General features: G+C 65.4%; 48 protein-coding genes and 1 tRNA gene (1 of these 49 cut by a window edge). 26 read left to right on the top strand and 23 right to left on the bottom strand.

Annotated features, from left to right (window positions below; genetic code table 11):
* Positions 1-97: 97 nt before the first annotated feature.
* Positions 98-1,378: an enterobactin transporter EntS gene (entS, locus tag NK214_RS14085; RefSeq protein ID WP_253314799.1), complete on the bottom strand. Its 1,281-nt coding sequence runs from the start codon at positions 1,376-1,378 to the stop codon at positions 98-100.
* 164 nt (positions 1,379-1,542) lie between these two features.
* Here entS and fepD point away from each other — a divergent pair, with 164 nt between their 5' ends.
* From fepD to NK214_RS14070, 3 genes are read left to right on the top strand one after another with little or no spacing between them, the layout of a single operon-like run.
* Positions 1,543-2,580, top strand: a complete 1,038-nt coding sequence (gene fepD, locus NK214_RS14080) for a Fe(3+)-siderophore ABC transporter permease (protein ID WP_253314798.1) — start codon at positions 1,543-1,545, stop codon at positions 2,578-2,580.
* The gene (fepG, locus tag NK214_RS14075) at positions 2,577-3,620 is read left to right on the top strand and encodes an iron-enterobactin ABC transporter permease (protein ID WP_253314797.1); all 1,044 of its coding nucleotides are present in this window, start codon (positions 2,577-2,579) and stop codon (positions 3,618-3,620) included. The genes fepD and fepG overlap by 4 nt, the downstream gene beginning before the upstream one ends.
* Positions 3,617-4,447, top strand: a complete 831-nt coding sequence (locus NK214_RS14070; RefSeq protein WP_253314796.1) for an ATP-binding cassette domain-containing protein — start codon at positions 3,617-3,619, stop codon at positions 4,445-4,447. The genes fepG and NK214_RS14070 overlap by 4 nt, the downstream gene beginning before the upstream one ends.
* 29 nt (positions 4,448-4,476) lie before the next feature.
* Here NK214_RS14070 and fes read toward each other — a convergent pair whose 3' ends face one another.
* Positions 4,477-5,814, bottom strand: a complete 1,338-nt coding sequence (fes, locus tag NK214_RS14065; RefSeq protein ID WP_253314795.1) for an enterochelin esterase — start codon at positions 5,812-5,814, stop codon at positions 4,477-4,479.
* Positions 5,815-6,055: 241 nt separating this feature from the next.
* Between fes and NK214_RS14060 the strand changes: the two genes are divergently transcribed.
* A complete protein-coding gene (locus NK214_RS14060; RefSeq protein WP_253314794.1) occupies positions 6,056-8,095 on the top strand; it encodes a TonB-dependent receptor in 2,040 nt (679 codons plus the stop codon).
* A gap of 61 nt (positions 8,096-8,156) precedes the next feature.
* Here the strand turns inward: NK214_RS14060 and NK214_RS14055 are convergent, their stop codons facing one another.
* On the bottom strand, positions 8,157-9,758 hold the full coding sequence (locus tag NK214_RS14055) for an NAD(P)/FAD-dependent oxidoreductase (protein ID WP_235085464.1): 1,602 nt from the start codon (positions 9,756-9,758) through the stop codon (positions 8,157-8,159).
* Positions 9,759-9,907: 149 nt separating this feature from the next.
* Here NK214_RS14055 and NK214_RS14050 point away from each other — a divergent pair, with 149 nt between their 5' ends.
* The 5 genes from NK214_RS14050 (at position 9,908) to katG (ending at position 14,926) form a co-directional block, all read left to right on the top strand.
* Complete coding sequence (locus NK214_RS14050) at positions 9,908-10,333, top strand: Lrp/AsnC family transcriptional regulator (RefSeq protein WP_048415377.1); 426 nt, start codon at positions 9,908-9,910, stop codon at positions 10,331-10,333.
* A 610-nt stretch (positions 10,334-10,943) separates the two neighbouring features.
* Entirely contained in the window at positions 10,944-11,504 is a 561-nt protein-coding gene (locus tag NK214_RS14045; RefSeq protein WP_048415378.1) for a DUF2975 domain-containing protein, read from the top strand.
* Between the two features lie 9 nt (positions 11,505-11,513).
* Positions 11,514-11,747 (top strand): helix-turn-helix transcriptional regulator, encoded by a 234-nt coding sequence (locus NK214_RS14040; protein WP_107801404.1) that lies wholly within the window; start codon positions 11,514-11,516, stop codon positions 11,745-11,747.
* 12 nt (positions 11,748-11,759) lie between these two features.
* Positions 11,760-12,308, top strand: coding sequence for a methylated-DNA--[protein]-cysteine S-methyltransferase (locus NK214_RS14035; protein ID WP_253314793.1), 549 nt, complete (start codon positions 11,760-11,762; stop codon positions 12,306-12,308).
* Positions 12,309-12,715: 407 nt separating this feature from the next.
* On the top strand, positions 12,716-14,926 hold the full coding sequence (gene katG, locus NK214_RS14030; RefSeq protein WP_227105989.1) for a catalase/peroxidase HPI: 2,211 nt from the start codon (positions 12,716-12,718) through the stop codon (positions 14,924-14,926).
* Between the two features lie 142 nt (positions 14,927-15,068).
* Here the strand turns inward: katG and NK214_RS14025 are convergent, their stop codons facing one another.
* Positions 15,069-15,497 carry an outer membrane protein assembly factor BamE gene (locus tag NK214_RS14025; protein ID WP_253314792.1) on the bottom strand — a complete coding sequence of 143 codons (429 nt, stop codon included), beginning with the start codon at positions 15,495-15,497 and terminating at the stop codon, positions 15,069-15,071.
* Positions 15,498-15,540: 43 nt separating this feature from the next.
* On the bottom strand, positions 15,541-17,205 hold the full coding sequence (locus NK214_RS14020) for a YadA family autotransporter adhesin (RefSeq protein WP_158274397.1): 1,665 nt from the start codon (positions 17,203-17,205) through the stop codon (positions 15,541-15,543).
* Between the two features lie 568 nt (positions 17,206-17,773).
* Between NK214_RS14020 and NK214_RS14015 the strand changes: the two genes are divergently transcribed.
* The 4 genes from NK214_RS14015 to NK214_RS14000 all read left to right on the top strand — a co-directional run bounded on the left by NK214_RS14015 (position 17,774) and on the right by NK214_RS14000 (position 21,423).
* On the top strand, positions 17,774-18,343 hold the full coding sequence (locus NK214_RS14015) for a GNAT family N-acetyltransferase (RefSeq protein WP_253314791.1): 570 nt from the start codon (positions 17,774-17,776) through the stop codon (positions 18,341-18,343).
* Between the two features lie 202 nt (positions 18,344-18,545).
* Positions 18,546-18,803 carry a YjhX family toxin gene (locus tag NK214_RS14010; RefSeq protein ID WP_107801397.1) on the top strand — a complete coding sequence of 86 codons (258 nt, stop codon included), beginning with the start codon at positions 18,546-18,548 and terminating at the stop codon, positions 18,801-18,803.
* 60 nt (positions 18,804-18,863) lie between these two features.
* On the top strand, positions 18,864-19,370 hold the full coding sequence (locus tag NK214_RS14005) for a GNAT family N-acetyltransferase (RefSeq protein ID WP_253314790.1): 507 nt from the start codon (positions 18,864-18,866) through the stop codon (positions 19,368-19,370).
* A 379-nt stretch (positions 19,371-19,749) separates the two neighbouring features.
* Positions 19,750-21,423 carry a GMC oxidoreductase gene (locus tag NK214_RS14000; RefSeq protein ID WP_253314789.1) on the top strand — a complete coding sequence of 558 codons (1,674 nt, stop codon included), beginning with the start codon at positions 19,750-19,752 and terminating at the stop codon, positions 21,421-21,423.
* A gap of 36 nt (positions 21,424-21,459) precedes the next feature.
* On the opposite strand, the gene NK214_RS13995 is transcribed toward NK214_RS14000, so the two are convergent.
* Positions 21,460-22,659, bottom strand: a complete 1,200-nt coding sequence (locus NK214_RS13995) for an NAD(P)/FAD-dependent oxidoreductase (protein ID WP_253314788.1) — start codon at positions 22,657-22,659, stop codon at positions 21,460-21,462.
* Between the two features lie 136 nt (positions 22,660-22,795).
* On the opposite strand from NK214_RS13995, the gene NK214_RS13990 reads away from it, so the two are divergent.
* Entirely contained in the window at positions 22,796-23,620 is an 825-nt protein-coding gene (locus NK214_RS13990; RefSeq protein WP_253314787.1) for a helix-turn-helix transcriptional regulator, read from the top strand.
* Positions 23,621-23,649: 29 nt separating this feature from the next.
* Here the strand turns inward: NK214_RS13990 and NK214_RS13985 are convergent.
* Positions 23,650-23,725, bottom strand: a tRNA-Ala gene (locus tag NK214_RS13985).
* 168 nt (positions 23,726-23,893) lie between these two features.
* Between NK214_RS13985 and NK214_RS13980 the strand changes: the two genes are divergently transcribed.
* Complete coding sequence (locus NK214_RS13980) at positions 23,894-24,520, top strand: glutathione S-transferase family protein (protein ID WP_253314786.1); 627 nt, start codon at positions 23,894-23,896, stop codon at positions 24,518-24,520.
* Between the two features lie 56 nt (positions 24,521-24,576).
* On the opposite strand, the gene NK214_RS13975 is transcribed toward NK214_RS13980, so the two are convergent.
* The 6 genes from NK214_RS13975 to NK214_RS13950 form a co-directional block, all read right to left on the bottom strand.
* Positions 24,577-24,774 (bottom strand): hypothetical protein, encoded by a 198-nt coding sequence (locus NK214_RS13975; RefSeq protein WP_253314785.1) that lies wholly within the window; start codon positions 24,772-24,774, stop codon positions 24,577-24,579.
* Between the two features lie 30 nt (positions 24,775-24,804).
* On the bottom strand, positions 24,805-25,224 hold the full coding sequence (gene sicP / locus NK214_RS13970) for a chaperone SicP (RefSeq protein WP_235085500.1): 420 nt from the start codon (positions 25,222-25,224) through the stop codon (positions 24,805-24,807).
* Between the two features lie 40 nt (positions 25,225-25,264).
* Positions 25,265-26,815, bottom strand: coding sequence for a type III secretion system effector BopA family protein (locus NK214_RS13965; RefSeq protein ID WP_253314784.1), 1,551 nt, complete (start codon positions 26,813-26,815; stop codon positions 25,265-25,267).
* Positions 26,816-26,932: 117 nt separating this feature from the next.
* Positions 26,933-27,556 carry a hypothetical protein gene (locus NK214_RS13960; RefSeq protein ID WP_227105966.1) on the bottom strand — a complete coding sequence of 208 codons (624 nt, stop codon included), beginning with the start codon at positions 27,554-27,556 and terminating at the stop codon, positions 26,933-26,935.
* Between the two features lie 189 nt (positions 27,557-27,745).
* Positions 27,746-30,403, bottom strand: a complete 2,658-nt coding sequence (locus NK214_RS13955) for a cytochrome c peroxidase (RefSeq protein ID WP_253314783.1) — start codon at positions 30,401-30,403, stop codon at positions 27,746-27,748.
* A 204-nt stretch (positions 30,404-30,607) separates the two neighbouring features.
* Complete coding sequence (locus NK214_RS13950; protein WP_253314782.1) at positions 30,608-31,795, bottom strand: DUF1566 domain-containing protein; 1,188 nt, start codon at positions 31,793-31,795, stop codon at positions 30,608-30,610.
* A 312-nt stretch (positions 31,796-32,107) separates the two neighbouring features.
* Here NK214_RS13950 and NK214_RS13945 point away from each other — a divergent pair, with 312 nt between their 5' ends.
* Positions 32,108-32,482: a hypothetical protein gene (locus NK214_RS13945; protein WP_253314781.1), complete on the top strand. Its 375-nt coding sequence runs from the start codon at positions 32,108-32,110 to the stop codon at positions 32,480-32,482.
* Between the two features lie 121 nt (positions 32,483-32,603).
* Here the strand turns inward: NK214_RS13945 and NK214_RS13940 are convergent, their stop codons facing one another.
* Both NK214_RS13940 and metH read right to left on the bottom strand, forming a co-directional pair.
* Positions 32,604-33,122 carry a DUF2878 family protein gene (locus NK214_RS13940; RefSeq protein ID WP_253314780.1) on the bottom strand — a complete coding sequence of 173 codons (519 nt, stop codon included), beginning with the start codon at positions 33,120-33,122 and terminating at the stop codon, positions 32,604-32,606.
* Positions 33,112-36,825 (bottom strand): methionine synthase, encoded by a 3,714-nt coding sequence (gene metH / locus NK214_RS13935; protein ID WP_253314779.1) that lies wholly within the window; start codon positions 36,823-36,825, stop codon positions 33,112-33,114. Before metH ends, NK214_RS13940 begins: the two co-directional genes overlap by 11 nt.
* A 117-nt stretch (positions 36,826-36,942) precedes the next feature.
* Between metH and NK214_RS13930 the strand changes: the two genes are divergently transcribed.
* Positions 36,943-37,710 carry an ABC transporter substrate-binding protein gene (locus NK214_RS13930; RefSeq protein ID WP_107801382.1) on the top strand — a complete coding sequence of 256 codons (768 nt, stop codon included), beginning with the start codon at positions 36,943-36,945 and terminating at the stop codon, positions 37,708-37,710.
* 25 nt (positions 37,711-37,735) lie between these two features.
* Here NK214_RS13930 and NK214_RS13925 read toward each other — a convergent pair whose 3' ends face one another.
* From NK214_RS13925 to gcvA, 3 genes are all read right to left on the bottom strand, one after another.
* On the bottom strand, positions 37,736-38,158 hold the full coding sequence (locus tag NK214_RS13925; RefSeq protein ID WP_107801381.1) for a MarR family winged helix-turn-helix transcriptional regulator: 423 nt from the start codon (positions 38,156-38,158) through the stop codon (positions 37,736-37,738).
* Entirely contained in the window at positions 38,151-39,731 is a 1,581-nt protein-coding gene (locus tag NK214_RS13920; RefSeq protein WP_253314778.1) for an MFS transporter, read from the bottom strand. Before NK214_RS13920 ends, NK214_RS13925 begins: the two co-directional genes overlap by 8 nt.
* 284 nt (positions 39,732-40,015) lie before the next feature.
* Positions 40,016-40,936, bottom strand: coding sequence for a transcriptional regulator GcvA (gene gcvA, locus NK214_RS13915; RefSeq protein ID WP_019102440.1), 921 nt, complete (start codon positions 40,934-40,936; stop codon positions 40,016-40,018).
* 114 nt (positions 40,937-41,050) lie between these two features.
* On the opposite strand from gcvA, the gene NK214_RS13910 reads away from it, so the two are divergent.
* Entirely contained in the window at positions 41,051-41,230 is a 180-nt protein-coding gene (locus tag NK214_RS13910; RefSeq protein ID WP_253314777.1) for a hypothetical protein, read from the top strand.
* A gap of 338 nt (positions 41,231-41,568) precedes the next feature.
* Here NK214_RS13910 and prfA read toward each other — a convergent pair whose 3' ends face one another.
* Both prfA and hemA read right to left on the bottom strand, forming a co-directional pair.
* On the bottom strand, positions 41,569-42,645 hold the full coding sequence (gene prfA, locus NK214_RS13905) for a peptide chain release factor 1 (RefSeq protein ID WP_107801379.1): 1,077 nt from the start codon (positions 42,643-42,645) through the stop codon (positions 41,569-41,571).
* A complete protein-coding gene (gene hemA, locus NK214_RS13900) occupies positions 42,645-43,898 on the bottom strand; it encodes a glutamyl-tRNA reductase (RefSeq protein ID WP_107801378.1) in 1,254 nt (417 codons plus the stop codon). Before hemA ends, prfA begins: the two co-directional genes overlap by 1 nt.
* A 218-nt stretch (positions 43,899-44,116) precedes the next feature.
* Here hemA and pdxH point away from each other — a divergent pair, with 218 nt between their 5' ends.
* From pdxH to NK214_RS13885, 3 genes are all read left to right on the top strand, one after another.
* Complete coding sequence (gene pdxH / locus NK214_RS13895; protein ID WP_107801377.1) at positions 44,117-44,758, top strand: pyridoxamine 5'-phosphate oxidase; 642 nt, start codon at positions 44,117-44,119, stop codon at positions 44,756-44,758.
* 581 nt (positions 44,759-45,339) lie between these two features.
* Entirely contained in the window at positions 45,340-46,830 is a 1,491-nt protein-coding gene (locus NK214_RS13890; RefSeq protein WP_107801376.1) for a M4 family metallopeptidase, read from the top strand.
* 95 nt (positions 46,831-46,925) lie between these two features.
* The gene (locus NK214_RS13885; protein ID WP_107801375.1) at positions 46,926-48,179 is read left to right on the top strand and encodes a M28 family metallopeptidase; all 1,254 of its coding nucleotides are present in this window, start codon (positions 46,926-46,928) and stop codon (positions 48,177-48,179) included.
* 226 nt (positions 48,180-48,405) lie between these two features.
* On the opposite strand, the gene NK214_RS13880 is transcribed toward NK214_RS13885, so the two are convergent.
* On the bottom strand, positions 48,406-48,873 hold the full coding sequence (locus tag NK214_RS13880; RefSeq protein WP_253314776.1) for a GNAT family N-acetyltransferase: 468 nt from the start codon (positions 48,871-48,873) through the stop codon (positions 48,406-48,408).
* 167 nt (positions 48,874-49,040) lie between these two features.
* Between NK214_RS13880 and parC the strand changes: the two genes are divergently transcribed.
* The 5 genes from parC to NK214_RS13855 all read left to right on the top strand — a co-directional run bounded on the left by parC (position 49,041) and on the right by NK214_RS13855 (position 55,791).
* The gene (parC, locus tag NK214_RS13875; RefSeq protein WP_253314803.1) at positions 49,041-51,410 is read left to right on the top strand and encodes a DNA topoisomerase IV subunit A; all 2,370 of its coding nucleotides are present in this window, start codon (positions 49,041-49,043) and stop codon (positions 51,408-51,410) included.
* Positions 51,407-52,960: a PAS domain-containing sensor histidine kinase gene (locus NK214_RS13870; RefSeq protein WP_107801372.1), complete on the top strand. Its 1,554-nt coding sequence runs from the start codon at positions 51,407-51,409 to the stop codon at positions 52,958-52,960. Before parC ends, NK214_RS13870 begins: the two co-directional genes overlap by 4 nt.
* A complete protein-coding gene (locus tag NK214_RS13865) occupies positions 52,953-54,284 on the top strand; it encodes a sigma-54 dependent transcriptional regulator (protein ID WP_253314775.1) in 1,332 nt (443 codons plus the stop codon). The genes NK214_RS13870 and NK214_RS13865 overlap by 8 nt, the downstream gene beginning before the upstream one ends.
* A 262-nt stretch (positions 54,285-54,546) precedes the next feature.
* On the top strand, positions 54,547-55,344 hold the full coding sequence (locus NK214_RS13860) for a transporter substrate-binding domain-containing protein (RefSeq protein ID WP_253314774.1): 798 nt from the start codon (positions 54,547-54,549) through the stop codon (positions 55,342-55,344).
* Positions 55,345-55,575: 231 nt separating this feature from the next.
* Positions 55,576-55,791 (top strand): YdcH family protein, encoded by a 216-nt coding sequence (locus NK214_RS13855; protein WP_107801369.1) that lies wholly within the window; start codon positions 55,576-55,578, stop codon positions 55,789-55,791.
* A 67-nt stretch (positions 55,792-55,858) separates the two neighbouring features.
* Here the strand turns inward: NK214_RS13855 and NK214_RS13850 are convergent, their stop codons facing one another.
* Together NK214_RS13850 and alr are read right to left on the bottom strand one after the other, a co-directional pair.
* Positions 55,859-56,176, bottom strand: coding sequence for a hypothetical protein (locus NK214_RS13850; RefSeq protein ID WP_199225961.1), 318 nt, complete (start codon positions 56,174-56,176; stop codon positions 55,859-55,861).
* A 128-nt stretch (positions 56,177-56,304) separates the two neighbouring features.
* Positions 56,305-57,134, bottom strand: partial view of an alanine racemase gene (gene alr, locus NK214_RS13845; protein WP_107801368.1) — the 3' portion only. Its footprint extends 400 nt past the window's final position; 830 of the gene's 1,230 nt are visible here — the last part of the coding sequence; its start codon lies beyond the right edge, outside the window — the gene reads right to left on this strand; the stop codon is at positions 56,305-56,307.

Here is a 57,134-nt window from a genome sequence, read left to right as displayed (position 1 = left end):
ACCCGGCAGTGCTTCATATCAGAGGATGCAAAAAGGGCGAAAACCCCAACCGAGGTTTCCGCCCTGCAAGCACATCAGCATCCACAAACCCTTGGCGCTAGGACCCCGCGCCCTGCCGCGCCGGCTCCCCGGCCGCCTCCGCCTCGGCGGCCGCGCCGCCGGCCAAACGCCGCAAAGACCCAAAAGCCCCGCACATCGCCAGGCTGGCCGCCGCGGCCGCCGCGCCGAACCAGCCCACCGCCGTCAACGGTGCCAAGGCCCGCGCCAGCGCACCCAGCCCCAAAGCGCCCAGACCGTCGCCCACCACATCCTGCGCGTTCCACAGGCTGTTCACCCGGCCCAGCAAATGATCCGGCGTATTGCCCTGCACCAAGGTGAACTGCAACAAGGACGCGATGGAACCGAAATAACCCAGCAAAGCCAAGGCCAGCAGGCCGTAAGCCAGATGATGGACCAGACCCAAGGAGGCGATGCTCAGCGACGAAGCCAGCACGCAGCTCAACATCACCGCGCCGGGGCGGCTCAAACCGCCCACCCAACCGCTGGTGAACGCGCCTATCATCGCGCCCAGCGGCACCGCCGAATACATCAGGCCCACCTCGAAAGCGCCGCCGCCGTAACCGTCCTCCGCCAGCGAGGGATACAACACCCGCACCGCGCTGAGCAGGGTTTGCAGCGTGCCCACCGCCACCACCGCGCCCACCACCTTGTTCTGCCACAGGAACTGGAAACCCTCCAGCAAGGAACGCAGCGGATGCGCCGGCTCCCCGCCCTGTGGCTTCAAGGACGGCAAACGCGTCAGCGGGATCAGGGTGGCCAGGGTGCCGACGCCGGCCAGCAGATAGTTCCAGTTGACCCCGACGGCGGCGATGATCAGGCCGCCCAGCAAGGGCGACAGCACGCCGCCGATGCGCATGGTCAGCATGCTCAGCGCGCCGGCGGCCGGCAGGTTTTCACGGCCGACCAGCACCGGGATGGACGCCATCAGCGAGGTGATGCCGATGCCGCTGAAAAAACCGTCCCAGGCCGACACCACGTAGAGCGCCAGCACCGAGGGATTGGTCATGAAGCCATTGAGCGCCAGCGCCAGAAAGCCCAGACCGCACAGCGAGCGGCCCAGCAGGATCAGCCGGCGGCGGTCCATGCGGTCCGCCAGCACGCCGCCGCACATCAGGCCGGCGAACATGCCGACGCCGTCCAGCGCCATCGCCGCGCCCACTTGCAGCGTGGAGCCGGTGAGCTGATGGATTTGCACCGGCACCGCCACCATCAGGATGCCGAAGGCGAACACCGAGATCATGCGGGCGATGAAGATGGAGCGGAAATGCGGGTTGAGCCTGAGCAGGCTGAAATCAACGAAGATAGGCGACTTTTTCATGACAAAGTTTTATCTCGACAGGGGTGGAGGCCGCTTGGCATGCGCCGGCGCGCCCGGCGGACGGCGTGGTTTGCTTCCCGCGCGCGCCCGGCAAGATGGTGTTCCGTTATGGATGCCGCATGGTAACATCAGCAGTCTGTATTAGGAATCATTTGCATTTGATCATGTCAATCCGTCCCGCCTCGGCCCTGCCCGCGCCCACGGCGCCGCCAAGCCGCCGCCTGACTCTGTTGCTGTGCTGCCTGGCCGCGCTGGCGGCCATTGCCCTGTTAAGCCTGATGCTGGGCGCCAAATCGATTCCGGCCTCCGTCGTATGGCGCAGCCTGCTGCACGGCGGCGGCGATCCGGACAGCGTGATCGTGCTGCAAGGCCGCTTGCCCCGCACCCTGCTGGGCCTGCTGGCCGGCGCGGCGCTGGGCCTGTCCGGCGCGCTGATCCAGGCGCTGTCGCGCAATCCGCTGGCGGACCCCGGCGTGCTGGGCGTCAACGCCGGCGCCAGCTTCGCCATGGTGCTGGGCGTGGCGGCCTGGGGCGTGGACAGCCAGCTGGGCTATCTGGGCTGCGCCGCCGCCGGAGCGCTGGGCGCCACCTTGCTGGTGTACGCGGTGGGCGCGCGCGGGCGCCGCATGGACCCGCTGCGCTTCGTGCTGGCCGGCGTGGCCGTCAGCGCGGTGCTGATGGGCTTGTCCACCGCCATCACCCTGCTGGACCCGCTGGCCTTCAATCAGCTGCGCTACTGGAACGCCGGCACGCTGGACGTGCGCAGCATGACCCCGGTGGCGCTGGTGGCTCCGGTCATCGCCGCCGGCGGCCTGCTGGCGCTGCTGCTGGCGCGGCCCTTGAACACTTTGGGCATGGGCAGCGATCTGGCGGTGAGCCTGGGCGGCCGGCCGCTGCTGATCCAGGCCGGCGCGGTGCTGGCCATCACCCTGCTGTGCGGCGCCAGCACCGCCGTGGCCGGCCCCATCGCCTTCATCGGCCTGATGATTCCCCATCTGGCCCGCTGGCTGGGCGGCGCCGATCTGCGCTGGACCCTGCCCTTCACCTTGCTGCTGGCCCCCATTCTGCTGTTGAGCTCGGACATCGTCGGCCGCCTGCTGACGCCGGGCGAGCTGCGGGTCTCCATCGTCACCGCCTTCATCGGCGCGCCGGCCTTGATCTGGCTGGCGCGCCGCCACGCCGCGCCCGGAGGCCGCTCGTGAAGCCGGCGGTGTTGAGCTGGGGCAGCCTGGACGGCCGCTGCAACGGCCGGCTGGCGCTGGGCGGGCTGTGGACCTGTTTGCTGTTGGCCGCCGCCTGCGCGGCGCTGGCGGCGATGAGCTTGCGCGCCGGCGCCTTGCCCATGAGCCTGGAACAGGTGTGGCAGGCCTTGCAAGGCCAGGGCAGCCGGCTGGAGGTGGCGGTGGTGCAGCAATGGCGGCTACCGCGGGTGTTAATGGCCTTGGTGGTGGGCGCGGCGCTGGGCATGAGCGGCGCGATTTTCCAGTCCTTGATCCGCAACCCGCTGGGCAGCCCGGACGTGGTGGGCTTCAACACCGGCGCCTATACCGGCGCGCTGGTGGTGATCACCCTATTCAACGGCGGCCATTTCCAGATCGCCGGCGGCGCGCTGGCCGGCGGCCTGCTGTCCGCCGGCCTGGTATATCTGCTGGCCTGGCGGCAAGGCGCGCACGGCTTCCGCCTGATCATCGTCGGCATCGCCGTCAGCGCCATGCTGAGCGCGCTCAATCACTGGCTGCTGATCAACGCCAGCCTGGAGGCGGCGATGAGCGCGGCCACCTGGGGCGCGGGCACGCTCAACGGCATGACCTGGAACAAGGGCCTGCCCTCCGCGCTGTGCTGCCTGCTGGCGATGGCGGCGGCGCTGACGCTGCAGCGGCGCATGCGGCTGCTGGAGATGGGCGACGACTGCGCCAGCGCGCTGGGCGTGCCGGCGGAACGCACCCGGCTGTGGCTGATGGGCCTGGGGGTGGCGCTGATCGCTTCCGCCACCGCCGCGGCCGGGCCGATTTCCTTCATCGCGCTGGCCGCGCCGCAAATCGCGCTGCGCCTGCGCCGCACCCAGGCCACCAGCCCGCTGACCGCGGCCTGGACCGGCGCGCTCTTGCTGCTGGCCGCGGATTACGGCGCCCAGCAGTTCTTCTATCCCCGTCAGCTGCCAGTGGGCGTCGTCACCATCTGCATTGGCGGCCTGTATCTGCTGTGGCTGTTGCTGCGTCAAACCGGAGCCCGAAAACCGTGACTTCCCTGAATTTGAAACTGGACGCCGCGCCGGCGGCCGGCGCGGACCTGCCGCGGCTGCGCGGCGAGCGCCTGCGGCTGGGCTACCGCCAGCGCACCATTTGCGAGCAGTTGGACGTGCGGATCCCCGACGGCTCCTTCAGCGTGATCATCGGCCCCAACGGCTGCGGCAAATCCACCTTGCTGCGCAGCCTGAGCCGGCTGTTGAAGCCGCTGTCCGGCCAGGTGTGCCTGGACGGCCGCGACATCCACAGTTTCCCGGCCAAGACGGTGGCGCGGCAGCTGGGCTTGCTGCCGCAAAGCGCGGTGGCGCCGGACGGCATCGCCGTGGCGGACCTGGTGGCGCGCGGGCGCTACCCGCATCAGAGCCTGTTGCGGCAATGGAGCCGGGAGGACGAGGAGGCGGTGAGCCTGGCGCTGGCGGCCACCGGCACCGACGCGCTGGCGGACCGGCTGGTGGACGAATTGTCCGGCGGCCAGCGCCAGCGGGTGTGGGTGGCGATGGCGCTGGCGCAGCAAACGCCGCTGCTGCTGCTGGACGAGCCGACCACCTATCTGGACATCGCGCATCAGATTGAGCTGTTGGAGTTGTTCCGCCGCTTGAACCGCGACGGCGGCCGCACGCTGGTGGCGGTGCTGCACGACATCAACCACGCCTGTCGCTACGCCAGCCATCTGATCGCGATGCGCGACGGCCGCATCGTGGCCGAGGGCGCGCCGCGCGACATCGTCACCGCGGATTTGATCGAACAGGTGTTCGGCCTGCGCTGCCTGATCATCGACGATCCGATCAGCCATACGCCGATGGTGATTCCGCGCGGGGCTTGAGAACCGGAGCTCAGCCCCCTCCCGCCGGCTCAACCTTCCGCCGGCTCCCGCCACAGCCAGGCCAGTCCGTCCAGCAGGCCGCCGCGCCAGCACAGCCAATCGTGGCCGCCTTCGAACGCCTGGTAGCGCACGCAATGGCCGGCGCGCTCCAGCGCCGCGCACTGGCTGGCGTTGACGTCCAGCATCACTTCTTCGCGGCTGCCCACTTCCTGATAGATCCGCAGCCGTCCCGGCGGCAGTTCGCCGGCCTCCAGTTGTTCCGTCAGCCGGCCGCGGCTGCCGGGCAGCCGTCGTTCGCTGACGGCGCGGGCGCGTTCGTGCAGTTCCACGTAAGGCCACCAGAAGGAGCCGGACTGGCTGAGCACGCAGCCGAAGCGCTCCGGCCAGCGCAGGCCGGCGAACATCGCCGCCAGGCCGCCGTAGCTCTGCCCCGCCACCGCCGTGCGTTCCGGCCGCGCGCTGAACGGCGCGACGCGCTCCGCCTGCGGCAGCAGTTCCTGTTGCAGCGCCAGCCAGAAATCGGCGTTGCAGGGCAGGTCCTGCTCCCGATGCCGGTTGTCGATGACGTCCACCAAGAGATAAACCGCCGGCGGCAGCCGGCCGCGCCGGGTGTCCGCGTCCAGCGCGGCGAACACCGGCATGCGCTCGGCCCAGTGCTGGCCGTCCAGCAAAATGGCCAGCGGCCGCTCGCCGCGCTCCTTGGCCGGCAGCGCGCCGGTTTGGTACAGCCAGACCCTGCGCGTCTTGCCCAGCCGCGCGCTGTCCCACTGGATCACGCTCAGCCGCGCCGGGTCCGCGCCCTGGCGGCGCAGATCCCAGGCTTGCCAGGCATGCTGGTCCGGCGCCGCGTCCAGGTGCAGCGCGGACAAGGGCGCGCCCCAGCTGCTGACATAGCCGGCGCGGGGGTTGAGCGGGTCCGCCGCCGCCCGGCTCATGATGTCCAGCCACCATTGGCGGTGGCGCAGCCGGCTGGCGCGCGCGTCGGCGTCCGGCGCCGGCGGGGCCTGCTCGGCGGTGACCGGAATATAGGCGTAGCTGCCGCGCCAGTTGGCCGGCAGCTCAGTCTGCCACCACCAGACGTCGGTGTCGCCCAGCCGCGCCAGCGACTGCGGCTGGGCGCGATGGTGATCGGTGACGGAATTGACGTCCACGTAGACGCGGGCCAGCGGAGAACGGGCGGCGGGTCCGTTGGGGTCCCGCCAGAGGAAGGTCACGCATACGCTGCCGTCCGGCAGGCGTTCGGTGAGCGGCGCGCCCACGGTGGCCAGGCGCTCCCACCAGGCCGGCTGGCCCGCCTCGGGGTGTTGCAAGCAAGCCGCACTGCGCGCAGCGTGTTGATTCCACGCCGTTTCTTCCATTGTCTGCATCTTGTTTCCTGGCGTTTTCCGCGGTGCTTGAGCAAGAATGTTCGCACCTTATTTGCATAATGCGAATGAGAAATACTATCATTTGCCCCTGGTGATCGCAACGACCCGCAAGGGCCGTCCGCGCTCCTCGTTCCCCTCGCCGCAGTAGCCAACGATTCCTCGCCAGCCAGACGACGCCGCCGAACTTCAGAAGCGCGCCGATCTCGAGTCACGCACAAAAAAAAACAGGAATCGCAGCACGATGGAACACAATCTGAAACGCCTTCCCCTTGCCCTGTCCGTCCGGCTGGCGCTGGCCGGCATCGGCGGCCTGACGCTCTCGCACGCGGCGCTGGCGGCGCCCGACGCTCAGGACCAGCAAACCGCGCTGCCCACGGTCACCGTCACCGGTGAAAAGCTCAAACGCTCGCTGAAGGACACCAGCACCGCGGTGACGGTGATCCGCGACATGGATCACGGCGGCGACAAATCGGTGTACGACAGCGTGGCCGCCACGCCCAACGCCAGCAGCAACGGCGCCGGCATCGTCAATATCCGCGGCGTGGAAGGCACCGGCCCCGGCACCGGCTACAACACCCTGGTTTCCGGCTCCCGCCCGCGGGTCAGCACCACGGTGGACGGCATGCCGGAAAGCTGGAACGGCCAGCGTTACGTGGACGCCAGCCCCTGGGACGTGGAACAGATAGAAGTGCTGCGCGGCCCGCAGTCCACCACTCAGGGCCGCAACACGCTGGCCGGCGCCGTGGTGATCAACACCAAGGACCCCAGCTTCGATTGGGAGGGCGCGCTGCGCGCCGGCTACGAAAACAAGAACGGCAAGGCCACGCTGGCCGGCATGGTGTCCGGGCCGATCACCGAGGAGCTGGCCTTCCGCATCGCCGCCGAAGGCCTGAACGGCCACAGCTACGTCAATTATCCGGGCGGCAACACACCGTGGGACCCGTCCGACCTCAAGCACAGCAGCGCGCGCGGCAAACTGCTGTGGAAGCCCGGCGCCCTGCCCGGCTTCAGCGCCAAGCTGACGGTGTCGCACCGCAAGAACAAGGGCGAATACCTGAACTATGTGGACGGCAATTACTTCGATTACCAATACCACCGCCTGTCCACCGAAGCGCGTTATCAGGATTCCTTCAACAACACCGTCAGCACCGATCTGCAATACCAGTTCAACGACGCCTGGAGCGCCCAGTTGCTGCTGGGCCACGCCGACAACGTCAGCGCCTTCGTGGACAGCAGCGATTTCCGCATGCGGCTGGATGAGAAGAGCAATACCGCCGAGGCGCGGCTGAGCTATGCGCCGCAAAACGGCGCGCTCAGCGGCGTGGTGGGCGCGTATTACTACGATAGGGATCAGGACATGAACGCGGCGCCGCGCGTGGCGGCCAAGGACAAGCTGAGAACCCTGGCCGTCTACGGCGAGGCCACGCTGGCGCTGAACGAACGCTGGAGCCTCAATCTGGGCAGCCGCGTGGAGCGGGAGACGCAGCGCCGCAACACCACGCTGCAGCCGGGCATGCCCAAGCAGGCCCGCGCCGACTTCGATATCGGCGAAACGCTGTTCCTGCCCAAGGCCGGCCTCAGCTACAAATACAGCCCGGACACCACGCTGGGCTTCTCGGTGCGCAAAGGCTACAACGCCGGCGGCTCCGGCCTGGACAACAACAACGAGTACTACACCTACAACAAGGAAGAAGTCATCGCCTACGAGGCCAGCAGCCGCTCCAGCTTCCTGGAGCAGCGTCTCAGCCTCAACGTCAACGCCTTCTTCAACCAGTACACCGGCTACCAGGCCATCCTGGGCTCGCGCTTCACCAATATTCCCAAGGGCGAAAGCTACGGCCTGGAGCTGGAAACCAAGGCGCGGGCCACGCCGCGGCTGACGCTGAGCGCCGGCCTGGGCCTGCTGAACACCAAGGTGACTCAGAGCGACGCCGCCAACCCCGGCATCCAGGGCAATCAATTCAACTACGCGCCCCATCTGACGGTGAACCTGGGCTTCAAACAGCGGCTGGATCACGGCCTGTTCGTCGGCGGCAGCCTGAACCGTGTGGGGTCTTACTACTCCGACATCAACAATGAACGCAGCCGCACCGCCGGCGACTACACCGTGGCCAACCTCAACGCCGGCTACGAAAGCGCCGCCTGGACGGTGCGCGGCTACATCAACAATCTGGGCAACCAGGGCGTGCTGTACGCGCAGCTGCCGGCGCGCGGCAACAATCTGGGCGTGGTCGGCGCGCCGCGCACCGTCGGCCTGACCCTGGATTACCGCTTCTACTGATTCCCTCTTGATAGCCCTTTGGCCCGTCGGCTCGCGCCGCGGGCTTTTTTTTGCCTGGCGCTCAGGCCATGCGGCGCCCCAGATCGCGCAGCACCTCGCGCGCCGCGTTGTGGCCGGGCGCGCCGGTGACGCCGCCGCCGGGGTGAGCGCCGGCGCCGCAGGTGTACAGGCCGGGAATGGGGCCGCGGTAATCGGCGTGACCCAGCATGGGCCGCGCCGAGAACAGCTGATCCAGGCCCAGCGCGCCGTGGAAAATGTCGCCGCCCACCAGGCCGAAGGTGCGCTCCAGATCCAGCGGGCTCATGATCTGCCGCCCCAGCACCGCGCCCTTGAAATTGGGCGCGTAGCGGGCGACGGTGTCTATCATCAGGTCCGCCACTTCTTCGCGGTGATCGTCCCAGCTGGCGCCGTCCGGCAATTGCGGCGCCACGTGCTGGCAAAACAGGCTGGCCACGTGTTGGCCCGGCGGCGCCAAGGACGGGTCCAGCGTGGACGGGATCAGCACTTCCACGATGGGCCGGCCGGACCAGCCGCGTTCGCGCGCGTCGTGATAAGCGCGCTCCATATAGGCCAGGCTGGGCGCGATGATGATGCCGCTGCCGTGGTGCTCCGCCTGCGCCTTGCCCGGCAGACAGCTGAAATCCGGCAACTCGGACAGGGCTACGTTCATGCGGAAGGTGCCGGAGCCGCAGCGCCAGCTCTGCATCCTACGCAGGAAATCCGCCGGCAGCGCCGCCGGGTCCAGCAGCTGGGTGTAGAGCAGCCGCGGATTGAGATTGGACACCACCACGCGCGCGTCCAGCCGCTCGCCGCGGTCCGTCACCACGCCCACCGCCCGGCCCTTGTCCAGCAGCACTTCGCGCACCGCGCTGTCGATGCGGATCTCCGCGCCGCGCTCGCGCGCCGAGCGGGCCATGGCCTGGGTGATGGCGCCCATGCCGCCCAGCGCGTGGCCCCACGCGCCTTTGCGGCCATTGACCTCGCCGAACACATGGTGCAGCAGGACATAGGCCGAACCCGGCGCGTACGGGCTGGCGTAGTTGCCCACCACGCTGTCGAAGCCGTAAACCGCCTTGATCGGATCGCTGTCGAACCAGCCGTCCAGATAATCGCCGGCAGACTTGGTGAACAGGTCCAGCAATTCGCGTTGCTGCGCCAGTTCCAGCTTGCCCAGCCGCCGCCCCAGCCGGCCGGCCTTGAGCAGCTCCGGCAAGGCGTTCAGCCAGCCGCCCGCCACCGCATTGGGCGGCGTTTGCAGCACCAGCTCGCGCAGCAGCTCGGCGGCGGCGTCCAGATGCCGCGCGTAATCGTCCAACCGCTCGGCGTCGCGGCGCGAAAAACGCGCCACTTCGGCCGCGGTGCGGCCCGGCCCCACTTTCAGATAGCCCCCGTCGTCCAGCGGCAGGAAGTTGGACAAGGGCCGCTCCACCACCTTCAGGCCGTGACGCGCCAGCTCCATGTCGCGGCTCACCTTGGGATTGAGCAGCGACACCGTGTAGGCGGCCACCGAGTTGCGGAAGCCGGGATGGAATTCCTCGGTCACCGCCGCGCCGCCCACCACGCCGCGCCGTTCCAGCACTGTCACCTTCAGCCCGGCCCGCGCCAGGTAATGGGCGCACACCAGGCCGTTGTGGCCGCCGCCCACAATGATCGCATCCCGCATCGCTTCGCTCCTCGTCTCAGGGGAAGCCTCATTCTCGAATCAAGTTCGGCAAATTGCAGCGCGCATAGCGACGAACTGTCGGATATTATTGATCGGATTGACGAAAAGTCCGGCATAGCGCCAAATCGCCCACCCCGCACGGAGCCGCCATGGACGCCACCGATCAGCAATTGCTCGCGCTGCTGCGCGAAAACGCCCGCGCGCCCACCGCGGAGCTGGCGCGCCGGCTGGGCCTGTCCCGTACCACGGTGCAAAGCCGCATCGAAAGACTGGAGCGCGGCGGCGTGATCCTGGGCTACAGCGTGCGCACCAGCGCCGCCCACGACGCCGCCCAAGTGCGCGCGCTGGTGATGATCGCCGCCGAGCCGCGGCTGAGCCCGTCGATAGAAAGCGCCTTGCGCCGGCTACCCCAGGTCCGCACCCTGCACTCGGTCAGCGGCGTCCACGACTTCATCGCCGGCGTGGAGGCCGCCGGCGTGGCCGAGCTGGACGGGCTGATCGACCGCATCGGCGCGCTGGACGGCGTGGAGCGCACCAGCACCGCCATCCTGATGACCACGCGGATAGACCGCTGAACCCGCCGGACCGCGCGCCAGCGCGGTCAAGGCCTGAAACGGCCGCGACATCGCCGCTCTCAAGCCGGCGCCCTCTCCTCTGCAGGCCACCAGCCCCCACACCAGCAAGACGCACAGCAGGCGCGCGCGCCGGCCGCGGCCCAAGGTCTTAAACACGGGCCGGCGCCGGCCATGCGGCCGCCCGCCCAGGCGGGGGCTCCGGCGCGCCGCTCGCTTGATTTGCATCGCTCATCGTCCAGGCTCTTTCTTTGCTCCGGCGCCTAAACACGCCGGGCAGGGTTTGAGACAGCGCGCGAGGGCGGTCCGCCTCCGCGCAAAAGACGATGACTGTATTACATAAACTAATTATTGTTAAACGATAATAATTTGTCGTTCCATATGTATCTGCTACGCAACACGCCTCCAAACAATCCAAAAGCCGCGCCCAGCCAGGCTTGAGGGCTCACCGCGCGCCGCACGGCGGCGGGCCCGAGCCGTGTGCTTGCCGCAACAGCATGCAAATCAAACTTGCACAGCAAAAAATGATCGTTTTACAATAAAAAATAATTGTTTCGCGATACTTTAGTAATTCCGCCCTCATTGTCTTTCCAACCCGTCACAAGGAACCCTCATGAACTCCACGCGATTGAGCCGCTATTGCGCCGCCATGGCCTACATCACCGTCTTGGGCATTGGCGCCATGCTGCTGCTGGACATCCTGTTCTGGCTCTTTCCCAAGTCCATCATCGACGCCGGCTTGACCGTCACGGTTGACACCGTCAGAGGGTTTTACGGCTCAAGCGAGTTCGATCTCCCTAGCTTGCCGCTGTGGCAACGCGCCGGCGGCGCGGTCCTGTCCTGCATCCCGCTGCTGATCCTGGCCCAAGGCCTGTATGCCTTGCACCGCTTGTTCAAGCTCTATGCGCGCAGGGAATACTTTACGGAACGCTCCGCGTCCTTATTATCCAAGGTGGGCTCCAGCGTGGCGCTCTGGGTGCTGGCGGACCTCGTCTCCCAACCGATGATCAGCGCCTGGCTGACCATGATGCGGCCGGAGGGACAGCGGCTGATCGCCGTCAGCTTCCACACCGAAAACCTGGAAAGCCTGTTCATTGCCGCCGTGGTCATGATCATTGCGCGCATTCAGCGAGAAGGCATTGCGCTGGCGTGCGAAAATAAGCAATTCATCTGAAAGCGACACATGCCCATCAAAATCCATCTGGACATGCTGCTCGTCCAGCGCAAGGTCAAATCCAAGGACCTGGCCCAGGCCATCGGCATCACCGAGCAAAACCTGTCGCTGCTGAAGCAAGGCAAGGTCAAGGGCTTCCGGCTCTCCACCCTGGAGGCGATCTGTCTGTATCTGGACTGCCAGCCGGGCGACTTGCTGCAGCTGGTGCCGGCCGAGCCGGACGCGGCCGGCAACGGCGAGTAAGCCGGCTTAACCATGCCCCAAGCGATTCACATCCATGCCGCCCGCCAGGCCGGGCCGCTGCTCTTGCGCCGCTTCGACAGCCCGCTCGGCGCCATGATCGCCTGCGCCAGCCAGGATGGCCTGTGCCTGCTGGAGTTCACCGACCGGCCCATCGTGGACGCGGAGCTGGCGGCGCTGCGCCGCCTGCTGTCCGCCGAGATCGCCGACGGCGACAGCCCGCTATTGCGCCAGGCCGAACGCGAGATCGGCGAATACTTCGCCGGCTCGCGCCGCGACTTCGACGTGGCGCTGCACCTGCCCGGCACCGCCTTCCAGCAGGCGGTCTGGCGATTGCTGCTGAGCGTGCCCTACGGCCGCACCCGCAGCTATCAGGAACAGGCCGCAAGGCTGGGCCGCCCGCAATCCGTCCGCGCCGTGGCCGCCGCCAACGGCGCCAACCGCCTCTCCATCATCGTCCCCTGCCACCGCGTGCTGGGCAAAGACGGCGCGCTCACCGGCTACGGCGGGGGGCTGGAGCGCAAGGCCTGGCTCCTGGCGCACGAGCGCGAGCGCGTCCTCTAGCCATCCGCCCACGCCTTGCACACCCTTAGAACCTGTTCAAAGTCTGCTGCGCTTCAGCGATTCGACGTTGAAAACACCTTCGAAATGCTCATGTACCACGCGTACATTCCGCTTCCTCAGCTGTTTTCGCCTTGTCTCGCCCTTGCTCGCGAGACTTTGAACAGGCTCGGAGAGCCTGCTCAGGGTCCGCTGTACTTCCGCGGGATTGTAGACAAGGGCGTTGAAGCCTCGTCTTAATTCCCAAGCCCAGGAACTATGCGGCGCGCCCAATGAACTAACTATCGCCAAAGCATGATTGATTGACGGAAGCCATAGAGCTGATTGAAATTGCTCAATGGCTTCCCGCGGCAAGCTTCACTAAGCTGATCCCAGCAAGTCATTGAACACCTTGACCTAAGGAGTCTGTCATGAGCAGCGCGTCCAAGTGCCCGTTCCATCACGCCACCGGCAATCCGGCCGTGGTCAACGCCCAATCCAACCGCGACTGGTGGCCCAACCAGCTCAACCTCAACATCCTGCACCAGCACGCCCCGGCCTCCAATCCGCTGGACCCGGACTTCGACTACCCCGCCGCCTTCCAACAGCTGGACTACCCCACGCTGAAAAACGACCTCAAGGCGCTGATGACCACCTCTCAGGACTGGTGGCCGGCCGACTGGGGCCATTACGGCGGCCTGTTCATCCGCATGGCCTGGCACGACGCCGGCACCTACCGCACCGCCGACGGCCGCGGCGGCGCCGGCACCGGCAATCAGCGCTTCGCTCCGCTCAACAGCTGGCCGGACAACGGCAATCTGGACAAGGCGCGCCGTCTGCTGTGGCCGATCAAGCAAAAATACGGCAAGCAGATTTCCTGGGCCGACCTGATGATCCTGGCCGGCAACGTGGCGCTGGAATCCATGGGCTTCAAAACCTTTGGTTTCGGCGGCGGCCGTCAGGACATCTGGCAGCCGGAAGAAGACGTTTACTGGGGCGCGGAAACCAAATGGCTGGCCACCAGCGCCGAGGCCAACAGCCGCTACTCCGGCGACCGCCAGCTGGACAACCCGCTGGCCGCGGTGCAGATGGGCTTGATCTACGTGAACCCGGAAGGCCCGGACGGCAATCCGGATCCGCTGGCTTCCGGCCGCGACGTGCGCGAAACCTTCGCCCGCATGGCGATGAACGATGAAGAAACCGTGGCCCTGGTGGCCGGCGGCCATACCTTCGGCAAAGCCCACGGCGCCGGCGATCCGGCCTTGGTGGGCCCGGAACCGGAAGCCGCGCCGCTGGAAGCGCAAGGCCTGGGCTGGATCAACCGCTTGGGCGACGGCAAGGGCGAATACACCACCACCAGCGGCATCGAGGGCGCGTGGAAACCCAATCCGACGCAGTGGGACAACGGCTATTTCGACACCTTGTTCGGCTACGACTGGGAACTGACCAAGAGCCCGGCCGGCGCCCATCAGTGGGTGGCCAAGAACGTCAAACCGGAACACCTGATCCCGGACGCTCACAACCCGGCGAAGAAACACCCGCCGATGATGACCACCGCCGATCTGTCGCTGCGCTTCGACCCGATCTACGAGCCCATCGCCCGCCGCTTCCATCAAAACCCGGCCGCCTTCGCCGACGCCTTCGCCCGCGCCTGGTTCAAGCTGACCCACCGCGATATGGGGCCCAAGGCCCGCTACCTGGGGCCGGAAGTGCCGGCCGAAGACCTGATCTGGCAAGACCCGCTGCCGGCGGCCTGTCAACCGCTGATCAACGACGCGGACATCGCCGCGCTCAAGGCCAAGGTGTTGGCCTCCGGCCTGTCGGTCAGCGAACTGGTGGCCACCGCCTGGGCCTCCGCCTCCAGCTTCCGCGGATCGGACAAGCGCGGCGGCGCCAACGGCGCCCGCATCCGCCTGGCCCCGCAAAAAGACTGGGCGGTGAACCAGCCGGCGCAATTGGCCCGCGTGCTGAAAGCGCTGGAAGCCATCCGCCAGGACTTCAACGCCGCGCAGAGCGGCGGCAAGCAAGTGTCGCTGGCCGACCTGATCGTACTGGCCGGCGGCGCGGCGGTGGAAGCGGCCGCCCAGGCCGGCGGCCACAAGGTCAGCGTGCCGTTTGCGCCGGGCCGGACCGACGCCAGCCAGGAACAGACCGACGTGGAATCCTTCAGCGTGCTGGAGCCGCAGGCGGACGGTTTCCGCAATTATCAGAAACAGGCTTATTCCTTGCCCGCGGAGGCGCTGCTGGTGGACAAAGCCCAGTTGCTGACGCTGAGCGCGCCGGAAATGACCGTGCTGGTGGGCGGCCTGCGCGTGCTGGGCGCCAATGCGGATCAAGCGCCGCACGGCGTGTTCACCGCTCGTCCGGGCGTATTGAGCAACGACTTCTTCGTCAACCTGCTCGATATGAACGTGGCCTGGCAGCCGGCTTCCAGCGCCAATGAGCTGTACGAAGGCCGCGACCGCAAAACCGGCGCGCTCAAGTGGACCGGCAGCCGGGTGGACCTGGTGTTCGGCTCCAACTCGCAGCTGCGGGCGCTGGCCGAGGTCTACGCTCAAAACGATGCGCAGCAGAAGTTTGTCCGCGACTTCGTCGCCGCCTGGAACAAGGTGATGAATCTGGACCGCTTCGATCTGAAATAAGCGCGGTTCGTCCCTGCAAACAACGCGCGGCCTCTGGGCCGCGCGTTTTTTTGCACCGCGCTCAGCAAGGACTGTGCGCGCAAAAAAAAACGAAACGCCGGTCAAGGCGCTTCGTTTCGTGGTTCCGGCGTCGGATCAGACTTTAGGATGCGATCTTGGCGCAGGCTTCCTGCCGCCAGATCACCGAAGCCAGCTTCATCCGCTTGTCGAACAGCAGCTTGTACTGACAAGCCCGGGCTTGCCCGCCGTCCTTGGGGCTCAGATTCAGCACATAATCCCACTCCCGCACATCGATCATCCCTTCGGCGAAATGCGGGCGGCCGATCAGGCCGTAAACCTGTTCCTTGCTCAGGCCCGGCTGCACCTTGGCCAGATTGTCCGGATTGGGCACGCTGCCTTCCGGCTGCCAGCGGTTGTCTTCAATGCCGGGCCAGACCGGACTGGCCTGTTCGGCCAGACGGCCGTCGTCGGTGATCTTGCTCAGGCGGCTGCTGCCGCAACCCATCAAGGCCGCGCCGGCGGCCGCCAGCAGCAGGCAGCGGAAAGCGCCGCCGAATATCGCTTGTTTCATCATCTCTCTCATTCACTATCAGCTGATTGATCTTGCCTGCCGCTTACCACTGAAAGCCCGCGCCCAGGCTGGCGCCGCCCTGACCGCGGGTATTGGTGGAGCCGGAGAACTTCACCACCCAGCGGCCGTTGTCGGACAGCGAGGACAAGCCCACCGCGATGGCGGACTCGCCGCCGGTGGTGGCCGTGGCCACGGCCAACATGCTCTTGCCGGGCAGGAATGCCTGCGGCAGGCCGGCCATCGCCATCGCGCCGGCCGCCGCGCCCAGCGCGTCGCGGCGCGTATCGGACAGATCGGACCTGAGCTGCTTGAATTGCTGCTGATTGTTGAAGTTGGCCGCATTCAGCTGGTCCACGTTCACCGCGTCCGTGCCCTGCGCGCCCGCCGCCACATTGTGGATGGTCACCGGCCTGCCGCCGTCCCCGCCCACCAGGGTGACGTCGTTGCCGGCGCTTGTCGTCGTCGTCCGGCCGCTGGGATCGGAATACTGCACCGGCCCGCTTTTCTGCAGCCGGTCGATCGCATCGCCGACATTGTTCACGGTATTGCCGTAAACGGTGTAGTTCGGACCGTTCACCGCGCCGGTCTGAGCGTTGTAGGACGCGCCGCCGCCCAAGGCCGCCGCGGTTCCGGCGCCGGCGTTGTCCACCTTGGCGCTCACCCGCTGCACCGCCTGGTTGGTCGCGTTCAGCTGGCTGCCGTTCACCGCGTCGGTGCTGGTCCCGCTCACCCGGCCGGCGGCGACATTGCTGATTTGACGCTCATTGCCCGCGCTGCCCACGCTCACCACGCTGGAAGGGGCCGCGCCGGCGTAGCTGTAGGTTACGCCGTCCACCACGCCGCTGGCGGTGGGATTGGCCGCCGCGGTCCGGCTGTTGGCGCCCAAGGCGACGTCGTTGACGTTGCTGGCCTGGGCGTTGCTGCCCAGCGCCAGCGCATTGTTGGCGTTGGCGGCGGCATTGTCGCCCACCGCCACCGCATTGCTGGCATTGGTGTTGGAACCGGCATGATTGCCGATGGCCACATTATTGCTGCCGGACACATTCTGGCCGGCCTGGTTGCCGGCGGCGAAGTTGCCGCTGCCGGTCACGCCGCGCCCGGCATAGCTGCCCACCGCGGTATTGTTGTCCCCCGTGACATTGCTGCCGGCATTCGCGCCGTTGGCGGTATTGTTGCTGCCCTTGATGTTCCAGCCGGAGAAGGTGCCGCTGCTGGTGTTGTAGCTGCCGGTGACGTTGCGGTTGGAGTTGTTGCCCAGGCCGGCGTTGAAATCGCCCTGGATGTCTTGGGCCGCATTGGCCCCGCTGCCGGTGTTGCCGGTGCCGGTGACGTTGCGGATGGTGTTGATGCCGGTGCCCACGTTGGCGTCGCCGGTCACGTTGTAGCCGGAGTCGTTGCCCATGAAAGCGTTATTGTTGCCCTGCACATTGGTGCCCGCGTTCTGACCGATCGAGGTGTTGTAACTCCCCGTCACATTCACGCCGGCAGCGGCGCCAAAGGCCGAGTTGTTGGTGCCGTTCATATTGCTGCCGGCGCCCACGCCATAGATGGAGTTATTGCTGTTGCTCGCCACCGCCGGGTCCACCGAACCCGCGCCGTAAACATTATTGCTGCCGACGCTGGAGATCGTGTCGGCGCTCGCCAAGGCGGACCAGGAACAGGCCACGGCCAGGCTCAATGCGCTCAAGGCCAGGGAGGGCGAGGACAAACGCTTTGCTTCAGATGCTTTATTACTCATTTCACAGACCACATTCTTCAGATTGATGGAATTCACGTAAGGCAAGTCTTTGCAGGCAAGCCCGCCGCCGGCTCCAGGCTTAGGGCGGGATAAACGCGAAGACGCGCATTCCCGCCGAAAACCCATGGCCGGCCGCGGTTCGGTCCAGGGGCGCGACGCGGCTCCGCCGGCGGCGCTGGCTTGTCACTGCATTCAGGCACTCCGCTCGCGACACGCCGCGCTCGAACAGGGCAAGCTCTTGCAAACCCTTATTCGGCGCGGCGGCTCTACGCTATGCCTTTGATTTTTATGAATCCTAACATTCTGTTAATATCTGTGAAAATTGAAATAATTGAATCGATTAATTCGTTTTATCTATCAATAAGCATGATTGATAGATAAAATTCAAATAGGATATCAGCGGCTTACACGCCGCGTTTCCGGAGCCGGCGCCAAAACCATCCGGCCCCAGCGCGCTCGCCGCGCCGCGTCTCACAAAGCGCAGCGGACTTTGAACAGCTTCTGAGATAATTCCGTTCTTGCCACCCTCATCCGCGCCATGTCCATCCGCCCGTCTGCACCGCCCATCCGCCGGCTGAGCCCGCGCGACATCCCCGTCAACTGGCTGGACGCCTTCCAGCGCCGTCAGGATGTTGATCTGGTCTATCGCGCTGGAGCCGATGGCCGGCAATGCGTGGCCGAGCCCTTCATCGACGACTGGTCCCCAGCGGAACGACGCGAGCTGACGCGGGAACTGGCGCGCATCGCCGCCGACGGCGCGGTGTTGGCGCTGGACATGGACGGCGGCCTGGCCGGCTTCGCCGCCATCGACCCGCAAGCGCTGGGCCCGGACGGCGGCTACCGGCAACTGAAAGAACTGCAAGTGGACCGCCGCTGGCGCGGCCGAGGGCTGGGGCGCGCGTTGCTGGCGGCGGCGGCCGCCGCCGGCCGGGCGCTGGGCGCGGACGCGCTCTACATCTCCTCGCATTCCGCCGTTGAAACCGTAGACTTCTACGAAGCCTGCGGCTGCGCGCCCGCTCGCTGGCTGTACGCGCCGCAACTGGCGCTGGAGCCTTTCGATTGTCAGCTGGAATTGGCGCTGAGCGCGCAGACTGTTGATTTTACTTAGCTATCCGCTTAGAATTTTGACCTGCTCATCTTGATGAGCGCCCTTCTTTTCCTCGCAAAGGCTTTGCATGTTGGAGATTGCAGCAATCCGATAACGCCGCCCGGTTTCCCGGCTGGCCGTTATCAAAATGCCCCTGAGCTGGTAGCGCCCGCATCGCGGCGGCTGCCCGTTTTCGCATTTGATTGCCGAATGATCATCCAATATGAATATCTCCAAGCCGGAGCAAAGGACGTTGCACGTCCTGGCCAAAGGCGGCCGCATCGCGCACCTGCGCGACGACGCGGGCCGTATCTTCACCGTGGAATGCTATACCCGTGAAGGGTATCTGCTGTCCGACTGCACCCTGCTCGTGTTCCAGAAGCTCAGGACCAAACGCCTGATCAGCTCCAAGAACGGCCAGCCTTACCAAATCAATAAGGCCGGCCTGCGCGCCGTGCGCGGCCAACTCGACAACCAATGACCACCGCCGCCGCGCAGCCGCGCAAAAGCGGCGGCCGCGCTGGCGCGCCAGGAGAACGCTATGACTCTCATGCTGAGAAACGAACAAGACCGCGACATCGACGCCATTTTCGAACTGACCCGGGCCGCCTTCCTCGCCGAAGAACACTCCAGCCACACCGAGCACTTCATCGTCAACACGCTGCGCCGCAGCGGCCAGCTCACGCTTTCCATCGTGGCGCTGGACGGCGAACGTCTGCTGGGCCACATCGCCGCCTCGCCGGTGCTCGTCTCCTCCGGCGCCGCCGGCTGGCACGGCATCGGCCCGCTGTCCGTGCATCCGGAGCGACAGGGCCAGGGCATAGGCAGCCTGCTGATGAAACAGGCGCTGGCCGCGCTGCGCGAGCTGGGCGCGTCGGGCTGCGTGGTGTTGGGCGATCCCGGCTACTACGCGCGCTTCGGCTTCCAAGCGCGGCCAGGCCTGATTTTGCCGGGCGTGCCGGCCGAATACTTCATGGCGCAAAGCTTGGGCGCGCCGCTGCCTTCCGGCAGCGTCAGCTACCCTCCGGCGTTTGAAGCCACGGCCTAAACGGTTTGGCGAGCCGGTCCGCGCCGCTGCGGCGGCCGGGCTGGCTGGAACCGCGCCCGCCGCAGGGTTCTGAAACCAAGCCCGACACTGCGGCTTGATGGCTTATTATCAACTTAATTGTTTCAAAAATGATTTAATGTCAATTAAATAATTGTCATAAATGACAGTATCGCCCACTCTCATGGCTAGACAAGAATCTACCCGCTTACTTAATAAGCAAATTGTTTAGCCGAAATGGCTGCTTAGAGCCCGGTCAAAACCTAGCGAGCAAGGGCGAGACAAGATGAAAACGGCGGAGTGAGAAGCGCGACTCGCCGTGCAACGCCTCACGACGCGCAGCGGGCTTTGAATAGGCTCTTCCACAAGAAAGGGCGATTCCATGGCTTACCTCCCGGACAATGAACACTCCTCCCCGCTCGCCGCGCAGCTGAACCGACGCCAGCTCTTGCTGGGCGCGAGCGCGGGCGCCGCCGGCCTGATGCTGCCGGCGCCCGCCTCCGCCTTCCTCGGCTCAAGCGCTTTCCAGCTGGCCAAATACCAGCGGCTGATTCCCGAACTGTTCCAGCCCGTGCCGCGTCCGCCCGCCTACACCCCCAATCTGGTGATAGGCTCCGGCTTTGGCGGCGCCATCTCAGCGCTGCGTCTGGCCCAGGCCGGTCAGCAGGTCACGGTGCTGGAACGCGGTCACCGCTGGCCCAAGGGCCCGAAACGCGACATCTTCTCCAACGACACCTTCCCGGACGGACGCGCGTTCTGGCATCGCCGCCAGGCCAAGATGCTGATAGGCGTGGAAAAGTCTTTCGACTCCTTCGGCGGGGTGCTGGATTCAACCGATTACCCGAATATGAACGTCTGGCGCGGCGCCTGCGTCGGCGGCGGATCGGTGGTGTTCACCGGAGTGATGATTCAGCCGGAACAGCGTTATTTCGAAGCCCTGTTCGGCCATTGGGTCAGCTATGCGGAAATGAACCAGACCTACTACCCCAGAGTCCGGAAAATGCTGCGCTTGGACGCCATGCCGACGGACATCTACAACAGCATCCCCTTCCACCATTCCCGCGTCTGGGACGCCCAGGTGCGCAAGGCCGGCTACACCACCACGGCCAACGACTCCATCTTCAACTGGGACGTGATCCGCCAAGAATTGCGCACGCAATCCTGGCCCTCCGCCACCATGGGCTTGTCCAACCACGGCAACTCCAACGGCGCCAAATTCGACCTCAACCAGAACTACCTGGCCCAGGCGCAGGCCACCGGCCGCACCGCGATCTATCCCGGCCACGAGGTGCTCAGCATCGCCTGGGACGGCAGCCGCTACGAGGTCGACGTGGTCAAACGCGCGCCCGACGGCCGGCAACTGGACCGCTACCGGCTCAACTGCGACCGGCTCTTTCTCGCCGCCGGCTCCATCGGCAGCTCGGAACTGCTGGTCAAGGCGCGGGCGCAGGGCACTTTGCGCAATCTCAACGAACACATAGGCCAAGGCTGGGGCGGCAACGGCGACACCATCGTCACGCGCAGCTTCAGCACGATATCGCTGGCCACCCAAGGCACGCCCAGCGCCTCCCGCATCCACGACTCGAACAGCGGGCTGCCGCTCACCCTGGAAAACTGGTACGTGCCGGGCTTGCCGCTGGACCTGACCACGGTGATCGGTTCGCTGGGCATGGCCTTCGATCAAAGCAATCGCGGGCACTTCAGCTATAACCCGACCACCGACCGCGTGGAGCTGAACTGGCCGAAGAACGGCAACCGCGACAGCGTGGCCGCGGCCAAAACAGTGAACGATAAAATCGCCGCGGCCACCCGCACCGTCCCGGGCTTTCCAGGAATCATAGCCGGCGTCACCGGCATGAACTGGACTGCGCATCCGCTGGGCGGCGCGGTGATAGGCAAGGCCACCGACGCCTGGGGCCGCGTCATCGGCCATCCCGGCCTGTACGTGATGGACGGCGCGCTGCTCCCCGGCAGCGCCGGCGCGGTCAATCCCTCCTTGACCATCTCAGCGTTGGCCGAGCGCAATATCGAGCACATCATCAAAAACGGCAAGTAAGGCCCGCCGCCGCCAAGCCATGGCGGCGGCCGCGTCTCACAAGGCCGTTCTTTGCAGCAAGCGCGCGCTGCCCTCGCGCGAGGCCCGCAGCGCGCGCTCGGCTCGGCGCCGCATGTCCCGCTCCCAAACGCGCAGCGCCGCCGCCGCCTCGGCAGCCGTGCCCGCCGGCGCCAAAGCCCGTGCCAGTTCCGCGCCGTCGCAGAGCGCGGTATTGGCGCCCAGCCCGCCGGCCGGGCTCATCGCGTGCGCCGCGTCGCCCAGCAAGGCCACCCGCTCGCACCGCCAGGCCGGCACCTCGGCCGCCATGCGGATGGCGCGCGCGCCCAGGCACTGCGGATCGCCATGGACGAAAACGGCCTGCAAACGCGGATGCCAGCCGCGCGTCGCCCGCAACACCCGCGCCCGCAGCGCATCGCCGCTCAAACGCTCCGCCGGCAAAGCCCCGCCCAAATCCTCGGCCCGCGCCACGCAGGCCCAATACCAGTAATCCGACATCGGGCTCAGCGCCGCCTCCGGCGCCAGCCGCCGCGCCAACTCCGGCAAGGGCGCGCGAAAACGCATCGCCTCGATGACCGCCGTCAGGCCATCGCCGAACACCACGCACACACCCTGACCCAACTCCGGCGTCAACGCCTCGGACGGCAGCGCGTCCCGCGGCGTAAGGCCGTAAAGCACCACCGCGCCCTCGTCCGCCGGATCTCCGTCCGGCGCCAACTGCCGGCGCACCGTCGACGCCGCCCCGTCCGCGGCGATCAGCACATCCACCTCGAACTCAGGCCGGTCCTGGAAATCCAGCAAGAAGCCGCCGGACGTCTCCCTGAAACCGCGCAGCGCGTGCCCCCAACGGATCCGGTCCTCCAGGCCGCCGCTCAGGATTTCCCGCAGTGTCTGGCGGTTGGCGCTGAGATCGCGCTCCGCCACGTCCTCGTCCTGCGCCGACGGCCGCCAGTGCGCCGGCTTGCGTTCCGACCAGGCGCGCAGTTGCGGATCGACGAAACAATCGTCGCCGCCCAGCGAGCAGCTTTGCCGGAACAACTCGAACAGCCGCGGCGTCAAGACCTGCCGCAAGGCCTGCTGGCCGTCGCCGTCGATGCGCAGCCGATAACCCTGCCAGCGGCTGTCGGCGGCCTGGTCGCGTTCAAACAGCGTGGCGGCGACGCCGGCGCGCGCCAGGCCCTGGGCCAGGCACAGCCCGCCCAGGCCGGCGCCGACGATGCCAATGCGTAGAGATTGCATAGCTTGTCCTTTGCTCATCAGGAGGAAACCCGGTCAGGACCGCCGCCGCGCCGGCGGCCATCCCGACCCTTGCCGACGATTGTGCGCGCCTCCGCCAAAGCTGCTATAACGCTGTTTTGCCAACAAATGGTGAAAAATGGCCAAGATCGACGTCACGCCGCCGGAAGACGCGCCGGACCTCAGCGAATGGACCGGCGGCCCGCCGCTGATCGCCGTGCCCGGCAACGACCGGGAAGACAACGATTACCGGCTGGGCAGCCGCGAATACGACTGGCACAGCCATGCGCGCGGACAGCTGCTATGCGTGGAAACCGGCCTGATCCAGATCCGCACCCCGCGCGGCGCCTGGGTGCTGCCGCCGCACCGCGCCGGCTGGATTCCGCCCGGCGTCCCGCACCGGGTGCGCGTCAGCGGCGCGCTGACCGGCTGGAGCCTGCTGCTGAGCCCGGACTGGAGCCGGACGCTGAATCCGCGGCCGCAGGTGCTGGCGATCACCGAGCTGATGCGCGCCGCGGTGCGCCGCGCGGTGACCTGGACGGATTACGCGCAATGGCGGCCGGAGCAGGAACGCATCGCCGCGGTGCTGCTGGACGAACTGCGGCAAGCGCCGCAGCAGGCGCTCTGCCTGCCGATACCGGAGCATCCGCGCCTCGCGGAACTGGCCCATCGCCTGCTGACCGAGCCCGCCTGCAAACACGCGCTGGCCGACTGCGCGGACGCGGCGGCGATGTCGCCGCGCACCTTGCGCCGCCACATTCAGGCGCAGACCGGCATGAGTTTTGGACAATGGCGGCAACAGGCGCTGCTGATACGCGGCATGGAAATGCTGGCGCGCGGCGTTGCCGTGGCCGTGGTGGCCGACGACTTGGGCTATGCCTCGCCCAGCAACTTCATCGCGATGTTCCGACGCGCCTTCGGCGATTCGCCGGCGCGGTTTTTCGCGCGGCAGGGGCCGGCATAAGGAGAATACGGGGGAAAAGAAGGAGGAGATGGTGGACCGAAGGAGGATCGAACTCCCGACCTCTGCATTGCGAACGCAGCGCTCTCCCAGCTGAGCTATCGGCCCAAATCGACAGCCATGATATGACAAGGGCCTTGCGATTGCCAAGCCCGATCCCGCGGCTTCCGGCCAAGCTGGCGCATCCTCGCCACAATTCGCCATTTCAATGGCATGCCCGCGCCAGGCGGGGCTACACTGATCCGGCTTATTCCCACCTCATCGCCGGAGATTTCCATGCTGCGCATCCTGGGCCGCACCAGTTCCATCAACGTCCGCAAAGTGCTGTGGACCTGTCATGAAATCGGCATCGACTACCAACGCGAAGACTGGGGCCGCGGCTTCCAGTCCGCCAGCAGCCCGGAATTCCTGGCGCTCAACCCCAATGCGCTGATTCCGACAGTGGTGGACGACGGCCTGGTGCTGTGGGAATCCAACACCATCTGCCGCTACCTGGCCGACTCGCGCCGGGCCAGCCACTTGCTGCCCGCCGATCCGCGCAGCCGCGCCCAGGTGGAAAAATGGATGGACTGGCAGGCCACCGAGCTGAACGGCTCCTGGGGCTACGCCTTCCACGGCCTCAGCCGCCACAGCCCGGAACACCAGGACCCGGCGCGGATCCAGGCCAGCATCCAGCAATGGGGCCACTATATGGCCATTCTGGATCGCCAGCTGGCTTCGCAGGAGACGCCCTATATCTGCGGCGACGATTTCACCCTGGCCGACATCGTGCTCGGCCTGTCCATCCACCGCTGGCAGCTGACGCCTTTCGACAAGCCGGAACTGCCGCATGCGCACGCCTATTATCAGCGGCTGATTCAACGGCCGGGGTTTGTGACGCATGGAAGCATCGGCGTGGCTTAACCAACGCCTCATTGAAAAAGCCCGGCAACGCCGGGCTTTTTACTTCTCAGACTGACTTAAACCTTCCTCACCTTGCTTTTCGCTTCCAGCGCCCGGAGGCAGTCGCGCTGGCCATCAATATGGGCGAGCACGTCCAGGCTGCAAAGGCCCAGCGTCAGCACCCGGTCCAGCAGGTTGAAGAAGACCACCCACACGCCGCGCTGCTGCGCGTTGGCGATGTTGCGGGCGATGCGGCCGAGCAGGCTTGAAACCACGGGAAGTAGCCCGGGTGTAGGCGTCCTCAATCAGCAACGCAAGCCGGTGGGCGCATCGAAGCTTTCCATCTCTCCCAACGAGGCGATCAGCTGTTCCAAGCGAGCGGCGAATCGGTCCACGGCTTCGATGAAGTCATGGGACGATAGCGTATCGCTGGGCAAGTGTTTGACCAGCATGACGGCTCCGGTGCTGTCGTCAAACGCCAAGCTGCCCTCGCCGGCCTCGGCCAGCGTCAGATTAAGGGCCAACGCTTGTTGCCAGAACCCGGCACTGCCGTTGGCGCTGAATTCACCCAGCATGCCGTACAGGATGAGACTGTCGGGCAGGCTGCGAATAGAGAGCATTAACCGCTGGTCCAGCAACAGGAAACATTGCCCATGCGAGTCCAGCGTAAGTTCCATGCCGATGGCGCGGCCCAGGCTGTCTAGAAGTTCTGCGTTTTTGTCCATGGAGATACCTTGTGAGCGGACCGGCAACGGTTCGCGTCGCTCATTGAATGGCGAGGCCTATCAGCTCTTCGCTGCGTTTGATCATGGCGTGGGCGGCCAGGTTCAGTTGCTCCGCGCCTTGGGGATGACTCTCCAGATAGTGGTGCAACGCCTCCACCAGACCGGCGGTTTTACGGGTGAGGGCGGCCGCGTCGTCGTCGATATTGGGGGCGCCTTCACGCATGGCCTTGACCAGCGCCAGGGCGTCAGCTCTGCCGACGGCCAATTGCTCGAAGTGGGCGCCGATGCGAAAGACTTGCTGAGCATTGCGCTCCTTCAACGCTTGGCGTTGCACGGCTTGGGCTTCCGGTCTTCTTTCCTTGTTGATTTGCTGCTTGAGCTGGCTGATTTCTCTCTTGAGTTCGCCCATGCGGCCCTGATTGAGGAAACCGTCCCATTCCGTTTTGACGCCGGGCTGTTGCAGCATGCCGCTGCAACGCTCGCCGATGTCGGCGACCTGGCGGTTGAGGCTGTCCATCCTTGCTTGCAGGCGCTCGGCATAGGCATGGGCCTTGTTGGGGTCTTCGGTGACCCAGCTGGCGCTGAACGGCACGAAGTTTTCCGCGCCGCCGGCGCGTAGCATGCGCAGCGCCATGGAGGCGCAGTTTTCCTCAGTGCTGGCCAGGGTATAGCCAATCCGGCCTTCGGCGGCTTCTTGCTTGACGTGACGAGCCTCGTGGAGGATGGCTTTTTCATTGAGGCCGAACAATACGAATTTGGCGGTTTTGCCGCTGGCGGCCACTTCTTTATTGCGTCCCATCATCGGCAGATAGACTTTGCGGGCGCTGACGCCCCAGCCGCCGTCCCGCGTACGTTTTTGTTCCGCGCGGGGGTAGTACTGGGCTTTGGCCATCAGGTCCTGGCTGGCGGCTTTATAGCCCGCGGTACCCAGTTGCTGACGCGCGTCTTCGCCGTCGCTGAGTTTCTGCGCGGTTCGGCTGGAAACCTCTTCTTGCTTGTCCTCCCGATAGCTGCCCAGGGAACCTCCCTGCCGCTGGCCAAACAGACGGCCGATTTGCCCGCCCTGGGCGTCGCTAAACGGCCACCAGCTGATGTGCTCCTGCACATGCTTATTGGCGTTCACATCGATTTTGTTCTTGATGGTGACGGAGGCGTGGCCGGGATGATCCATGCCCTTGCATTCCCAAGAGCGGAATACGACTTGCCGCGCCAAAGGCTTGGCGTCGCCCTGGCCATGAAAGCGTTCGGCCACGGCAATTAGTTGCTCCACCACCCGCTGCTTGAGCGGCGCGCCCTGGAGCCGGCCCATGCTGTCCAGCGCCGCTTGGGCGCTTTCCTGGCCATAACGCCGGGAGAGCGTGTTGATGAAGACGCCCAGAGCGGTTTGGTTTTCAGCCTGTACGCGCTGGCTATAGCTTTTGACGGCTTCCAGGTTTTTCAGCAGCGGTAGTTGGGACAGGCAGGCATAGAGCCGACCCTTGAAGCCTTGGCTGGCGACGGTCACCGTGGGTTCAGGCGTCTTTTCATTGACGACGACTCTGCCGCCAAGCCTGGCCGCCTGGACGAAAGTATTGAGATTGAGTGTGGTCATGGGCTGAAACGAGCGGGATGATGAAGCGAATGGTTTCGATAGTGAGTAAACCCCTGTTTCCCTGCTATCAAATTTCGCTCACCCGCCCGCGCGCCGCGGCCTTACGCGGCGCTCGGCTCAGGCCCGCATATGCAGCCCGTAGTAAACCGTCTCGTTCCAGTAGCCGGTAGTCAGCCCGGCCAGGTATTGCGCCGCGCGGAACAAGTCCGCTGCGCTGCAGCAGCCGGCGCTGACATTGCCGCGGTAGAGCCCGCTATTGGGATCGAACACCCAGATGTAGTCGCTGCCCTTGTAGACGCCGACGGCGTGGCCGGAAGCGCCGCCGTTATGCATCAGGTTGAGGAACAGCGCGTCGCCGCGCACCATCCGATTTTCGATGATGTCTTGCCAGGCTTGGGCGCTGGCGCCGTGGGCGTTGTTGCAGTAGTGGCAGAAGGTGAGGCCGAAGGTTTCAGCGTGATTGGCGTCTCCCACCCGATTGTGGGCGGCCACCGAGGGATAGACCTGCCGCTCCAGGTAGGAGGCGAAGCGGAACAGATAGGCGCCGTTGTCGAACTGCTGGTAAAGCGCGTCCGCCTGTTGGGTGGTGGGCAGGTAGTCGCCGGCGCTGCTGCCCCAGTTGCGTTTGCCCACGCGGTCCTGGATGTGCTTGAGCCACAGGCAGACCGCGGCCTCGCACACTCCGGCGGCGTTGGCGCCGTTCCCGGCGTTATTGAAAGCTCTTTGCAAAGACCACGCCATCGCATCTCCCCTTGTTGTTCACGGTTTCCGCTTGTAAAACACGCGCATGTCATGCCGCGATATTTTGAAATAAACCGTAAACGGCGTTTGCGCCAGTGGATTCCAGCGCGAACGCGGCCCGGCGGCGAGGCCGGGCCATGGAGATTTAATGCCATGCTGACGACGCGTCAGCGGATCGTAAACAGGTTCTCAGCGCCGGAACAGCTCGGCTTCGCTCGCCGGCTGCAGCCGCGGCGGGCCGGACAACGCTTGCAGGAAGGCGTGCAGCGCCTGCTTTTCCGCGGCGCTGAGGCCCAGCGGCTTGAGTAGCGGCGAGGGCTTGGGCAGGGTGTATTTTTCCACGCCCACCGCTTCCACCAGATTGCCGCCGCTGTTGTAGAACTCGATCACGCCGGCGCCGTCTTCATCCAGCGGCATGTCGCCTGTGTGCATGTAGTCGCCGGTGTAGAGCAGATCGCGCAGGGTGGGGGTGCGGAATTTGCCCAGATCGGCGCGCAAGCCGGTGACGCCGCCGCGGCCCAGGTCTTCCTTATTGCGGCCGATGTAGTTGAGACCGGTGTTGTGGAACTGGTTGTCGGACAGCAGCGGGCTGTTGTGGCAGTTGATACAGCGCGCCTTGGTGCGGAACAGATGCAGGCCCCACAGCGCCTGGTCGTTCAACGCGGCGCGCTCGCCCTTGAGGAAGCGGTCGAAAGCGCTGTCCTGGCTGATCAGGGTGCGCTCGAAGGTGGCAATGGCCTTGGCCATGCGGTCCAGATCCACCCGGCTGTCGCCGTAGGCGGCGGCGAATAGCGGTGCGTATTCCGGCGCGGCGGCGATCTTGGCCACGGCCTGGCCCAGCGGCTGATGCATTTCCAGCGGGTTGACCACCGGACCCTTGGCTTGCTCTTCCAGGCTGGCGGCACGGCCGTCCCAGAACAGCGCGCCGACGTAGGCGGTGTTGAGCAGGGTCATGGCGTTGCGGCCGCCCAACTGGCCGATGTGGCCTTGGGACACCGGACGCGGATCGCTCCAGCCGTGTTCCGGCGCGTGGCAGCTGATACAGGCGATGCGGTTGTTGCGGGACAGCCGGGGATCGCGGAATAGTTTGTCGCCCAGCACCACTTTTGCGGCGCTATAGGGGTTGTCGGCCGGAAACGGCGCCGCGGGCAGCAGGCCCAGATCTCGGAAGCCGGCTTGCGCCGACGCGTCCAGCGTGGGCGCGGGCCAAGCCGCCTGGCGCTCCGCGCCGGGCTGGTATTGGCTGTAACTGGTCCGCCATTGCGCCAGCTGGGCGGCGTCCGGCGCCTCGCCGTCGCTGTCCGGCAGCGGCGGTTTGGCCGGACGGATGGAGAGGGCGACCAGCAGCGGCTGCTCGGCCTCAGCAGCGAGCCGGGCGGCGCTCTGTTTCCCGCCGTCGCGGTCCAGGCCGTAGAGTTCGCCGCCGGCGTCGCGCGCCCATACCCGCGCGGCGGCATTGGCGGCGGGATAGTCCGGATCCTGTTGCAGTTGCAGCCAGCGGATGGCCTCGGCCACCGTGGGCAGCCGCCAGTTGTCCTGCTGGCACAGCCGTTGCTGTTGCAATGCGGCCAGCGCCGGGTTGAGGCTGGCCGCGCCGGCCGGCCGCGGCCGGGTCTGCCACAGGATGACGTCGCGCCAGCCGTCCGGATGTTGGTTGTCGTCGACGCAGGCGGCCTGGGCCGGTGCGGCCAGTTGGCCGTCGGCGCTGACCGGGATGTAGGCTGGCGGCTTTGTCTGATTTTGTTCCGGATTGGGATCGTCGGCCAGCTTGGGGCCGCGCACCAGACGCAGCCGCGCCGGCTGGCCCAGGCTGAGGCTGACGCTGGGCAGGGTGCGGTGGGTGTCGTCGAAGGCCACCGCCAGCGAACCTTCGCCGCGGCGGCTGGTGGCGGTCCAGTAGAAGGCGGCTTCGGCGTCCGGGAAGACGTGGCGGTCCATGGCCGGCAGGCCGCGCGAGCGGTCGTACTGGCTCCAGTCCAGCAGGGTTTTCAGTTCGCGCTCGGTGGGCAGCCGCCAGCCGCGTTCCGCGGCGATGTCTTCTTCGCTGTCTTCGAAGCCGCATAGTTTTTGCTTGCTCACGGCCTCGGTGTAGGTGACGGCCAGGCAGTCTTCCTGACCGGGTTCGCATTGGGCCGGGCGTTCCGGATTGCGGCTGGCGCTGGCGTAATAGCTGTGGAATTGGCTACGCAGGCCTTGCACGGATTTCACTTCCCAGATCAGGCCGGTCTGCTTGTCTTTCACGCAGCCGGCGCGTTCGCCGGCGTCGGTCAGCGGTGCGCCGTCCGCTTCGGCTAGTGCGGTGAAGCGCGGGCCGGGCGGCTGTTCGCGCAGCGCGGCCAGGCTCAGGCGGAAGTGGCTGGCCGCGTAGTCCGCGGCCACCACGCTGCGGGCGATGCCGGCGCTGTCCAGCAGGATTTGCAGATCGCCGGCCTGTTCCAAGCGCATGCTGCGCCGGAAGCGGGCGGCGGTGTCGGCGCTAATCTGGATGCCGTTGTTGGGATTGTCGTCTTCGTCCAGCGTCATCAGCAGCTGCACTTGGCGCAGCACTTTGGGATCCGCCGGGTTCTGGCTGCCGGCCAGTTGTAGCGGAGTCAGCTGGGGCGCGCCCAGGCTGCGGCCCAGTTCCAGCTGGCCGATGCGGAAGACGACGGTTTCACCGTCCAGATAGCGGAATTCGCCGTTGGCGGTGGTCTTGCCGGCATGGCTGCCGCTGTCGTAGTCCAGGCCCGCTACCGGGCTATCGACAAAGACGCCGGTGCGGACCGGCTGGGCGGCGGGGCCGCCGGAGCAGGCGGCCACGGCCAGGCTGCCCGCCAGAATGAGGGAGAGTGCAAGGCGCGAGTGCATTTTTGTAATTGAGAATTATTTTCAAAACGGCAGATTATGCGTTTGTAGAGTTGTTCGTACAAGAAGCATGTCGAGGATAGGCAAGCCGGGGTCGCGCCTTGCTCACTCGCGGTCACAAGGGTGGGCTTGCGGTTCTAGATCAGGAGAGACTGAATGCCGCGTCTTTCGCGACGCGGCATTAAAGGGATTGCGAACAGCCAGTAATCAGAGCGGACGGCCCAAGCCGCGGAGGGGGGAGGGATTCTCGGAACGAACCGAGGCATAACCCAGCGTGGACTTGGCCATGCCATGCGGCAGCGGCTCGTCGGCCAGCTTGGGACCTCGCACCAGACGCACCCTTGCCGCTTGGTCCTTGCCCAGACTGATACTGGCTAGGCTGCGGTGAGTATCATCGAAGGCAACCACCACCGTCCTCTCCTCTGAATAGCTGGTGTCGGTCCAATAGAAGGTGGCCGCCGCATCCGGAAATACGTAGCGGTCCAAGGCCGGCAAACCAAGGGCTTTGTCCCACTGGCTCCAATCCAACAGTGTCTTCAATTCTCTCTCAGTGGGCAGCCTCCAACCACGATCACCCCTCGCCGTTTCATCATCGAAACCACAAAGCTTCTGCTGCCTGACCACCTGAACATAGGCGGCAGCCAAACAATCTGTCTGATTCGGTCCACATTGGGCTGCTTGTTGCAGATGGGCACTGGCACTGGCGCTGGCGCTGACGTAGTACCGGTAGGACTGGCTACGTAGACCGTGCTCAGCCTTCACTTCCCAAGTGAGGCCAGTTTGCTTGTCCTGTACACAGCCTGCACGTTGTGCGAAACCGACTAGCGGTGTGCCATCGCTCTCCGCCAAGGGGATGAAGCGCGGGGAGGACGGCTGTTCACGCAGCGCGGCTAGGCTAAGCTGGAAATGCCTGGCGGCGCGATCAACACTGACCAGACGACGGACAATACCGGGCTGCCTGAGCAAGGTTTGCAACTCTCCCGCCTGTTCCAGGCTTTGGCTGCGCGTGAAGCGAGCAGCGGTATCGGCGCTGATCTGGATGCCATTGTTGGGGTTGCCGTCTTCGTCCAGCGTCAGCAGCAGTTGCACTTGACGCAGCACTTTGGGATCCATCGGGTTCTGGCTGCCGGCCAGTTGCAGCGGGGTAAGCTGGGGGGCGCCCAGGCTGCGGCCCAGCTCCAACTGACCGATGCGGAAGACGACGGTTTCGCCGTCCAGATAGTGAAATTCACCATCGGCGGTGGTTTTGCCGGCATAGCTGCCGCTGTCGTAGTCCAGGCCCGCTACCGGACTATCGACGAAGACGCCGGTACGGACCGGCAGAGCGGCGGGGCCGCTGGAACAGGCGGCCACTGCCAAGCAGCCCGCCAGGATGAAGAAGAGAACGAGACGCAAGTGCATTTTTATAGTTGAAGGTCATTTTTTGAGTGCTGGATTATGCATATATGGATATGTTCGCACAAGAAGTATGTCGGAGATAGGCAAGCAGGGGTCGCGCCGGGCTGTTCAGCAGCCGTACTGCCGATCAATAAAGGGGGGAGCGCTGCATCGCGCATTCATCGTGACTGCCAGCCCCGCCTTGACTGAATCACAAGTCGATTGAACCCTATATTTTAGAAAAATCGGGATATCTTGATTCTATTACATAGAATGTCGGCTTCTGGCCGAGCTCGCCGGGACAGCTTTTTGTGATGAACGAGGAGTCTTATGAAACGCTTGAAACAGGCCTGCCTGCCGGCCATCGAGATGTTCGCGCTCCAGCACGCCGCCTGGGCCGCCAAGCCGGTGGAGATAGGTGAAGACGATGAAACCAGCATTGGGCTCAGCGGTATCGTGGTAGGGCCGGTGCAGTCCGGCAGCAAGGCCGACGGCACGTTTTTCAAGGCCTTTCATTTGAAGCTGGCGCAAGCACAGCGCTTTGACGACGGCGGCCCCTGCGGCGAGCAGGAACTACGCAGCCTGGCCTTGAACCAGGGCGATATGGCGCGCGATAAGGGCCAACGCATCACCGTGCACGCCAAGGTGTTCTGCCAGGAAAGCCGCACCGGCCGCTATCATTTGGCCGATATCGAGCTGTTCTGAACGGCGAAGAAGCTGTTCAACGACTCCAACACAAAAAAAGCAGCCCAAGGGCTGCTTTCTTAATTTAACGCCTCGTTTCAGCTTATCCACAGATCGGCAAGAACCGCCTTCTTATCCACAATCACGCCTGCGCCGCCGATCCTTGGTCCATCGGCAGCAAACGCGGCGTCCAGGCCAGCAAGGCCGCCCATAACGGCGCCAAGGCCAGCAACGTCAGCCACAGCGGCGCGCCGGCTTGCAGGGCGCGCAGTTGCAAGCCGCACCAGCAGAGCAGCGGCCCCGCCAGCGCGCCGACCAGCGCCAGCAGACGCGGCGACGGCCGCCAGACCGCCAGCAACCACAACCACCAACAGCTGAAGCTCAGCCACAAGACGACTCGCCACAAGGGCAGGCCGCCGACGCCGACGAGGCGGTACAGACCCAGCCCGGAGACGGCTAAGTCCAGCAGACAGGCGGCCGCGCTCAACAGCAGCGCGCGGGTTTTAAAGCCGGCCGGCAGCGCTTGCCAGGCCAGCAGCGCGCCGGCCAGCAACAGCACCACGTAGCGGTCGCGGAAGCTGAACAGCAACCAGGCGCCGACGCCGAAGATCAGGCTGCCCAACAGCAGCCTGGGCCAGGGCTTGCCCGCCTCAGGCGTCATAGCCCAGATTGGGGGCGAGGTCGCGTTCCGCCTGTTCCACGCTGACGCCGCGGCGTTGGGCGTAGCTGGCCACTTGGTCGCGCTCGATCTTGCCCACGCCGAAATAGCGCGAGGCCGGATGGCTGAGGTAGAAGCCGGACACGGCGGCGGTGGGCAGCATCGCATAGCCTTCGGTCAGCGTCATGCCGATGGCCGGCGCGTCCAAGAGCTCGAACAGCGCGGTCTTGACGGTGTGGTCCGGGCAGGCCGGGTAGCCGGGCGCGGGGCGGATGCCCTGGTACTGTTCGTCGATCAGCGCTTCATTGTCCAGCTGCTCGGCGGCGGCATAGCCCCAGAATTCGCGGCGCACCCGCGCGTGCATCAGTTCGGCGAAGGCTTCGGCCAGCCGGTCCGCCAGCGCCTTGAGCAGAATGGAGGAGTAGTCGTCGCCGGCGTCCTCGAAGCGTTTGACGTGCGGATCGATGCCGATGCCGGCGGTGACGGCGAAGGCGCCGATATAGTCCTGCACGCCGCTGTCCTGTGGCGCGATGTAGTCGGCCAGCGCCCAGTTGGCCTTGCCGTCCGCCTTGGGCAGCTGCTGGCGCAGGCCCACCCAGCTCATCAGGCTGGCGCGGCTGTCCGGATCGCGGATTTCGATGTCGTCATGATGCACGCTGGCGGCCGGAAACAAGCCGATCACCGCGTTGGCGGAGAGCCAATTCTCCTCGACGATCTGCTTGAGCATCACTTGCGCGTCCTCGTACAAGGCGCGCGCGGATTCGCCGACGATCTCGTCGTTGAGGATGCGCGGGAAGCGGCCGGCCAGTTCCCAACTCTGAAAGAACGGCGTCCAGTCGATGTAGGCGGCGATCTCGGCCAGCGGGTAGCGCTCGAAACGACGCACGCCCAGCCATTGCGGCGTGGGCGGCTGGTAGGCGGCCCAGTCTATCGCCTCCTTGTTGGCGCGCGCCTGCTCCAGGCTCACCACCTTGCGGCCGGCCTTGTTGGCGTGGCCTTCGCGCGCGCGGTCTTGCTCGGCCTGGTTTTCCGCGACGAAGGGGTCGCGCAGGGTGTCGGACAGCAGATTGGAGCACACGCCGACGGCGCGGCTGGCATCCGGCACATAGACCACCGGGTGTTGGTAGTGCGGGGCGATCTTGACCGCGGTGTGGACCTTGGATGTGGTGGCGCCGCCGATCAGCAGCGGGATGCTGAAGCCCTGGCGCTGCATTTCCTTGGCCACATGGCTCATTTCTTCCAGGCTGGGGGTGATCAGGCCGGACAGGCCGATGATGTCGGCCTTGTGCTCAATGGCGGCGTCCAGGATTTTCTGGCAGGGCACCATCACGCCCAGGTCGATCACCTGGTAGTTATTGCAGCGCAGCACCACGCCGACGATATTCTTGCCGATGTCGTGGACATCGCCCTTGACCGTGGCCATGATGATCACGCCCTTGGCCGGCGCGTCTGCCAGGCCCAGGCGAATCTTTTCCTCTTCGATGAAGGGCTCCAGGTGGGCAACGGCGGCCTTCATCACCCGCGCGGATTTGACCACCTGCGGCAGGAACATCTTGCCGGCGCCGAACAGGTCGCCGACCACATTCATGCCGTCCATCAGCGGGCCTTCGATCACGTGGATGGGACGCGCGGCTTTCTGCCGCACTTCCTCGGTGTCCTCGACGATGAAGGTGGTGATGCCCTTGACCAGCGCGTGTTCCAGCCGTTTTTCCACCGGCAGCGCGCGCCAGGCCAGGTCTTCGCCCTTTTTCTCGCCGGCGGCTTCGCCCTTGTATTTTTCCGCCAGCGCGATCAGGTGTTCGGTGGCGTCGCCGCCGTCCTTGGGCGCGCGCATCAGCACCACGTCCTCGATCCGTTCGCGCAGTTCCGGGTCCACCTCGTCGTAGACTTCCAGCGCGCCGGCGTTGACGATGCCCATGGTCATGCCGCGCTGTATCGCGTGGTAGAGGAAGACGGCGTGGATGGCCTCGCGCACCTTGTTGTTGCCGCGGAAGGAGAAGGAGACATTGGACACGCCGCCGGAAATCTTGGCGTGTGGCAGCTGTTGCTTGATCCAGCCGGTGGCTTCGATGAAGTCCAGGCCGTAGCGCGCGTGCTCCTCGATGCCGGTGGCCACGGCGAAGATATTGGGGTCGAAGATGATGTCTTCCGGCGGGAAGCCCACTTCGTCCACCAGGATGCGGTAGCTGTTCTCGCAGATTTCTATCTTGCGGGCATAGGTGTCGGCCTGGCCGGCTTCGTCGAAGGCCATCACGATCACCGCGGCGCCGTAGCGGCGGATCAAGCGCGCCTGTTCGACAAACTTGTCCCGGCCTTCCTTCATCGAGATCGAGTTGACGATGCCCTTGCCCTGTATGCACTTGAGGCCGGCCTCGATCACGTCCCACTTGGAGGAGTCGATCATGATGGGCACGCGGGCGATGTCCGGCTCCGACGCGATCAGGTTGAGGAAGCGCACCATGGCGGCGTGGGCGTCCAGCATGCCCTCGTCCATATTGATGTCGATGACCTGGGCGCCGTTTGCCACTTGCTGGCGCGCCACGTCCAGCGCGGTGGCGTAGTCGCCGTTGAGAATGAGCTTGGCGAAGGCGCGGCTGCCGGTGACGTTGGTGCGCTCGCCGACGTTGACGAACAGATCGCCATCGCCGATGTTGAACGGCTCCAGGCCGGATAGCCGGCACTTGGCCTCAAGCGCCGGCAGCGGCCGCGGCGCGACGCCGTCCACCGCGCGGGCGATGGCGGCGATGTGTTCCGGCGTGGTGCCGCAACAGCCGCCCACGATATTGATCAGGCCGGACTCCGCCCATTCTCGGACGTACACGCCCATCGCCTCCGGCTCCAGATCGTAGCCGCCGAAGGCGTTGGGCAGGCCGGCGTTGGCGTGCACCGACACATAGCCGGCGGACACCCGCGCCATCTCCTCGACATAGGGCCTCAGCAGGTCCGGGCCCAGCGCGCAGTTGAGACCGTAGCTGACCGCGTCGGCGTGGGACAGCGAGTTGTAGAAGGCCTCGGTGGTCTGACCGGTCAGGGTGCGGCCGGATTGGTCGGTGATGGTGCCCGAGATCATGATGGGCAGCCGCGGCGTGTCCGGCCGCTCGTCGAAGTATTTGTGAATGGCGAACACCGCCGCCTTGGCGTTCAGGGTGTCGAAGATGGTTTCCACCAGCAGCAGGTCCGCGCCGCCTTGCACCAGGCCGTCTATCGCCTCGGTGTAGGACGTCACCAGTTCGTCGAAGCTGACGTTGCGGTAGCCCGGGTCGTTGACGTCCGGACTGATGCTACAGGTGCGGTTGGTGGGACCGAGCACGCCGGCGCAATAGCGCGGCTTGGCCGGATTGGCGGCGCTGGCCTTTTCGCACAGTTCCTTGACCAGCCTGGCCGCGGCATGATTGATTTCCCACACCAGGCTTTCCATCGCGTAATCCGCCATGGCGATGGAGGTGGCGTTGAAGGTGTTGGTTTCGATGATGTCCGCGCCGGCGTCCAGATAGGCCTGGTGAATGCCGCCGATCACGTCCGGCCGCGTCAGCGCCAGCAAATCGTTGTTGCCCTTGACGTCGCTGGGCCAGTCGGCAAAGCGCTCGCCCCGATAATCGGCCTCCTCCAACTGATGGCGCTGGATCATGGTGCCCATGCCGCCGTCCAGGATCAGAATGCGTTGGGATAGGTGTTGCCGGAGGGGATGCGAGGATGTTTTTGTCATGGCGGCTGAACTTTTTTTGTCTACAACGATAACAAGCGCAACGGACTCAAAAGCTCATCTTAACACTCGCAATCAACTGTCCGGGCGCTTGCTTAAGAATAAAGAGAGAACATCCATATGGCCATTACGAATAAGCTGTGGCTGCTCGCGGGGCTGGCGGCGGCATGGTGCGGGGAGGCGTGGGCGGCGGGCAGTTTACGGATAGGCGTGGCGGATACCGACGCGGCGCCGGTGGTGATGCTGTCGCCGGACGGCGAGCACCTGCGCGGCGGCCTGTCCAAGGATATCGGCGAGATGCTGGCGGCCGAGCTGAGCCTGCGTCCGGAATTCATTCTGATCGCCCGCAAGCGGGTGGAGGCTTCTATCGAATCGGGCCGGGTGGACATCGTCTGCAACGCCAATCCGGACTGGTTCGGCAACGCCGCGCGGCTGGGCTGGACCCATGAGATCTATCCGCAGCTGGAGCGTCCGCTGACGCTCAAGCAAGCCACCGAGGTGCGCCAGGTGAACGACCTCGCCGGCAAGCGCATCGTCACCATACGCGGCTACAACTACCCGACGCTGGAGCGCTTCTGGCGCGGCAACCCGGCCTCTCACAACGAAGAGGCGCGGATGGAGCTGCTGATCAAATCGGTGCAAAAGCGGCTGAGCGACGCCGCCATCGTGTCGGAACTGGAGTTCGCCGCCTGGGCGCGCAACTGGCCGCAGGACGCGGCGCAGTTCAAGCTGCACCCGCTGGTGGTCACCTTCATGCCCACCATGTGCGCGGTGGCGCCGCATTCCGACATCAAGGTGGCGCAGCTGAACCAGGCGATAGACCGTCTGCAGAAAAGCGGCCGCATCAAGGCGGTGTTGAAAACCTATCAGTGGCAGCCGCAGGAATGAGCGCCGCCGGCCGGCGGCGCCGGCTCTAATCCTGGCCGCGGAAGCGCTGCTCCAGCCGGTGCATCACCTCCAGCGCGGTTTCCATCTGCTCGGCGGGAATATCCGCCAGCGCATGCCGGAAAAACGCCTCGCGCTTGGGCTGCACCTCCTCTATCAGCGCCTGTCCGGCCGGCGCCAGCGTCACCAGGGTCTGGCGGTTGTCGGCCGGATCGGTGATGCGCCGCACCAGTGCCTCCTCCTCCATGCCCTTCAACTGCCGCGTCAGCGCGCCCGGATCCATCATCAGTCGGGTGGCCAGCTGTTTCTGCGTCGCCTGCTCCAGATCGGTCAGCGCGGCGAGTATGCGCCAGCGCGGCAAGGGATAGCCCACCTGCTGTTCAAACGCCGCGTACATGGCGCGGCCGGTGCGGCCGATTTGCTGCAGCAGATTGGGAGCGCGTTCAGTCATGGATTACCGCCGTCTTGGTTTTGACATCGCGCAATTCTACATGCGGGACTCGCCGCACAAGCAATAAGCCAAGCACCGCCAGCGCCGCCACCAGCCACTGGCTGAGGTGAATGGCGTCCACCAGCGCTAGCCGCGAGGCGTCCAGCAAGGCTCCGCCGTTGATCCGGGCCGCCGTCGTCAGTTGTTCGAAACGGGCGGCGGTGTCCGGGCTGAGCAGGATTTGCGGATCGCGCAGCCAGGCCTGCCACTGCGGCGCGGCCGGCAAGGCGTTGACGCCGGCGACGTAGCGGTGGGTGACGAAGACGCCCACCAGCGCGGTGCCCAACATGCCGCCTATCATCCGCGTGGACTGGATCATGGCGGTGGCCACGCCCAGTTGCTCTCGCGGCGCGCTCTGCTGCACGAAGATGGTCAGATTGGGCAGCAACAGGCCCAGGCCCAAGCCGCCCACCGCCATCAGCGCGGCCACCAGCCGGTGCGCGGTACCGGCGTCCACCCAGGCCAGCGCGCCGGCGGTGAAGGCGAACAGCAGCAAGCCCAGGCCCAGCAGCAAGGTGGGGCGGCGCAGCCGGGTGACGATGCGGCCGTTCAGGATGCTGCCCAGGGTGATGCACACCACCAGCGGCGTCACCAGCAGGCCGGCCTGGTTGGGCGACAGGCCGAAGCCGCCCTGGAACATCAGCGGCGCGTAGTACATCACCGCGAACATGCCGCCGCCCAGCAACAGCGACAGGCCGAACAAGGGCGCCAGGCTGCGGTGGCTCAGCATGTCCAAGGGCAGCAGCGGGTTGGGGCAGCGCCGCTCCCACCACAGCAGGCCGGCCAGCGCGGCCAGGCCGCTCAGGCCCAGACTGGCCATCAGCCACAGCGGCTTGTGCAGCGGCAGCCATTCCACCAGCAATTGCATCGAACCCAGCAGCGCGGCGATCAGCAGTCCGCCCTGCCAGTCCAGCTTGGACGCGGCGCCGGCGCGGCGCATCGCCGGCAGATAGCGCCAGACGAACCACAGGCTGGCCAGACCCACCGGCAGATTGACGAAGAAGACCCAGCGCCAGCCCAGGTATTCGGTGAGAAAGCCGCCCAGGGTCGGGCCCACCGCGTTGGCCAGGCCGAAGGCCGCGGTCAGCATCACTTGCCAGCGCAGACGCTGCGCGGTTTCCGGAAACATGTCCGGCACGCAGGCGAAGGTGGTGGCCACCAGCATGCCGCCGCCCACGCCTTGCAGCGCGCGCGCCAGCACCAGTTCCAACATGTTCTGGGCCAGGCCGCACAGCATGGAGGCGACGGTGAACAGGATGATGGCGGTCAGCACGAAGGGCTTGCGGCCGTGATCGTCGCCCAGCTTGCCGAAGATGGGCACGGTGATGACCGAGGTGAGCAGGTAGGCGGTGCCCACCCAGGCGTACAGGTCGAAACCGTGCAGCTCCGCCACCACGGTGGGCATGGCGGTGCCGACCACGGTCTGGTCCAGCGCCACCATCAGCAGCACGAAGCACAGGCCGAGCATGGCCAGCACTTTCTGGCGGAAATCCAGCGCGCCGGCCGCTCCAGCGGTTGCGGCTAAGGTGTTCATTTTTGTTGATCCATCAATAATTGACTAGTCAACTATTTTGCGCCGAGAAGGGCCAGGAATCCAGTGGCGGACACAAAGATTTACAAAGCAGGGGCTCTTAGAGCCTGTTTAAGGCGCGCGAGCAAGAGCGGGGCAAGGCGAAAACGATTGAAGAAGCGGAATGTACCGCGGGTACCTGTGCATTCTGAAAGCGTTCTTAACGCCCTTGTCTAAACTATCCGGCCAAAGCGCCGCACACTTAGAACGGGTTCTTAGGCGGCGGCGCGGACGCGCCGCCGCGCGCTTCAGTAACCGCGCCGGGCCAGCCAGCTGCTGGCCTCGCTCTTGGCCAGAATGGCCACCAGCCAGTCCCGGAACACTTTGACCTTGGGCAGTTCCGCCAGCTCGTGCGGATAAACCAGGTAGTAGCTCCACTCGGTCTCCAGCACGGTGTCGAAAGGCATCACCAGCCGGCCGGAATCCAGGTCCTGGGTCACCATGGACACCTGGGCCAGGGTCACGCCCATGCCGGCGACGGCGGCGTGCAGCGCGTATTCGGAGGCGTCGAAGGTGACGCCGCTTTCCGGATTCACGCCGTTGACGCCGGCCAGTTTCAGCCAGCGCTTCCAGGTGTCCTGATCGCGCCAGGGGTGCAGCAGGGTGTGATGGCGCAAATCGTCCGGGGTGTTCAGCGGGTGCTTGCCGTTGAGCAGGGCCGGGGAGCAGACCGGGATCAGTTTTTCGCGGCAGATGCATTCGGTGCGCAGGTCCGGCGCCACTTCGGCGCGCGCCATGCCCACCACCGCCAGATCGTACTCCGCGCGGTTGAACGGCTTGTCGTGAATCAGCTGGGTCACCAGGTGCAGCGTGTATTCCGGATAGCGGGTCTGGAAGTCCGGCAGATTGGGCAGCACCCAGCGCATCGCCGGGGTGGGCGGCATGCGCACGCGCAGATCGCTCTGCCGCAGCCGCAGCGCTTCGCTGGCCTCGTTCAGCAATTGGAAGGCCTCTCGCGCCGGCTTGATCAGCGCCTCGCCCTCGGCGGTCAGCGACAGGCCGCGCGCCTGCCGGGTGAACAGAGTGGCGCCGTAGTATTCCTCCAGCGTTTGCACGTGGCGGCTGACCGCCCCTTGGGTCAGACTGAGCGCGGCGGCGGCGCGGGTGAAGGACAAATGCTCGGCGGCGACGACAAATACGCGTAATGCATTCAGCGGTGGCAGCTTCATCTTACATGCCTTTTTATCATGGTTATCATGAAATTAACTGCTTTGTCATGCCAGGCGCAACATCGTATGCTAGGCATGCCGGGCACGGCTGGGCTTGGAACGGCGGACCGCGGCATGCAAGCCGCCGCCATGCGTCAATGGCATGAAGACCGCCGCTCCGCGTTGATCGAACCGTCCCTGCCGCGCTCCCCGATTTCCAGCGCGGCGCCCGCAGCCAAAACCAAGCCCGGCCTTGGCTTTCCCGGAAACGGAACCGTCATTCCCGAGCCTAAGGCTTTATCCGTACTGAAATAGTAACGGATTATAAATATTACAGGATGACATCCGCTTGCAACGGAGAATTTTCCACCGCTTATCGCGTGTCGCCGAAACTGCGGCGGCGTCGCCAGATTAACTGCCAATCCACGTTGGGCATTGCCGGGTTCAGACAGGGCCCGGCTTTTTTTTGCCCGCGCTCCGGCGAGCGGACAAGAAAAAAGGCCACGCGAGTGGCCCAAAGTTCGGAGAATAAGCCCAGGCGGCGCGAACGTCGCTTGGGCGCGGGCGGCGAACCGCCCGTTCTTGAGTTTGCGAGTGTAGCGCGTTGCGCCGACAGCGGCAACGCAATAATCCTGGCTAGTACCGCCCGGCTTTCACTCGCCCAATTCCGCCAGCAGTTCCGCCTGCTGCTCGGCGATCAAGGCGCCGGTCAGTTCGCTCAGATCGCCGTCCATCACGTAATCCAGCTTGTACAGCGTCAGATTGATCCTGTGGTCGGTGATGCGGCCCTGCGGGAAGTTATAGGTGCGGATGCGCTCGGAACGGTCGCCGGAGCCGATCAGGCTCTTGCGCTCGGCCGCTTCCTTCTGCTGCTGTTCTCGGCGCTGGATGTCCATGATGCGCGCCGCCAGCACTTGCATGGCGCTGGCCTTGTTGGCGTGCTGGGAACGGCCGTCCTGACACTCCGCCACAATCCCCGTCGGAATATGGGTGATGCGCACCGCGGAATCCGTCTTGTTGATGTGCTGGCCGCCGGCGCCGCTGGCCCTGAAGGTGTCGATGCGCAGATCAGACGGGTTCAGCACCACGTCGGCCAGTTCGTCGGCCTCGGCCATCACCGCCACGGTGCAGGCCGAGGTGTGGATGCGGCCCTGGGTCTCGGTCACCGGCACCCGCTGCACGCGGTGGCCGCCGGATTCGAACTTGAGCCGGGAATAGGCGCCGAAGCCGATCAGGCGCACGATGACTTCTTTATAACCACCCAGGTCGGATTCGCTGGCGGAGACGATCTCCGCCTGCCAGCGATTGCGTTCGGCGTAGCGGGTATACATGCGCAGGAGGTCGCCGGCGAACAGCGCGGCCTCGTCGCCGCCGGTGCCGGCGCGGATTTCCAGGAAGATGTTTTTCTCGTCGTTGGGGTCCTTGGGCAGCAGCAACTTCTGCAACTCCAGCTCCAAGACCGCCAGCTTATCCTTGCCCTCGGCGATTTCCGCCTGGGCGAACTCCTTCATTTCCGGGTCCGACAACATGTCTTCCGCCGCGGCGATGTCGCTTTCGCACTGGCGATAGCCTTGGTAGGTTTCCACCACCGGGCTGAGTTCGGCGTGCTCGCGGGTGAGCTTGCGGAACGCATCCATATTTTGAGTGGCCGCCTCGCTGGCCAGGAGGTGGGTCACCTCTTCCAGACGATCGGCCAGTTGCGCCAGTTTGGCCGCAATTGACGCTTTCATTACGACTCCGGGTGTAAACGATAAAGACGCGCCACGGCTTCCACCTGCGCGTCGTGCTCCGCGCCGCGCCCGGACGACAAGGCCCGGGTGGGGGGATGCATCAATTTATTGGTCAGTTGCACCGACAGGGTTTCCAGCACCCGCTCCGGCGCTTCGCCGCGCGCCAGCTGCTTGAGCGCGGCGTCCAGCGCGGCGCGGCGCAGCCGGTCCGCATCGTCGCGCAGCGCGCGGATCAAGGGCACGGTTTCGCGCTTCTTCAGCCAGTCGCTGAACTCGCAAACCCGGGCCTGGATGATGGTTTCGGCTTCCGCGGCCGCGCTCTGACGCGCTTCCTTGCCCACTTCCACCACGCTGGCGATGTCGTCCACGCTGTACAGGAACACATCGGCCAGCTTGCCCACTTCCACTTCGATGTCGCGCGGCACCGCCAGGTCCAGCATGAAGATGGGGCGGTGACGGCGCGCCTTGATCGCGCGCTCCACCATGCCCTTGCCTATGATGGGCAGCTGGCTGGCGGTGGAAGTGACCAACACATCGTAGCGCGGCAGGATGTCCGGCAGCTCGGCGAGGGTGACGGCGTTGCCGCCGAACTGCTCCGCCAGCCGCTGGCCGCGCTCCAGCGTGCGGTTGGCCACGGTGATACAGGAGGGATTGCGCGCGGCGAAGTGAGTGGCCACCAGCTCTATCATTTCCCCGGCGCCGACGAACAGAATGTTCAGTTCGCCAATGGTGGGGAAGATCTGCTCGGCCAGCTTGACCGCCGCCGCCGACATCGACACCGAACTGGCGCCCACCGCGGTGTTGGAACGCACCTCCTTGGCCACGGCGAAGGTGCGCTGGAACAGGCCGTTGAGCAGGGTGCCCATGGTGCCGGCGTGTTCGGCGCTGCGCACCGCGTCCTTCAGCTGGCCCAGGATCTGGGTTTCACCCAGCACCATGGAGTCCAGGCCGGAGGCGACGCGAAAAGCGTGGCGCGCGGCGTTGGCCTCGTCCAGTTGATACAGATAGGGCTGCATTTCCGCCAGCGCCAGGCCGTGATATTGCGCCAGCCAGCTGAGCGCCGCCTGCGGATCGCCGCCGGTGCAATAGATTTCGGTGCGATTACAGGTAGAGACGATGGCCGCCTCGCGCGCCGCATGCGAGCTGACCAGGCTGTCCAGCGCCTTGGGCAACACCTCCGCAGGAAAAGCCAGCTTTTCCCGGATGGAGAGCGGTGCGGTATGGTGGTTCAAACCAAGGGCGAACAGATGCATGGGCGGATAAGCCGCGGAAAGAAATGGGGTATTTTAGCCTAACTTGAACCGCAAGTCCTGCGCCGCGGCGGCAAGCCGCGCCGGCCCGTCGCCGGCGCCTTATACGACATAGCAGAATCCGGCGCCGCGCGCGTCCCAAATAACGCGTTCTTCTTGCGCAAACCCCTATATGGGCCAAGCGAAGCTGGCATAAGATAAGCCCCATCAAGGAGGACGAAATGTCGCTGAACCTCGCAGACATCCGCAAGGATTTTTCCAAGAAAGAATTGTCGCCGGAGGAGTGCCTGCCGGACCCGCTGGCCCAGCTGGAGAGCTGGCTGGACCAGGCCATCGCCGCGCAGATGCCGGAACCCACGGCGATGAACCTGGCCACGGCCGGCGCGGACGGACGCCCCACATCGCGCATCGTGTTGCTCAAGGGCGTGGAAGACGGCCAGCTGCTGTTCTACACCAATTATCTGAGCCGCAAGGGCCGCCAGCTGAGCGACAACCCCTATGTGGCGCTGACCTTCTTCTGGCCGGAGCTGGAACGGCAGATCCGCATCGAGGGCCGCGCCGCCCAGGTGGCGCCGGAAATATCCGACGCCTATTTCGCCAGCCGGCCCTACACCAGCCGCGTAGGCGCCTGGGCCAGCGAGCAGAGCAGCGAGATCGGCTCCAAGGGCGTGCTGGTGTCGCGCGCGGCGATGTTCGGGGTCAAACACCCGCTGAACGTGCCGCGGCCGCCGCATTGGGGCGGCTACGCGGTGACGCCGGACCGGCTGGAATTCTGGCAGGGCCGACCCAGCCGGCTGCATGACCGGGTGCAGTACGCCTTGCGGGAAGACGGCGGCTGGAAGATCGCGCGGCTGGCGCCGTGAGCCGGTCTCCAGTGAGGACAACTCATTGAAATAATGAGTTTTACGCATATTCAAAAAACTGCAACCATCTCAAATTAGACAGTTTGTCCGCTTTTATAGCGATTTGGATGTTGCCGCATCACAACAAGCCGCATCGGGATGATGCGGCTTTTCATTTTCTTGATGTTTCCCTCTCTTCTCCTTGTCTACCAAGGATTCGACGCCCCGCTTTGATTTCGGTCATGCCCGCCGCCGGCCATGCCCAGGCAACTGGCACTTAGAACAGATGCATATCAAGTCGGAAAAACCAATACATAATTTATGCATTTGGCAAGTGGTCGTCAGAACAAACCAAGCCAACGTCCTCTGGTTTCAGCAATTCCTTTCCCATGCTCAGAGCGACGTCCCATGTCGGGAATGCATAAGGGACGCGGCGAAAACCTCCCCGCCCGATGGCGGCAGCCATCTTGAGGGAACGGTTTCCAAGCGTCCGAAAGGGCAGGCGCAAGCCTGTCTGGCGCCGGCGGCCTTTATGCAAGACCCGCCGGCTTGACGCGGGGCATTACCGTGTCCTGCTGATCTACATTGGAGAAAAAGTCGTGATGAAAACCCAAACTGCGATGGTTCGCGTACTGGTGCTGTCCGCTCTCGCCCTGGCTTACGGTTCCGCCCACGCCGCCGAGCGCGTCAACCTGGAAGCGCTGGCCAAATCCAGCAAACTCGTCGACGGCGCCAGCGTGTTCAGCGCCGCCGGCATCAACCAGGGCGAACTGAAAGCGCAGCGCAGCGCCCAGTTCCCCAACGGCAAAGTCGTCACCCGCTACCAGCAGTTCTATCAGGGCGTGCCGGTGTGGGGCGAGGCCGTGGTGGAGGAAAAACAGTTCGCCAAAGGCTCGTCCACCGCCGCAGCCAGCAAGCTGTCCGGCTACTATGTGCGCGGCATCGGCTCCGACCTGGCTTCGGTCAAGCCGGCGCTCAGCGCCTCCCAGGTGCTGGCCAGCGCCAAGGCGCTGAAGGCCAACGGCTACGAAACCCGCAATGAGAAGACGGAACTGGTGGTCCGTCTGGACAACAACACCGCCCAGCTGGTTTACCTGGTGTCCTTCCTGGTGGAAGGCGGTAAGGAGCCCAGCCGCCCGCACCTCATCATCGACGCCAACAGCGGCCAGGTGCTGAAGCAGTGGGAAGGCCTGAACCACGCCGAAGCCAACGGTCCCGGCGGCAACGCCAAGACCGGCAAATACCTGTACGGCACCAACTACGGCCCGCTGATCGTCACCAGCGATTGCAAGATGGACAGCGGCAACGTGGCCACCATCAACCTGAACGGCGGCACCAGCGGCACCACCCCGTACAAGTTCGCTTGCCCCACCAACACCTACAAGCAGATCAACGGCGCCTACTCGCCGCTGAACGACGCCCACTACTTCGGCAACGTGGTGTTCAATCTGTACAAGGACTGGTTCAACCTGCGTCCGATCAACCAGAAGCTGCTGATGAAGGTGCATTACAGCCGCAACTATGAAAACGCGTTCTGGGACGGCAGCGCGATGACCTTCGGCGACGGCGCCACCCGCTTCTATCCGCTGGTGTCGCTGGACGTGTCCGCTCACGAAGTCAGCCACGGCTTCACCGAGCAGAACTCCGGCCTGGTCTACAGCGGCCAGTCCGGCGGCATCAACGAAGCGTTCTCCGACATGGCCGGCGAAGCCGCCGAGTACTACATGAAGGGCAAGAACGACTTCCTGGTAGGCGCGGAAATCTTCAAGCAGACCGGCGCGCTGCGCTACTTCGCCGATCCGACCAAGGACGGCCGCTCCATCGGCCACGCCAAGGACTACACCAGCGGCCTGGACGTGCACTACTCCAGCGGCGTGTACAACAAGGCCTTCTACCTGATCGCCACCAGCGCCGGCTGGAACACCCGCAAGGCCTTTGAAGTATTCGTGGACGCCAACCGCCTGTACTGGACCTCCAACGCCACTTACAACAGCGCCGCTTGCGGCGTTGAAAAAGCGGCCGAAGCGCGCGGCTACAGCAAGGCCGACGTGACCAAGGCCTTCACCGCCGTGGGCGTGGCTTGCGGCAGCTGATGACCGCCTGACGGCGCGGCCATGACGGCCCGCGCCGTTTCTCCCATCCGCCGGCCATGGCCCGTCCATGGCCGGCATCGCTCAGGAATTCCGGAATGCTCACTCTCAAACCGAGTCTCGTCGCGCTCTTGGCCGCCACCAGCCTGGCCGGCGCCGCCCAGGCCGCCCCGGTGTGGATTTCCATCGGCGACGACGCCTACCAGCTATTGCAACAGGTCAGCCCGAAAAGCCGCAGTCAGGAAAGCCGCCAGCTGGCGGTGAGCGCGCTGCCGGCCGGCGTGTCCGCCAAGGGCGTGGCCACCGAGAAGGTCCACCTGGTGCAAGTGGACGACAGCGTGCTGCCGCAATTGTCGGACGCCATCCACCACAGCCTGCGCCATTGCGGCGGCTTCATCGTGCACAAGGATCTGCAGGACGCGCGCACCGCGCTGAAAGCCCCGGTGGCCAGCGCGCTGCTGCCCAGCTACCAGATCAACGACCAGGCCGCCGTCAACAAGCTGTTGCCGCAGCTGCAGGACAGCAACATCCTCGGCACCATCCAGTCCCTGTCCAACTACCAGAACCGCTTCTACACTACCAGCCACGGCGTCAACGCCTCCAACTGGATCGCCAGCCAATGGCGGCAGCTGGCCGCCGGCCGCGGCGACGTGAGCGTGGAGCAGTTCGCCCACAGCGCCTGGCCGCAGAAATCGGTGATCCTCACCATCAAGGGCAAGGACAACGCCGCCGAAACCCTGGTGCTGGGCGGGCATCTGGACTCCACCGTGGGCAACGGCACCGGCGAAACCAGCCGCGCGCCGGGCGCCGACGACGACGCCTCCGGCATCGCCAGCCTGACCGAGGTGATCCGCGTGCTGATGGCCAACAACTACCAGCCGCGCCGCACCATCAAGTTCATGGCCTACGCGGCGGAAGAAGTGGGCCTGCGCGGCTCCTCCGACATCGCCAACCGCTACAAGCAGCAGAAGGTCAACGTGGTGGGCGCCTTGCAGCTGGACATGACCAACTACCAGGGCAGCGCGGAGGACATCTTCCTGTTCACCGACTACACCAACGCGTCGCAGAACACCTTCCTCGCCAACCTGGCCAAGGTCTATCTGCCCAATCTGAAAGTGGGCTATAGCTCGTGCGGCTACGCGTGCTCGGACCACGCCTCCTGGCACAAGAACGGCTACCCGGCGTCCTTCCCGTTCGAGTCCGCCTTCAACCAGTCCAACCCCAATATCCACACCGTGCGCGACACCCTCGCCAGCGCCGGAAACCAGGCTCGCCACGCGCTGAAGTTCTCGCAACTGGCGCTGGCCTACGCGGTGGAATTGGGCAGCGACGGCCCGGCGGTCAAGCGCTGAGCCCAACGCCCCGTCCAATGCGCCCACCCTCTTGCGGGGTGGGTTTTTCATTGTGGGCCATGCCGCGAGCGCTCAGAACGTGTTTACGATCTCGCGAGCTAAGGCGAGACAAGGCGAAAACGGTTGAAGAAGCGGAATGCACAGGGGGTACATGAGCATTCTGAAAGCGTTTTCAACGCCCTTGTCTAACTATTCCGCCGACGCGCAGCAGATCGTAAACAGGTTCTCAGACGCCGGCCTCGCGCCGCATGTCCACATGCGGAATGCCGCCGTCGTCGTAAGCCGCGGACACCACGCAGAAGCCGAAACTTTCGTACAAGGCCTGAGCGTCGGTCTGCGCCGACAACATGACGGCCGCCTGCGGGAAATGCGCGCGGCACTGCGCCACCGCCTGCGCCAGCAGCGCCTTGCCCAGGCCCTGGCCGCGCGCCTCCGGCGCCACCACCACCCGGCCTATCGCCGCCGCATCCGGGTATTTCTCCCCCGGCGCGATCAGGCGCGCGTAAGCCAGCAGCCGGCCGCCGTCGTCGTGGCCGGACAGGTGCAGACAGTGCAGGTCCACGCCGTCCACGTCGCCGTAAATCGACTGCTGCTCCACCACGAACACCCGGTCGCGCAACTGCAAGGCCCGATACAGCGCCAGCGGCGTAAAACCATCGAAACGGTGGCAGTGCCACGCAACTCGGTTTGCCATAGTAGAATTCCCCTGAACTGATTCATTATCATCGGCCGGCTTAGCGGCGCGCCCGGGCCAAGCTTACGACAAGGCGTGTTTGCCAGCTATAACCGTGAGGACAGGCTTTGCCGTGGCGCAAACGCCGGCCGATGAACGCTAACCGATTCAACTCCTGCCTTGCCCATATGAACGATACCGATCTGTTTGCCGAGATTACGCCGGACGGCGCCGCCGCCCTGACCCCGCCGCCGCCCACTCCGCCCGCGGCAGACGCCGACGACGGCGAGTGGATTCCGCTGGACCTTTACGCCGAGCGCGCCTACCTGGAATACGCGATGAGCGTGGTCAAGGGCCGCGCGCTGCCGGAAGTGGCCGACGGCCAGAAACCCGTGCAGCGCCGCATCCTGTACGCGATGCGCGACATGGGCCTGGCCCACGGCGCCAAGCCGGTGAAATCCGCGCGCGTGGTCGGCGAGATCCTGGGTAAATACCATCCTCACGGCGACAGCTCCGCCTACGAGGCGCTGGTGCGCATGGCGCAGGACTTCACGCTGCGCTACCCCTTGATCGACGGCCAGGGCAACTTCGGCAGCCGCGACGGCGACGGCGCGGCGGCGATGCGTTACACCGAGGCGCGGCTGACGCCGATCGCCGATCTGCTGCTGTCGGAAATCGACATGGGCACCGTGGACTTCGTACCCAATTACGACGGCGCCTTCGAAGAGCCGCGCTTGCTGCCGGCGCGCCTGCCCATGGTGCTGCTCAACGGCGCCTCCGGCATCGCCGTGGGTCTCGCCACCGAAATCCCGCCGCACAATCTGACCGAAGTGGCCCAAGCCTGCGTCGCGCTGCTGGACGATCCGGAACTGGACACCGCGGCGCTGATGCAATACGTGCCCGGCCCGGACTTCCCCGGCGGCGGCCAGATCATCACCCCGGCCGAAGACATCCTCGCCGCCTATGAGAGCGGCCGCGGCAGCGTGCGCGTGCGCGCCAAGTGGGAAGTGGAAAAACTGGCGCGCGGCCAGTGGCGCGTGATCGTGTCCGAACTGCCGCCCGGCTCCAGCGCGCAGAAAGTGCTGGCGGAGATCGAAGAAGCCACCAATCCCAAGGTCAAGACCGGCAAGAAGGCGCTGACCCAGGACCAGCAAAACCTGAAGAGCCTGATGTTGTCGCTGCTGGACCGCGTGCGCGACGAATCCGACAGCGAGTGCCCGGTGCGCCTGGTGTTCGAACCCAAATCCAGCCGCCAGGACCCGGACGAGTTCATCAACACCTTGCTGGCGCAGACCAGCCTAGAAGGCAACGCCTCGATGAACCTGGTGATGATAGGCCTGGACGGCCGGCCGGGTCAGAAAGGTCTCAAGCCCATCCTCAGCGAATGGCTGGACTTCCGCCGCACCACCGTCACCCGCCGCCTGCAGCACCGGCTGGCCCAAGTGGAAAAGCGCATCCACATCCTGGAAGGGCGGATGATCGCCTTCATCCACATCGATGAAGTGATACGCGTGATCCGCGAATCCGACGAGCCCAAGCCGGACCTGATCAAGGCCTTCGGCCTGACCGAGATCCAGGCCGAGGACATCCTGGAAATCCGCCTGCGCCAACTGGCGCGGCTGGAAGGCTTCAAGCTGGAGAAAGAGCTGTCCGACCTGCGCGAGGAGCGCGAAGGCCTGCGCCACGTGCTGGACACCCCGGACGCGCTGCGCACCATGATGCGCGAGGAAATCCAGGCCGACGCCGCCAAATACGGCGACAAGCGCCGCAGCGAGATCAAGACCGCCGAGCGCGCGGTGCTGACCCAGACCATAGCCGACGAGCCGGTCACCATCATCCTGTCGCAAAAGGGCTGGATCCGCGCCCGCGTCGGCCACAACGTCGACCTCGCCGCGCTGGCCTTCAAGGACGGCGACGCGCTGCACACCGTGGTGGAAACCCGCACCGTGTGGTCGGTGATCGTGCTGGACTCCAAGGGCCGCGCCTACACCGTGGATCCGGCCGACGTGCCCACCGGCCGCGGCGACGGCGTGCCGGTGGCCTCGCTGGTGGACCTGCAGGACGGCGCCAAGCCGGCGCAGATGCTGTCCGGCAAGGACGAGACCCGCTTCGTCGTCGCCGGTTCCGGCGGTTACGGCTTCATCGCCAAGCTGGGCGACATGGCCGGCCGGGTCAAGGCCGGCAAGGCCTTCCTGACGCTGAACCCGGAAGAAAGCGTGCTGACCCCAGCGCCGCTGCCGGCGGCCGGCATAGTCGAAGCCACCCAGTTGGTGGCCGCCGCCGACAACGGCCGGCTGCTGGCCTTCCCGGCCGCCGAGCTCAAGGAGCTGGCCAAGGGCCGCGGCCTGATGCTGATGGCGCTGGACAACGGCGAAGCCCTCACCGCCGTCGGCCTCGTCAACGGCGACAAGGCGCTGCTGTCCACGCTGTCGGTGCGCGGCAAGGCCTCCGATGAAAAACTGGCGCTGGCGGAGTTCGCCGGCAAGCGCGGCAAGAAGGGCAAGCTGATGCCCAAGAAATGGAGCGTCGGCGCCATCAGCGAGCTGCCGACGACATGAACCGGGACCGCCCGCCCACGCCGTTGACCCCGCGCAGCGGGCTGGTCTTCATCAACAGCTTCCGGGCGGCGCTGCTGCTGGTGCTGCTGGCGATGTCGCTGTTCGCCAACCGCGAAGGCGAATCGCTGGTGGCCGGCGGCAAGGCCTTCTATCTGTGGAGCGGCGTCTACGCCGCGCTGATCGGCGCCTGGTTCCTGCTGCGCAACGGCCGGCTGGCCCACACCCTGCAACTGACCCTGGCCATCGCCGCCGACATCGCGATGATCGTGCTGCTGATGGGCATCAACGACGGCGTGCGCAGCGGCTACGGCATCCTGCTCCTGCCCTATCTGGCGGTGGCCGGCCTGCTGTCCTCCGGCCGCTACGCGCTGTTCTACGCCTCCATCGCCACGCTGATCCTGCTGTCCTTCGTCGGCGTCGAGCAATACCTGGGCATAGGCCGCGGTTCCGACTTCTACTACTCCGCGCTGCTGGCCACCGCCGGCTTCATCACCTCCATCGTCACCTGGAAGCTGGGCCGGGTGGCGCGCGACTCCGAGGCCTTGGCCACCCGCCGCGGCGGCGAAATCGCCAACCTCAACCGCCTGAACGAACTGGTGCTGCAAAGCCAGCGCGACGCGGTGGTGGTGCTGGACCCGTCCGGCCTGCTGCGCCAGTTCAACAACCAGGCGGCGCGCTACTTCGGCGCCATGCGCCGCGGCCACGTCGTCCCGGAACTGCTGCCGCTGGTGGAGCGCTGGCGGCACAACGGCTGCCCGCCCAATCCCAGCTTCATAGACCGCAATATCCGCGGCCGCCAATTGGTGGGCCGCATGGTGCCGGTGCTGATGGGCGACGACCACGCGCTCTTGCTGTTCATGCGCGATATGGCCGACATGGCGGAAGAGGGCAAACGCGTGAAGCTGGCGGCGCTGGGACGGCTCACCGCCAATATCGCCCATGAAATCCGCAACCCGCTGTCGGCGATCAACCACGCGGCGGATCTGCTGGCCGAAGACGAAACCGATCCCGCGCGCCAGCGGCTGATCCGCATCGTGCAAGGCAATAGCAAGCGCATCAACCACATGGTGCAGGAAGTGCTGGCCTTGAACCGCCGCGACCGGATCAAGCCCGAGCCCATCCGGCTGCAGCCTTTTCTGGACGAACTGCTGGACCACTTCGGCGTGGTGGAGGCCGCCGCCGCCGGCGCGATCTGCTGCGTCTACCAGGCGCAGGCCGCCGCGGTCCAGTTCGACCGCGGTCATTTCGGCCAGATTCTCAACAATCTGCTGGCCAACGCCTGGCGCTACTCCAGCAAACAGCCGGGCGCGGTGCGCATCGAAGTGGGCGAAGTGGAAAACCACCTGACCATCAAGGTCATGGACGATGGGCCGGGCATGAGCGAAGATGCCCAGGCCCGCTTGTTCGAACCCTTTTTCACCACGGAAAGCGCCGGCACCGGACTGGGCCTGTACATTGCGCGCGAGCTGGCGGAAGCCAACGACGCGCGGCTGGACTACTGCCCGCCCGGCGGCGTGTTCCGTCTGATCTGTCACAAGGCTTATGGCTAAATCCTCCCTGCGCGTGCTGGTGATCGACGATGAACCGGACATCCGCGAACTGCTGGAACTGACCCTGATCAAGATGGGGCTGGACGTGGCCACCGCCGCCAGCGTCGGCGCCGCCAAACTCAGCCTGAACAGCCAGCCCTTCGACCTGGCGCTGACCGATATGCGCCTGCCGGACGGCGAGGGCATCGAGGTGGTGCGCCATATCGCCGAGCAGGGGCTGGACGTGCCCATCGCGGTGATCACCGCCTACGGCAACACCGACAACGCGGTGCTGGCGATGAAGGCCGGCGCCTTCGACTACCTGCAAAAACCGGTCAGCCTGGCGCAATTGCGCAGCCTGGTGAAGTCCGTGCTGCGCGTGGACAACGGCAAGCCCGGCGCCGCGGTGCGGCTGGACGGCGAATCCCCGGCGATCCAGGAAGCCTTGCGCCTGGTCGGCAAGCTGGCGCGCAGCCAGGCCGCGGTCTACCTCAGCGGCGAGTCCGGCACCGGCAAGGAACAGGCGGCGCGGATGATACACGAGCACAGCGCGCGCGCCGAACGGCCGTTCATTCCGGTCAACTGCGGCGCCATCCCGGAAACGCTGATGGAAAGCGAATTCTTCGGCTACCGCAAAGGCGCGTTCACCGGCGCCGACAACGACCGCGACGGCTTCTTTCAGCAAGCCAACGGCGGCACGCTGTTTCTGGACGAAGTGGCCGATCTGCCGCTGGCGATGCAGGTCAAGCTGCTGCGCGCGATTCAGGAAAAGAAAGTGCGCCGCCTCGGCAACGCCCAGGAAGAAGCGGTGGACGTGCGCATCATCTGCGCCACCCACAAAGACCTGGCGGCGCGGGTGGACGCCGGCAGCTTCCGCCAGGACCTGTATTACCGGCTGAACGTGCTGCCGCTGCGCATGCCGCCGCTGCGCGAACTGCGCGAGGATCTGCCGCGCTACATCGCCGGCCTGCTGGAACGCTTTTCCCCCGATGAAAAACCGCGGCTGGCGCCGGCGGCGCTCAAGGCCTTGCTGGAATACAATTACCCGGGCAATTTCCGCGAACTGGAAAACATCCTGGAGCGCGCGGTGGCGCTGGCCAACGACGCCCACATCGAATTGCCGGACCTGCAACTGCTGCCTGGCGATCACGGCGGCCACGGCGACGGCGAAGCGCCGACATGCGCCGACGGCGAAGCGCTGCAGGACTTTCTGGACCGGGTGGAGCGCGAGGCCATACTCAAGGCGCTGGAAAGCACCCGCTTCAACCGCACCCAGGCCGCCAAGCAGCTGGGCGTGACCTTCCGCTCCATGCGTTATCGGATGGAAAGGCTGGGCATCAAATAAGAAGGGTTTTCAACACGGCATCGCCGACGCGCAGCAGGCTCTGCGCTAAGCACGCTGTGGATAAGCACGGCATTGCGCCAAATCCTGTGGATAAGCCATATTCTCGCTTTTTGCCGGCCCCTTGCCGGAAAGCCGGGAAGCCCGGCCGCGCAATCGCTACAATGCGGCAGCCGCGGCCCGCGTCCGCGCATCAGACAAGACCGGACCCGGACCAGCGGCTATAAATAATCTATTCGGCGGCCCCGCCCAAGCGCGCGCGCCATTGCAAGACATCGATATCCGCTACCGCCCCATGGCTTTCTCGCCGCTCCACCTCGCCCGCCGCGCCTTGCCGGCCCTGCTGTTCGGCGCGCTCAGCACCCCGATAGCCGCGCTGCCATCGATCCGGGTGGCGCTGGGCGAAACCAAGCAGCCCTATATCGACGCAGAGCGCGCCAAAGGCGTGGAATACGATATCGTCCGCCAGGCCCTGATCCAGGCCGGCTATCAGCCCCAGATCCGCTTCGGCCCCAATCTGCGCGCGCACAATTGGCTGGCCAACGGCCAGGTGGACGCCGCCATCGCCAATAGCGGCGGCCATGTTTCCGAGCCCTACATCGTCTACCAGAACATGGCGATCACGCTGTGCAAACGCCGCATCCGCCTGCGCCGGCTGGACGACCTGGCCCGTTTCCGGGTGGCCGCCTTCCAGGGCGCCCACCTCTACCTGGGCCCCGACTTCGCCGCGCTGGCGCCGCAGATTACGTCCTACCGGGAAGAATCGCCGCAGGTCACCCTCAACCGCCTGCTGTACAGCGAGCGCGCCGACGTGGCGATTTCCGACGTCAACATCTTCCAGCAGTTGAGCCACGAGCTGCGCCGGGAAATCGACGTCGGCGCCAAGCTCTGCCCGTACGCGCTGTTCACCCCCACCCATTACCGGCTGACCTTCCGCGACGTCCGCGACCGCGACCGCTTCAACCAGGGCCTGCGCCGCTTCGCCGCCGCCGGCGGCTACGAGAAACTGGCGGAACGCTACCAGCTGCCCACCCAGCGCGGACGCCCCTGGTTCAAGCCCTGAGAACCTGCCGCGCTTCGGCGATACGGCGTTGAACAGACTCTGAGCGCGCCTTGCCGCGCCCGGCTGGCCTAAGGGTGGGTGTCTGCTCTGGATCAATAACCTTCGCCGCCGCGCGGTGTTAGCATGGTTTGGCAGTATCTGATCGCTGACGGCCGCAGTTTTTGCCCTTAGGCTTCGCCCGGGTCCGCGTCGTCAGCCGCTCCATGTATCCACCCGCCCAAGGAGTCGCCCATGTTTCCCGAATACCGCGAACTGATCAGCAAGCTGAAAACCGAAGACGAGCACTTCACCCGCCTGTTCAACAAACACAACGACCTGGACCAGAAGATCAAGAATATGGAAGCGCGCATCGAGCCTTCCGTCGACTTCGAAATCGAAACCCTGAAAAAGGAAAAACTGCGGCTGAAGGATGAGTTGTACATCATCCTGAGAAAGGCCGCCGGCTAGATCCGGCGTCTGCACGCAAGAACAAAGCCCGCCGACAGGCGGGCTTTTGCATGATGCGCGCCGGGCTTCAGACCGTGGGCGCGTCCTTCTCCAGCTCCGCCAGAATCGCGCCAGGCTCCTGGGTCACTTCCAAAACCTTGCGGATGCGGTTGAACGCCACGCAGGCGTCGGCCGGATACTTGCCGAACGGCGTCAGCCCGCCATGGCTCCAGCCCGCCGCGGCCAGCACGTCCTTGCGGAACTGCGAGCCATCGGCGCTGCCGCCGGCGATCTGCTGCAAGGCCCGGTCGATCAGAATATGCGGAAACGGGTTGCGGGACAGCGTGGTGAAATGCTCTGGGCGAACTTCGTCGAACTGCATGGCGCACTCCTGATGCGTGAACATGATTCATCTAAGTCCAAACCAGGGCAATTCGCCAGCAGACTGTGAAGACTCACACGCCGCCGCCGCGAACGGCGGCGGCGCGGCCAGGCTCAGCGCCTATTCAAAACGCGCGCGGCCTTGAACCGGCGCTAGCGGTTCACCAGCAATTTGGGGTTGGAATTGCCCCACACCGTGTACAGGTCGGCCAGCAAGGCGCCGTTGATGTCCTCTAGCTCGGCGGCGCCGATTTCGCCCTTGCCCTGCTTGCCGAACAACACCACCTCGTCGCCGATCTTGGCGCCCGGAATCTCGGTCACGTCCACCATCAGCGTATTCATCGACACCTTGCCCACCACCGGCGCGCGCTGGCCGTTGATCAGCACATGCGCCTTATTGGTGAAGGCGCGGCGATAGCCGTCGGAATAGCCGACCGGGATATTGGCCAGCAAGGACTCGCGCTTCAGGGTGTAAGTGCGGTCGTAGCCGACGGTGTTGCCGGCCGGATAGCGGTTCACCGCCGCCACGCGCGATTTGAAGGCCATCACGCGCAGATATTCGGTATGGCTGGGCACGGTGTCGCCGAAGATGGCGCCGCCCGGACGCACCATGTCCAGCCGCGCTTCCGGCACTTCCAGCGTGGCGAAGCTGTTGGCGCAGTGCAGGGTGATCTTGCTGCGGTCCAGGCCGCCCGCCTTGATCAGCCAGGCGCTTTCCTGCTTGAAGGCCGCCAGGCCTTTTTCCACGTCGGCCTTATCCTCCACCGGGAAGTGGGTCATGATGCCCACCACTTGCAGATTGGGCAGCTTGAGCATGGCCAGCGCGTCGCGGCGGCCTTGCTTGCTGGCCAGCTCCACGCCGTTGCGGCTGATTCCGGCGGAGTTGATGGCCAGATGGATTTGCAGCGTCTTGCCCTGGCGCTTGGCCAGCGCGGACGCCTGGCGCGCCAGTTCCAGATTGCCCACCAGCTCTTGCATATCGT

The sequence above is a fragment of the Chromobacterium sp. S0633 genome, from assembly GCF_024158805.1.
Classification (GTDB): Bacteria; Pseudomonadota; Gammaproteobacteria; order Burkholderiales; family Chromobacteriaceae; genus Chromobacterium.
This window is presented reverse-complemented; position numbering and strand designations above follow the sequence as displayed.

What these genes read in the sequence shown, in the direction of transcription:
- entS (WP_253314799.1), bottom strand. Translation starts at nt 1,378, where the DNA reads ATGAAAAAGTCGCCTATCTTCGTTGATTTCAGCCTGCTCAGGCTCAAC.
- fepD (WP_253314798.1), top strand. Translation starts at nt 1,543, where the DNA reads ATGTCAATCCGTCCCGCCTCGGCCCTGCCCGCGCCCACGGCGCCGCCA.
- fes (WP_253314795.1), bottom strand. Translation starts at nt 5,814, where the DNA reads ATGCAGACAATGGAAGAAACGGCGTGGAATCAACACGCTGCGCGCAGT.
- NK214_RS14060 (WP_253314794.1), top strand. Translation starts at nt 6,056, where the DNA reads ATGGAACACAATCTGAAACGCCTTCCCCTTGCCCTGTCCGTCCGGCTG.
- NK214_RS14055 (WP_235085464.1), bottom strand. Translation starts at nt 9,758, where the DNA reads ATGCGGGATGCGATCATTGTGGGCGGCGGCCACAACGGCCTGGTGTGC.
- NK214_RS14050 (WP_048415377.1), top strand. Translation starts at nt 9,908, where the DNA reads ATGGACGCCACCGATCAGCAATTGCTCGCGCTGCTGCGCGAAAACGCC.
- NK214_RS14045 (WP_048415378.1), top strand. Translation starts at nt 10,944, where the DNA reads ATGAACTCCACGCGATTGAGCCGCTATTGCGCCGCCATGGCCTACATC.
- NK214_RS14040 (WP_107801404.1), top strand. Translation starts at nt 11,514, where the DNA reads ATGCCCATCAAAATCCATCTGGACATGCTGCTCGTCCAGCGCAAGGTC.
- NK214_RS14035 (WP_253314793.1), top strand. Translation starts at nt 11,760, where the DNA reads ATGCCCCAAGCGATTCACATCCATGCCGCCCGCCAGGCCGGGCCGCTG.
- katG (WP_227105989.1), top strand. Translation starts at nt 12,716, where the DNA reads ATGAGCAGCGCGTCCAAGTGCCCGTTCCATCACGCCACCGGCAATCCG.
- NK214_RS14025 (WP_253314792.1), bottom strand. Translation starts at nt 15,497, where the DNA reads ATGAAACAAGCGATATTCGGCGGCGCTTTCCGCTGCCTGCTGCTGGCG.
- NK214_RS14015 (WP_253314791.1), top strand. Translation starts at nt 17,774, where the DNA reads ATGTCCATCCGCCCGTCTGCACCGCCCATCCGCCGGCTGAGCCCGCGC.
- NK214_RS14010 (WP_107801397.1), top strand. Translation starts at nt 18,546, where the DNA reads ATGAATATCTCCAAGCCGGAGCAAAGGACGTTGCACGTCCTGGCCAAA.
- NK214_RS14005 (WP_253314790.1), top strand. Translation starts at nt 18,864, where the DNA reads ATGACTCTCATGCTGAGAAACGAACAAGACCGCGACATCGACGCCATT.
- NK214_RS14000 (WP_253314789.1), top strand. Translation starts at nt 19,750, where the DNA reads ATGGCTTACCTCCCGGACAATGAACACTCCTCCCCGCTCGCCGCGCAG.
- NK214_RS13995 (WP_253314788.1), bottom strand. Translation starts at nt 22,659, where the DNA reads ATGCAATCTCTACGCATTGGCATCGTCGGCGCCGGCCTGGGCGGGCTG.
- NK214_RS13990 (WP_253314787.1), top strand. Translation starts at nt 22,796, where the DNA reads ATGGCCAAGATCGACGTCACGCCGCCGGAAGACGCGCCGGACCTCAGC.
- NK214_RS13980 (WP_253314786.1), top strand. Translation starts at nt 23,894, where the DNA reads ATGCTGCGCATCCTGGGCCGCACCAGTTCCATCAACGTCCGCAAAGTG.
- sicP (WP_235085500.1), bottom strand. Translation starts at nt 25,224, where the DNA reads ATGGACAAAAACGCAGAACTTCTAGACAGCCTGGGCCGCGCCATCGGC.
- NK214_RS13965 (WP_253314784.1), bottom strand. Translation starts at nt 26,815, where the DNA reads ATGACCACACTCAATCTCAATACTTTCGTCCAGGCGGCCAGGCTTGGC.
- NK214_RS13960 (WP_227105966.1), bottom strand. Translation starts at nt 27,556, where the DNA reads ATGGCGTGGTCTTTGCAAAGAGCTTTCAATAACGCCGGGAACGGCGCC.
- NK214_RS13955 (WP_253314783.1), bottom strand. Translation starts at nt 30,403, where the DNA reads ATGCACTCGCGCCTTGCACTCTCCCTCATTCTGGCGGGCAGCCTGGCC.
- NK214_RS13945 (WP_253314781.1), top strand. Translation starts at nt 32,108, where the DNA reads ATGAAACGCTTGAAACAGGCCTGCCTGCCGGCCATCGAGATGTTCGCG.
- NK214_RS13940 (WP_253314780.1), bottom strand. Translation starts at nt 33,122, where the DNA reads ATGACGCCTGAGGCGGGCAAGCCCTGGCCCAGGCTGCTGTTGGGCAGC.
- metH (WP_253314779.1), bottom strand. Translation starts at nt 36,825, where the DNA reads ATGACAAAAACATCCTCGCATCCCCTCCGGCAACACCTATCCCAACGC.
- NK214_RS13930 (WP_107801382.1), top strand. Translation starts at nt 36,943, where the DNA reads ATGGCCATTACGAATAAGCTGTGGCTGCTCGCGGGGCTGGCGGCGGCA.
- NK214_RS13925 (WP_107801381.1), bottom strand. Translation starts at nt 38,158, where the DNA reads ATGACTGAACGCGCTCCCAATCTGCTGCAGCAAATCGGCCGCACCGGC.
- NK214_RS13920 (WP_253314778.1), bottom strand. Translation starts at nt 39,731, where the DNA reads ATGAACACCTTAGCCGCAACCGCTGGAGCGGCCGGCGCGCTGGATTTC.
- gcvA (WP_019102440.1), bottom strand. Translation starts at nt 40,936, where the DNA reads ATGAAGCTGCCACCGCTGAATGCATTACGCGTATTTGTCGTCGCCGCC.
- NK214_RS13910 (WP_253314777.1), top strand. Translation starts at nt 41,051, where the DNA reads ATGCAAGCCGCCGCCATGCGTCAATGGCATGAAGACCGCCGCTCCGCG.
- prfA (WP_107801379.1), bottom strand. Translation starts at nt 42,645, where the DNA reads ATGAAAGCGTCAATTGCGGCCAAACTGGCGCAACTGGCCGATCGTCTG.
- hemA (WP_107801378.1), bottom strand. Translation starts at nt 43,898, where the DNA reads ATGCATCTGTTCGCCCTTGGTTTGAACCACCATACCGCACCGCTCTCC.
- pdxH (WP_107801377.1), top strand. Translation starts at nt 44,117, where the DNA reads ATGTCGCTGAACCTCGCAGACATCCGCAAGGATTTTTCCAAGAAAGAA.
- NK214_RS13890 (WP_107801376.1), top strand. Translation starts at nt 45,340, where the DNA reads ATGAAAACCCAAACTGCGATGGTTCGCGTACTGGTGCTGTCCGCTCTC.
- NK214_RS13885 (WP_107801375.1), top strand. Translation starts at nt 46,926, where the DNA reads ATGCTCACTCTCAAACCGAGTCTCGTCGCGCTCTTGGCCGCCACCAGC.
- NK214_RS13880 (WP_253314776.1), bottom strand. Translation starts at nt 48,873, where the DNA reads ATGGCAAACCGAGTTGCGTGGCACTGCCACCGTTTCGATGGTTTTACG.
- parC (WP_253314803.1), top strand. Translation starts at nt 49,041, where the DNA reads ATGAACGATACCGATCTGTTTGCCGAGATTACGCCGGACGGCGCCGCC.
- NK214_RS13870 (WP_107801372.1), top strand. Translation starts at nt 51,407, where the DNA reads ATGAACCGGGACCGCCCGCCCACGCCGTTGACCCCGCGCAGCGGGCTG.
- NK214_RS13865 (WP_253314775.1), top strand. Translation starts at nt 52,953, where the DNA reads ATGGCTAAATCCTCCCTGCGCGTGCTGGTGATCGACGATGAACCGGAC.
- NK214_RS13855 (WP_107801369.1), top strand. Translation starts at nt 55,576, where the DNA reads ATGTTTCCCGAATACCGCGAACTGATCAGCAAGCTGAAAACCGAAGAC.
- NK214_RS13850 (WP_199225961.1), bottom strand. Translation starts at nt 56,176, where the DNA reads ATGTTCACGCATCAGGAGTGCGCCATGCAGTTCGACGAAGTTCGCCCA.